Origin of the sequence: Massilia sp., from assembly GCF_032106685.1 — a bacterium.
Lineage (GTDB): Bacteria > Pseudomonadota > Gammaproteobacteria > Burkholderiales > Burkholderiaceae_D > Telluria.
On sequence record NZ_DAMCPG010000009.1, the window covers coordinates 57672 to 113874 of the forward strand.

Annotated in this window: 53 protein-coding genes (2 of these 53 only partly in view); 15 read left to right on the forward strand and 38 right to left on the reverse strand. The window is 66.7% G+C overall.

Annotated elements, in window-relative coordinates:
• Positions 1–187: the 3' end of an MFS transporter gene (locus tag RT688_RS07740; RefSeq protein ID WP_313704267.1), read on the forward strand. Its footprint begins 1043 nt before the window's first position; 187 of the gene's 1230 nt are visible here — the last part of the coding sequence; its start codon lies off the left edge, out of view; it ends in the stop codon at positions 185–187.
• 94 nt (positions 188–281) lie between these two features.
• Here the strand turns inward: RT688_RS07740 and RT688_RS07745 are convergent, their stop codons facing one another.
• From RT688_RS07745 to fliF, 15 genes are all read right to left on the reverse strand, one after another.
• Positions 282–935, reverse strand: coding sequence for a PEP-CTERM sorting domain-containing protein (locus tag RT688_RS07745; RefSeq protein WP_313704268.1), 654 nt, complete (start codon positions 933–935; stop codon positions 282–284).
• A gap of 219 nt (positions 936–1154) precedes the next feature.
• Positions 1155–3539, reverse strand: a complete 2385-nt coding sequence (locus RT688_RS07750) for an EAL domain-containing protein (RefSeq protein ID WP_313704269.1) — start codon at positions 3537–3539, stop codon at positions 1155–1157.
• 205 nt (positions 3540–3744) lie between these two features.
• Entirely contained in the window at positions 3745–4593 is an 849-nt protein-coding gene (fliR, locus tag RT688_RS07755) for a flagellar biosynthetic protein FliR (protein WP_313704270.1), read from the reverse strand.
• A 10-nt stretch (positions 4594–4603) separates the two neighbouring features.
• Positions 4604–4873 (reverse strand): flagellar biosynthesis protein FliQ, encoded by a 270-nt coding sequence (gene fliQ / locus RT688_RS07760; RefSeq protein ID WP_313704271.1) that lies wholly within the window; start codon positions 4871–4873, stop codon positions 4604–4606.
• Positions 4874–4883: 10 nt separating this feature from the next.
• Positions 4884–5633 (reverse strand): flagellar type III secretion system pore protein FliP, encoded by a 750-nt coding sequence (gene fliP, locus RT688_RS07765; protein ID WP_313704272.1) that lies wholly within the window; start codon positions 5631–5633, stop codon positions 4884–4886.
• Complete coding sequence (gene fliO, locus RT688_RS07770) at positions 5623–6531, reverse strand: flagellar biosynthetic protein FliO (RefSeq protein ID WP_313704273.1); 909 nt, start codon at positions 6529–6531, stop codon at positions 5623–5625. The genes fliP and fliO overlap by 11 nt, the downstream gene beginning before the upstream one ends.
• Complete coding sequence (gene fliN / locus RT688_RS07775) at positions 6528–6947, reverse strand: flagellar motor switch protein FliN (protein ID WP_313704274.1); 420 nt, start codon at positions 6945–6947, stop codon at positions 6528–6530. The genes fliO and fliN overlap by 4 nt, the downstream gene beginning before the upstream one ends.
• Before the next feature lie 15 nt (positions 6948–6962).
• Positions 6963–7943: a flagellar motor switch protein FliM gene (fliM, locus tag RT688_RS07780; protein ID WP_313704275.1), complete on the reverse strand. Its 981-nt coding sequence runs from the start codon at positions 7941–7943 to the stop codon at positions 6963–6965.
• 9 nt (positions 7944–7952) lie between these two features.
• Positions 7953–8486 (reverse strand): flagellar basal body-associated protein FliL, encoded by a 534-nt coding sequence (fliL, locus tag RT688_RS07785; protein WP_313704276.1) that lies wholly within the window; start codon positions 8484–8486, stop codon positions 7953–7955.
• Between the two features lie 424 nt (positions 8487–8910).
• Positions 8911–10194: a flagellar hook-length control protein FliK gene (locus tag RT688_RS07790; RefSeq protein ID WP_313704277.1), complete on the reverse strand. Its 1284-nt coding sequence runs from the start codon at positions 10192–10194 to the stop codon at positions 8911–8913.
• A gap of 7 nt (positions 10195–10201) precedes the next feature.
• On the reverse strand, positions 10202–10642 hold the full coding sequence (gene fliJ, locus RT688_RS07795) for a flagellar export protein FliJ (RefSeq protein ID WP_313704278.1): 441 nt from the start codon (positions 10640–10642) through the stop codon (positions 10202–10204).
• A gap of 35 nt (positions 10643–10677) precedes the next feature.
• Positions 10678–12093, reverse strand: coding sequence for a flagellar protein export ATPase FliI (gene fliI, locus RT688_RS07800; RefSeq protein WP_313704279.1), 1416 nt, complete (start codon positions 12091–12093; stop codon positions 10678–10680).
• Positions 12093–12839: a flagellar assembly protein FliH gene (locus RT688_RS07805; RefSeq protein WP_313704280.1), complete on the reverse strand. Its 747-nt coding sequence runs from the start codon at positions 12837–12839 to the stop codon at positions 12093–12095. Before RT688_RS07805 ends, fliI begins: the two co-directional genes overlap by 1 nt.
• A gap of 14 nt (positions 12840–12853) precedes the next feature.
• Positions 12854–13858 carry a flagellar motor switch protein FliG gene (gene fliG, locus RT688_RS07810; RefSeq protein WP_313704281.1) on the reverse strand — a complete coding sequence of 335 codons (1005 nt, stop codon included), beginning with the start codon at positions 13856–13858 and terminating at the stop codon, positions 12854–12856.
• The gene (gene fliF, locus RT688_RS07815; RefSeq protein WP_313704282.1) at positions 13855–15543 is read right to left on the reverse strand and encodes a flagellar basal-body MS-ring/collar protein FliF; all 1689 of its coding nucleotides are present in this window, start codon (positions 15541–15543) and stop codon (positions 13855–13857) included. The genes fliG and fliF overlap by 4 nt, the downstream gene beginning before the upstream one ends.
• A gap of 193 nt (positions 15544–15736) precedes the next feature.
• Here fliF and fliE point away from each other — a divergent pair, with 193 nt between their 5' ends.
• Positions 15737–16159, forward strand: coding sequence for a flagellar hook-basal body complex protein FliE (gene fliE / locus RT688_RS07820; protein ID WP_313704283.1), 423 nt, complete (start codon positions 15737–15739; stop codon positions 16157–16159).
• Between the two features lie 226 nt (positions 16160–16385).
• Here fliE and RT688_RS07825 read toward each other — a convergent pair whose 3' ends face one another.
• From RT688_RS07825 to RT688_RS07855, 7 genes are all read right to left on the reverse strand, one after another.
• Positions 16386–17144, reverse strand: coding sequence for a flagellar brake protein (locus tag RT688_RS07825; protein ID WP_313704284.1), 759 nt, complete (start codon positions 17142–17144; stop codon positions 16386–16388).
• Entirely contained in the window at positions 17128–17502 is a 375-nt protein-coding gene (locus RT688_RS07830) for an EscU/YscU/HrcU family type III secretion system export apparatus switch protein (RefSeq protein ID WP_313704285.1), read from the reverse strand. The genes RT688_RS07825 and RT688_RS07830 overlap by 17 nt, the downstream gene beginning before the upstream one ends.
• Positions 17499–18578, reverse strand: a complete 1080-nt coding sequence (locus RT688_RS07835; RefSeq protein WP_313704286.1) for a flagellar hook-length control protein FliK — start codon at positions 18576–18578, stop codon at positions 17499–17501. Before RT688_RS07835 ends, RT688_RS07830 begins: the two co-directional genes overlap by 4 nt.
• Positions 18579–18584: 6 nt before the next feature.
• On the reverse strand, positions 18585–18914 hold the full coding sequence (locus RT688_RS07840; RefSeq protein WP_313704287.1) for a flagellar protein FliT: 330 nt from the start codon (positions 18912–18914) through the stop codon (positions 18585–18587).
• Positions 18914–19357 carry a flagellar export chaperone FliS gene (gene fliS / locus RT688_RS07845; protein WP_313704288.1) on the reverse strand — a complete coding sequence of 148 codons (444 nt, stop codon included), beginning with the start codon at positions 19355–19357 and terminating at the stop codon, positions 18914–18916. Before fliS ends, RT688_RS07840 begins: the two co-directional genes overlap by 1 nt.
• Positions 19358–19619: 262 nt before the next feature.
• On the reverse strand, positions 19620–19817 hold the full coding sequence (locus RT688_RS07850) for a hypothetical protein (RefSeq protein WP_313704289.1): 198 nt from the start codon (positions 19815–19817) through the stop codon (positions 19620–19622).
• Positions 19818–20086: 269 nt separating this feature from the next.
• Positions 20087–21976 (reverse strand): EAL domain-containing protein, encoded by a 1890-nt coding sequence (locus RT688_RS07855; protein ID WP_313704290.1) that lies wholly within the window; start codon positions 21974–21976, stop codon positions 20087–20089.
• A 403-nt stretch (positions 21977–22379) separates the two neighbouring features.
• Here RT688_RS07855 and RT688_RS07860 point away from each other — a divergent pair, with 403 nt between their 5' ends.
• The 3 genes from RT688_RS07860 to fliD all read left to right on the forward strand — a co-directional run bounded on the left by RT688_RS07860 (position 22380) and on the right by fliD (position 24994).
• Positions 22380–23204, forward strand: coding sequence for a flagellin (locus RT688_RS07860; protein WP_313704291.1), 825 nt, complete (start codon positions 22380–22382; stop codon positions 23202–23204).
• A 143-nt stretch (positions 23205–23347) separates the two neighbouring features.
• Complete coding sequence (locus RT688_RS07865; RefSeq protein WP_313704292.1) at positions 23348–23620, forward strand: flagellar protein FlaG; 273 nt, start codon at positions 23348–23350, stop codon at positions 23618–23620.
• Positions 23621–23653: 33 nt separating this feature from the next.
• Complete coding sequence (gene fliD / locus RT688_RS07870) at positions 23654–24994, forward strand: flagellar filament capping protein FliD (RefSeq protein ID WP_313704293.1); 1341 nt, start codon at positions 23654–23656, stop codon at positions 24992–24994.
• Positions 24995–25094: 100 nt separating this feature from the next.
• On the opposite strand, the gene fliB is transcribed toward fliD, so the two are convergent.
• From fliB to RT688_RS07895, 5 genes are all read right to left on the reverse strand, one after another.
• Positions 25095–26333, reverse strand: coding sequence for a flagellin lysine-N-methylase (fliB, locus tag RT688_RS07875; protein WP_313704294.1), 1239 nt, complete (start codon positions 26331–26333; stop codon positions 25095–25097).
• A gap of 180 nt (positions 26334–26513) precedes the next feature.
• A complete protein-coding gene (locus RT688_RS07880) occupies positions 26514–28097 on the reverse strand; it encodes a diguanylate cyclase (protein ID WP_313704295.1) in 1584 nt (527 codons plus the stop codon).
• A gap of 112 nt (positions 28098–28209) precedes the next feature.
• On the reverse strand, positions 28210–28857 hold the full coding sequence (locus tag RT688_RS07885) for a response regulator transcription factor (protein WP_313704296.1): 648 nt from the start codon (positions 28855–28857) through the stop codon (positions 28210–28212).
• A 2-nt stretch (positions 28858–28859) separates the two neighbouring features.
• The gene (locus RT688_RS07890) at positions 28860–30356 is read right to left on the reverse strand and encodes an ATP-binding protein (protein ID WP_313704297.1); all 1497 of its coding nucleotides are present in this window, start codon (positions 30354–30356) and stop codon (positions 28860–28862) included.
• Positions 30353–30982, reverse strand: a complete 630-nt coding sequence (locus RT688_RS07895; RefSeq protein ID WP_313704298.1) for a hypothetical protein — start codon at positions 30980–30982, stop codon at positions 30353–30355. The genes RT688_RS07890 and RT688_RS07895 overlap by 4 nt, the downstream gene beginning before the upstream one ends.
• A 60-nt stretch (positions 30983–31042) precedes the next feature.
• On the opposite strand from RT688_RS07895, the gene greB reads away from it, so the two are divergent.
• The 4 genes from greB (at position 31043) to RT688_RS07915 (ending at position 34618) form a co-directional block, all read left to right on the forward strand.
• Positions 31043–31609 carry a transcription elongation factor GreB gene (gene greB / locus RT688_RS07900; protein WP_313704299.1) on the forward strand — a complete coding sequence of 189 codons (567 nt, stop codon included), beginning with the start codon at positions 31043–31045 and terminating at the stop codon, positions 31607–31609.
• Positions 31610–31728: 119 nt separating this feature from the next.
• Entirely contained in the window at positions 31729–32331 is a 603-nt protein-coding gene (locus RT688_RS07905) for a biliverdin-producing heme oxygenase (RefSeq protein WP_313704300.1), read from the forward strand.
• Positions 32332–32490: 159 nt separating this feature from the next.
• Complete coding sequence (locus RT688_RS07910) at positions 32491–32940, forward strand: hypothetical protein (RefSeq protein ID WP_313704301.1); 450 nt, start codon at positions 32491–32493, stop codon at positions 32938–32940.
• Between the two features lie 118 nt (positions 32941–33058).
• A complete protein-coding gene (locus tag RT688_RS07915; RefSeq protein ID WP_313704302.1) occupies positions 33059–34618 on the forward strand; it encodes a M48 family metalloprotease in 1560 nt (519 codons plus the stop codon).
• A 31-nt stretch (positions 34619–34649) separates the two neighbouring features.
• Here RT688_RS07915 and RT688_RS07920 read toward each other — a convergent pair whose 3' ends face one another.
• The 5 genes from RT688_RS07920 to RT688_RS07940 form a co-directional block, all read right to left on the reverse strand.
• Positions 34650–36638, reverse strand: a complete 1989-nt coding sequence (locus tag RT688_RS07920; protein ID WP_313704303.1) for a choline BCCT transporter BetT — start codon at positions 36636–36638, stop codon at positions 34650–34652.
• Positions 36639–36989: 351 nt separating this feature from the next.
• Entirely contained in the window at positions 36990–39227 is a 2238-nt protein-coding gene (locus RT688_RS07925) for a bifunctional (p)ppGpp synthetase/guanosine-3',5'-bis(diphosphate) 3'-pyrophosphohydrolase (protein ID WP_313704304.1), read from the reverse strand.
• A gap of 102 nt (positions 39228–39329) precedes the next feature.
• On the reverse strand, positions 39330–39533 hold the full coding sequence (rpoZ, locus tag RT688_RS07930) for a DNA-directed RNA polymerase subunit omega (protein WP_005665923.1): 204 nt from the start codon (positions 39531–39533) through the stop codon (positions 39330–39332).
• Between the two features lie 52 nt (positions 39534–39585).
• Positions 39586–40230: a guanylate kinase gene (gmk, locus tag RT688_RS07935; protein ID WP_313704305.1), complete on the reverse strand. Its 645-nt coding sequence runs from the start codon at positions 40228–40230 to the stop codon at positions 39586–39588.
• A 202-nt stretch (positions 40231–40432) separates the two neighbouring features.
• Positions 40433–41320, reverse strand: a complete 888-nt coding sequence (locus RT688_RS07940) for a YicC/YloC family endoribonuclease (protein WP_313704306.1) — start codon at positions 41318–41320, stop codon at positions 40433–40435.
• A 196-nt stretch (positions 41321–41516) separates the two neighbouring features.
• Here RT688_RS07940 and RT688_RS07945 point away from each other — a divergent pair, with 196 nt between their 5' ends.
• The 5 genes from RT688_RS07945 (at position 41517) to hemW (ending at position 46353) form a co-directional block, all read left to right on the forward strand.
• Positions 41517–42515 (forward strand): serine/threonine-protein kinase, encoded by a 999-nt coding sequence (locus RT688_RS07945; RefSeq protein WP_313704307.1) that lies wholly within the window; start codon positions 41517–41519, stop codon positions 42513–42515.
• A 9-nt stretch (positions 42516–42524) separates the two neighbouring features.
• Complete coding sequence (locus RT688_RS07950) at positions 42525–43463, forward strand: protein phosphatase 2C domain-containing protein (protein ID WP_313704308.1); 939 nt, start codon at positions 42525–42527, stop codon at positions 43461–43463.
• Between the two features lie 13 nt (positions 43464–43476).
• Positions 43477–44211, forward strand: a complete 735-nt coding sequence (gene rph, locus RT688_RS07955) for a ribonuclease PH (protein WP_313704309.1) — start codon at positions 43477–43479, stop codon at positions 44209–44211.
• Between the two features lie 319 nt (positions 44212–44530).
• Complete coding sequence (rdgB, locus tag RT688_RS07960) at positions 44531–45115, forward strand: RdgB/HAM1 family non-canonical purine NTP pyrophosphatase (protein WP_313704310.1); 585 nt, start codon at positions 44531–44533, stop codon at positions 45113–45115.
• Positions 45112–46353 carry a radical SAM family heme chaperone HemW gene (hemW, locus tag RT688_RS07965; protein WP_313704311.1) on the forward strand — a complete coding sequence of 414 codons (1242 nt, stop codon included), beginning with the start codon at positions 45112–45114 and terminating at the stop codon, positions 46351–46353. The genes rdgB and hemW overlap by 4 nt, the downstream gene beginning before the upstream one ends.
• Positions 46354–46362: 9 nt before the next feature.
• Here the strand turns inward: hemW and RT688_RS07970 are convergent, their stop codons facing one another.
• From RT688_RS07970 to RT688_RS07985, 4 genes are all read right to left on the reverse strand, one after another.
• Complete coding sequence (locus tag RT688_RS07970; RefSeq protein WP_313704312.1) at positions 46363–47346, reverse strand: M28 family peptidase; 984 nt, start codon at positions 47344–47346, stop codon at positions 46363–46365.
• Between the two features lie 168 nt (positions 47347–47514).
• Positions 47515–48957, reverse strand: coding sequence for an efflux transporter outer membrane subunit (locus tag RT688_RS07975; RefSeq protein WP_313704314.1), 1443 nt, complete (start codon positions 48955–48957; stop codon positions 47515–47517).
• Positions 48957–52124 (reverse strand): efflux RND transporter permease subunit, encoded by a 3168-nt coding sequence (locus RT688_RS07980; RefSeq protein WP_313704315.1) that lies wholly within the window; start codon positions 52122–52124, stop codon positions 48957–48959. Before RT688_RS07980 ends, RT688_RS07975 begins: the two co-directional genes overlap by 1 nt.
• Positions 52125–52153: 29 nt before the next feature.
• Entirely contained in the window at positions 52154–53485 is a 1332-nt protein-coding gene (locus RT688_RS07985) for an efflux RND transporter periplasmic adaptor subunit (RefSeq protein WP_313704316.1), read from the reverse strand.
• 161 nt (positions 53486–53646) lie between these two features.
• Here RT688_RS07985 and RT688_RS07990 point away from each other — a divergent pair, with 161 nt between their 5' ends.
• Positions 53647–54264: a TetR family transcriptional regulator gene (locus RT688_RS07990; RefSeq protein WP_313704318.1), complete on the forward strand. Its 618-nt coding sequence runs from the start codon at positions 53647–53649 to the stop codon at positions 54262–54264.
• Positions 54265–54378: 114 nt separating this feature from the next.
• Here RT688_RS07990 and tal read toward each other — a convergent pair whose 3' ends face one another.
• Together tal and RT688_RS08000 are read right to left on the reverse strand one after the other, a co-directional pair.
• Positions 54379–55308 (reverse strand): transaldolase, encoded by a 930-nt coding sequence (gene tal, locus RT688_RS07995; protein ID WP_313704319.1) that lies wholly within the window; start codon positions 55306–55308, stop codon positions 54379–54381.
• Between the two features lie 82 nt (positions 55309–55390).
• Positions 55391–56203: the 3' portion of a phospholipase effector Tle1 domain-containing protein gene (locus RT688_RS08000; protein WP_313704320.1), read on the reverse strand. Its footprint extends 333 nt past the window's final position; only the last 813 of its 1146 coding nucleotides appear in the window; its start codon lies off the right edge, out of view; the stop codon is at positions 55391–55393.

Below are 56203 nucleotides of genomic sequence, written 5' to 3' on the forward strand. Positions count from 1 at the left end.
GGTACCCGGCCGCGTGGGCCTGGTGTCGGGCCTGATGTTCGGCCTGATGTTCGGCATCGGCGGCATCGGCGCCGCCGGCCTGGGGCAGCTCGCGGATCACAACGGCATCGTCTGGGTCTACGGCCTGACGTCCTTCCTGCCGCTGCTGGGACTGGCGACGGCGCTGTTGCCGGAGACGCGCAAGTAGCGCGGTAAGCCTGCGCGCGTCGCGCGAAAAGACACAGGGCCGCTGCCGGAAAAACGGCGCGGCCCTGTTCGCTTCTTGCGAGGAAGTTGCCTGCTTACTTCACTGCACAACGGCGCCTTGCATAGGCGGCGCCCAGCATGGCGACGCCGAACAGGGCGATGCTCGACGGTTCCGATACCGGCGTGCCATTGATCGTCAGGCTGGCCGCGCTCAGCTTGAAGTTGTTCGAGCCCCAGGCCTCGTCGCCGAACCACAGGTAGAACTTGCCATCCTGCGCGATCTTCGTGAAGACGTCGGCGTGGGTCTTGGCGTTGATCTGGAACAACTGGGTGGTCTGGCCTTTTTTGCTCTGCATGTCCATCAGGTTGGACGTGCGGTGCGAAGGCGTGTCGGCGATGATGACGCGCCAGTCTTCCGCGACCGGAATGAAGCCCAGGAAGTAGTTGTAATCGTTGGTCTGGCTGAAGCTCAGCGACAGCGACAGGCTGTCGATGCTCTTGTAGTCCAGGTGGCTGAAATCGAAGGTGTCGCTGAAGCGCGTGCAGCCGGTCTGCGTATCGCGCACCGTGATCGACGCGCTGTTCAGGGTGTCGCAGGAATTGCCTCCGGTATTGGCTTTGTCGCCGCGGCCCGGTGCGCTGCCGTAGTTCTTGTCGATGCTGCCCAGGGTGATCACGCCGGCATTGGCGGAGAAGGTACAGGCGGCCAGCATCAAGGCGGGGAGGGCATGTTTCAGGATGGTGTTCATTGTCTCTCCAGGGAGTAGGTTTATTTTCAATACAAGTAACCATCTAGCAATATTAATGCCAATAGGAAAATATCGTAAGAAAACAACAACTTAGTTGTTGAAACGCATGGCGTCGAACGACAGTTGTAAGAAATTCCGACAGGCAACTGCCGCGCCAAGCGGAGGGGGACGCGAAGCGGCGCCGGCGCAGCGCCCGCGTCATGGCAAGCACGAGGGCGCCTAGCCCGGTAGGCGCGCGTCGTTGCAGACCATGGCCTGCAGCTTGTCCTGGGACAGGGCCGGGCTGAAATAAAAACCCTGCATCTGGTCGCAGTCGTGCTGGCGCAGGAAGGCGAGCTGTTCCAGCGTTTCCACGCCTTCGGCGATCACCTTCAGCTTCAGGCTGTGGCCGAGGGCGATGATGGCGCGGGTGATCACGGCGGGGCCGTCCTGCAGGTCGCCGCCGAGGAAGGAGCGGTCGATCTTGATGACGTCGACCGGGAATTTCTGCAACTGGCTCAGGCTCGAGTAGCCGGTGCCGAAGTCGTCGATCGACAGGCGCACGCCCAAGGCCTTCAGTTCGACCAGCGCCTGCGTCGCCTCCAGCGGGCGGTCCATCAGCTGGCTTTCCGTCACTTCCAGTTCCAGCATGCGCGGATCGACGCCATGGCGCTCCAGCACCTCGGCCAGGTGGCGCGCGAATTGGCGCTGGCGCAACTGCCGCGCCGACAGGTTGATCGAGATGACGAAGTCCTCGATGCCCAGCGCGCGCAGGGTCTTGAGGGTGCCGCAGGCCTGCGCCAGCACCCATTCGCCCAGCGGCACGATGAGGCCGGTTTCCTCGGCCACGGGAATGAATTCCTCGGGCGGGACCAGGCCGTGTTCAGGATGGCGCCAGCGCACCAGGGCTTCGGCGCCGATCACCTTGCCCGTGCGCAGGTCGACTTTCGGCTGGTAGCCGAGGGTCAGTTCGTCGTTGCGGATCGCCCGGCTCAGGCTGGCTTCGAGCAGCAGGTGCCGGTGCACGGCCTGGTTCAGTTCGGTGGAATAGAACTGGCAATTGTTCTTGCCCAGGCTCTTGGCGTGGTACATGGCGGCGTCGGCGGCGCGCATCACGCGGTCGACGTTGTCGCCGTCCAGGGGAAAGAGGCTGACGCCGATGCTGGTGCCGGGCACGATTTCCTTGCCCGCCACCTCGATCGGCGCGCCGACGCTGCGGCGGATGCGCTCGACCAGGTCGGCCACGTGCTGGATGCTCGGCTGGTCGCGGATGACCAGCACGAATTCGTCGCCGCCGACGCGCGCGACGGTGTCGTCCTCGCGCACGCTGGCGCGCAGGCGGCTGGCGATTTCGCGCAGCACCACGTCGCCGGCTTCGTGGCCGAAGGTGTCGTTGATGTACTTGAAGTTGTCGAGGTCGAGGAAGGCCAGCGCGCCCAGCAGTTCGTTGCTCGCAGCGAATTCGATCGCGCGCTTCAGTTCGTCCTGCAGCAGGGTGCGGTTGGCCAGCCCCGTGAGCGGGTCGTGGTGGGCCAGGTGGTGCAGGCGGCGCTCGTAATGGCGGGCCTCGGTGATGTCGTTGATGACGGCGACAAAATGCGTTACGTCGCCGTCGAGATCGATCACCGGATCGATGCGCAGGTCGTTCCAGAAGATCTCGCCGTTCTTGCGCCGGTTGCGCAGCACGACGCGCACGCTTTCCTTGCGCACCAGGGCATCGTGGATGCGCTTGTGTTCCTGCACGTCGCAGCCTTCGATGCGCATGAAGCGCGGGTCGGTGCCCTTGATGTCGGCCAGGGCGTAGCCCGTCATCTGCTCGAAGGCGGGATTCACGTATTCGATGTGGTTCTTGCCGTTCGCATAGCAGGTGATCACGATCGCGTTGACGCTGGAATAGATGGCCCGCTCGCGTACCCGCATCCCCTGTTCGCTCTGCTTGCGCGCCGTGATGTCGAGCCCGGTGCCGAATACGCAGGGCAGGCTGCCGAGGCTGGTGCGCACGCAGTGGAACAGGAAGGTCGTGCGCTTGCCGTGCTTGCCGAGCAGTTCGGCCTCGTGCGAGGAACCGTGCTGGTCGAAGGCGTCCATGATCTTCTGCACGATGGTCGGCCGGTCTTTCTCCGCGAAGAAGCATTCCACTTGACTGGTGGGTATTTCCTCGCTCGACATTTCGAGCGCTTCTTCCAGCTGGTGGTTCCACAGCAGCAGGTGGCCGCTCTGGTCGATCACGTAGAACACGCAGGGCAGGCCCTCGATGATGTCGGCCACCGGCAGGTCCTGGATCAGCGAATAGCGCGAGGGTCCGTGGCCGTTCCGGGGAATCATGATGACGCTGAAGCTGCCGGGCAGGTCCAGATCGTAGGACTGGGGCGCGATCGTGATCCGCACCGGCAGGCGCTTGCCGTTGGCACAGACCAGGTTGCCGGTGGAATCGATATCGGCGCGTGCCGCGATCGACAAGGCGGAGCCGTCAGGATCGTCGAATTCGACGATCCGGGCCAGCGTCTGGTGGCGGATGTCGGCCGCGGTGTAGCCGGCCAGCTTTTCGCAAGCCTTGTTCCAGCTCGTGATCATGCCCTCGGCATCGACCACGAAGACCGCAAGCGGCAAAGGTGACAGGTTCAACGCGCCCTCCGGGACCGTTGTGCGCTCGCGTCCAGCCGGGCGCGTTTCAATCGGTTCATGATAGCGCAGCAACCGGTCCAGTGCGAGCGGTGATTGTGCGCGTGCGCGGCAGGCGGGCGCGGCTGGAGACGGGGGATTATTCGTGATCCGGGGTCACGAATTGCCTCGAGATTATTGATTTCCAGGCAATAATATTACCGGACTATCAGCCGGCGGGAGCGGCGGGCGCCGCCGGCAGCGTGGCGGGTGGCGTGGCCGGTGGCGCCACGCGCTCGGCCGCGCTGCGCGGGATGCGGCGCCCGGCCTCGATGCCTTCGTTGAACAGGTTGACGATCGGCGTGCCGAGGTAGGGCAGGGCCACGCTGATCGTCAGCAGTCCGACCCCGAGCGTGATCGGGAAGCCGATGCCGAAGATGTTCAATTGCGGCGCGGCGCGCGTCAGGATGCCGAGCGCGACGTTGACGATCAGGAGCGCCGCGAGGATCGGCATCGACAATTGCAGGCCGGCCGAGAAGATGCGCGCGCCCCAGCGCACCACTTCCAGCGGCGCGGTGAGCGACAGCGGCGTGGCCGAGATCGGCAGGCTGACGAAACTTTCCGACAGCGCCGCCAGCAGCACCAGGTGGGCGTTCACGGCCAGGAAGGCCATGGTCGCGACCATCGACATGAACTGGCTGATCGCGGCCGTGCGGCCCTGGGTGGCCGGGTCGAAGAAGGAGGCGAAGGCCAGGCCCATGGTCGAGCTGGCCAGTTCGCCGGCGTACTCGACCGCCGCGAACACGATGCGCATCGAGAACCCCATCGCCAGCCCGACCAGCAGTTCCTGCACCAGGATCAGGAGGCCGGCCCAGGAGGTCGGGTCCATGGCCGGAATGGCCGGGACGGTGGGGGCGATGATGGCGGCCAGCAGCACGCCGAGCACGACCTTGACCGAGGTCGGCACGCTGGCGTGGCCGAACAGGGGCGCGGCCGCGATCAGCCCGAGGATGCGCGTGAGTGGCCACAGCAGGCCGGCGATCCAGGCGTTGATGTCCGCCGCGGCGAGGGTCAGCATCGACCAGCCACTAGCCGACCATGTTGGGAATGCCGGTGAAGACCTGGCGCATGTAGTCGAGCATCACCGACAGCATCCAGGGCCCGGCCACGATCAGGGCGATGAAGACCGCGACCAGCTTCGGGATGAAGGACAGGGTCTGTTCGTTGATCTGGGTCGCGGCCTGGAAGATGCTGACCACCAGGCCGACGATCAGCGCCACCAGCAGCAGCGGCGCCGACACCAGCAGCGTGATCTCCATGGCCGTGCGGCCCATCGTCATGACGGTTTCGGGCGTCATTGCGGCTCCCCTAGTTGAAGCTCTGGGACAGCGAGCCCAGCAGCAGTTGCCAGCCGTCGACCAGCACGAACAGCATCATCTTGAAGGGCAGCGAGATCACCGCCGGCGACATCATCATCATGCCCATCGACATCAAGACCGAGGCCACCACCATGTCGATGATGAGGAAGGGGATGAAGATGGCGAAGCCGATCTGGAACGCGGTCTTCAGTTCGCTGGTGACGAAGGCCGGGATCAGCACGCGCAGCGGCACGTCTTCCGGGCCCTGCAGGGCCGGCGTGCGCGAGATCTTGGCGAACATCGCCAGGTCCGACTGGCGCGTCTGCTTCAGCATGAAGTCCTTCAGGGGCGCGGCGCCGCGGTTCATCGCTTCGGTCATCTGGATGCGGTTCTCCTGCAGCGGCAGGTAGGCCTCGGTATAGATCTTGTCGAAGGTCGGTCCCATCACGAACAGGGTCAGGAACAGGGCCAGGCCCACCATCACCTGGTTCGGCGGCGCGGTCTGGGTGCCGATCGCCTGGCGCAGCAGCGACAGCACGATGATGATGCGGGTAAAACTGGTCATCATCAGCAGGGCGGCCGGCAGGAAGGTGAACGCCGTCATCAGGAGCAGCGTCTGCACCGGCAGCGAATACTGGGTGCCGCCGCCCGGCGCGGCGCTGGTGGTGAAGGCGGGGATGCCCGGCTGGGCCAATGCAAGCAGCGGCAGTGCTGCCAGCGCCGCCAGGCCGGCGGCCAGCAGGAGTTTCTTATTTCGCATTACGTTTGTCGATCGTCTGTTTGAGCCAGTCGGAAAAACTCGTCGCCGACGGCGCCTGGCCGGCCAGCGTGGCGCCGGATTGTACGCCGCCAGCCGCTGTGGCCTCCTGTTTCGGCATGGTCGCCAGCGCGTTGATGCGGCCCGGCGAGGCGCCGACCACGATCCACTGGTCGCCCACTTCCACCACCATGATGCGCTCGCGCCCGCCGATGTTGAGCGCGCCTACCATGCGCAGGTTGCCGCCGCCGCCGGCGATCTTCGGGCCGTAGCGCTTGGCCAGCCAGGCCAGGGCGGCCAGCAGGGCCAGCACCAGCACCAGGGCGAAGATGGTCTGCACCAGGCTGCCGGCCGAGGGACCGGGCGCCGGCTGGGGAATCGTCACCGGATTGGCCGGGGTGCCGGGAATCGCGGCCGGGGCGCCGGGCACGACCTGGGCCGGCGGCGTGTTCTCAGGGCTTTGCGCCGTGGTCGGCACTTCGCCGACGGTGGTGGCGCGTTCCTGCGGGGCGATGGGGGAGGGGGCGTTGCCTGCCGCAGGCGCCGGCGTGGCGGGACGGGAAGCGTTCGCGGGCGCGGTACGCGCCGGAGTGGCGGCTGGCGGCTGGGTGGCCGGCATGGCGGCGCCTTGTTGCTCGCGCGCCGCGGGTGCGGCCGGCGCCTGCTGCTGCGCCGGCGCCGCCGCCGCCGCCGGTTGGGCGGCGGCCGGCGATTCGGCAGCACCCTGCTGGGCCGGCTGGGCCGCGCAGGCCGCCAGCGGCATCAGGCAGGCCAGCGACAGCAAGGCGCTCGCCCCGCGCCTGCGGAATAAATGAGAAGGCAGCCGGCCAGTCCTTGCGGCATGGGCGGCTGCCCCCGATTCGTGTGCAGTCAGGCGGGCGGGGGCGAGCAGGGGCATCATTTATTCAATTTTCTGATCCGTTCCGAAGGTGTGATGATATCAGTGAGTCGGATACCGAACTTGTCGTTCACGACCACGACCTCGCCCTGGGCGATCAGGCAGCCGTTGACCAGCACGTCCATCGGCTCGCCGGCCAGGCCGTCGAGCTCGACGACCGAGCCCTGGGCCAGTTGCAGCAGGTTCTTGATGGCAATCTTCGTGCGGCCCAGTTCCACCGTCAGCTGGACCGGGATGTCGAGGATGAAGTCGATGTCGTTCGGCGTGTCCGGGCGCGGATTCTTGGTGCCGAAGTCCTGGAACACGGCGGTGCTGGCCTGCTGCTGCTTCTGCAAGGCGGCGGCTTCGGCGGCGGCCTGTTCGGCAATCGCGGCGCCCCAATCGTCGTCGAGGCTCTGGTCGTCCTGGGTGTCAGACATGGTGTTTCTCCTGAATTACTTGAAGCTGTCGCTATTGGCCAGCAATTTTTCGACCTTCAGCGCGTACTGGCCGTTCGAGACGCCGTAGGAGCATTCCATCACCGGCACGCCGTCGACGGTGGCCTGGATGGTCTCGGGCACGCTGATCGGGATCACGTCGCCGACTTTCATGTTGAGGATCTCGTCGAAGTTCGCCCTGCCGTGGCCGAGTTCGGCCACCAGCTCGACTTCGGCGACCTGGATCTGCTGGGTCATCAGGCGGATCCAGCGCTTGTCGACTTCCAGCGCCTCGCCCTGGATGCTCGAGGTCAGCGCGTCGCGGATCGGCTCGATCATCGAGTAGGGCATGCAGAAGTGGATCTGGCCGGAGACCGGGCCGAGCTCGATCGTGAAGGTGGACGATACCACGACTTCGTTCGGCGTCGCGATGTTCGCGAACTGGGTGTTCATCTCCGAGCGGATGTACTCGAACTCGATCGGATACACCGGCTCCCACGACTTGGTATAGGCCTCGAACACGATGTCGAGGATGCGCAGGATGATGCGCTGCTCGGTCTGGGTAAAGTCGCGCCCTTCGACGCGGGTGTGGAAGCGGCCGTCGCCGCCGAACAGGTTGTCGACCAGCAGGAACACCAGGCCCGGATCGAAGACCATCAGCGCGGTGCCGCGCAGGGGCTTCATGTGGATCAGGTTCAGGTTGGTCGGGACCACCAGGTTGCGGATGAATTCGCTGTACTTCGAGACCCGTACCGAGCCCACCGAGACCTCGGCGCTGCGGCGCAGGAAGTTGAACAGGCCGATGCGCAACAAACGCGCGAAGCGCTCGTTGATGATCTCGAGCGTCGGCATGCGGCCGCGCACGATCCGCTCCTGGGTCGCCAGGTTGTAGGTGCGGACTCCCGAGGTGTCTTCAGGCGCGGAAACGTCGTCCTGATCGCCGTTGACCCCCTTGAGGAGGGCATCGACTTCTTCCTGTGAGAGGAAATTATCGGCCATGATGCGTCTTTACTGGATGATGAACGAGGTGAACAGCACGTCGGACACTTCCTGCTCGTCGCCGCCTTCATCGAAGGGCGCCTGGACGACGGCCTTGATCTCGGCGGCCAGCTGCTGCTTGCCGGCGATGGTGCTGATCTCGGAGGCTTTCTTGCCCGACAACAACATCAGCACGCGGCTGCGTACCTTGGCCATGTTGTCCTTGACGAGGAGCGCCTGCTCGGGACCGTCGACCTGCAGGGTGAACTGGATCTGCAGGTACTGGTCGCCTTCCTCGCCCGGCTGCAGGTTGACCACGAACTGCTCGATCGGCACGTACTCGGCCTTGACGGCGGCTTTCTTCTCTTTCTTCTTTTTCTTCGGCGCTTCCTCGTGGGCCTCGGCGTCGCCGCTGCCGTGCAGGAAGTACCAGCCCGCACCGGCGCCGCCGCCGAGCAGCAGCACGCCCGCGATCGCGATGATCATGAGCTTCTTCTTCGAGCCGCCTGCCGGCGCCGCTGCGTCTGCCGCGGGGGCAGCCTTCGTTTTCGGATTCGCTTTCAAGATACCTCGGTGCCAGATGGAGTGCGTAATGATGACATTATCGAGAAAAAGTGCGCGACGGCAAGCATTGAAAAGAGGGGGGAAGGCCGGTCAGATCGGCGTTTGTGGTGCGTAGGGTGGGTTCGAGAGCCCACCGGTGCGGCGAATGCGCACCCGTTGCGTCTCCGGTGGGCGACAACATGGACCACCTGGCGAATCGGTGGGTTCGAGAACCCACCCTACGAAAAACGCGGGCTTCGCGATCGTTTTCGATAATTCAACCGTATATCGTCGTCGCCCATGTCACGACAAACGGCCGCTGGATCAGTGCGTAGGGTGGGTTCTTGAACCCACCGTTTCGCCGGTTGAACAATGTTGTCGTTCACCCGCAACGCAACGGGTGCGCATCGGCCGCACCGGTGGGTTCGAGAACCCACCCTACGAATTACGCAAACGTATCCACCGCCCCCGCGCCGCCGAGGATGCTGGTGCGCTGGCGCGGCGCGGTTTCCGCCACGGCGCTGTCGCCGCCGCCATTGCCGCCGCCGCTGCCCGGACGGCTCGATCCCTGCTGGTTCTGCTGCTGGGAACCGTCGCTGCCCGCGTTCACGGTCGCGTTACCGAGGGCGATGCCGCTCTCGTTCATCATCTCGCGCAGGCGCGGCAGCGAGTTTTCCAGGGCCTGGCGCACCTCGAGCTGCTGGGCCGAGAAGGTCACGCTGGCCATCTCGTTCGAGACGTTCAGCACCACCTGCACCGGGCCCAGGTCCGGCGGGTTCAGTTCCAGCGTGGCGCTCTGTTCCTCGCCGCCGACCATCCAGATCACCTTCTGGCCGACCTGGTTGTCCCAGGCCGGCGTGCCCACGCGGGCGCTCAGGCGGTCGGTCGGCACGGCGCCGGCCGCTTGCGCCGTCTGCAGGGCAGTGGCCTGGGCCGCCAGGCCGGTCACGGCCGCGGGCGCGCTGTCCTTCAGCGTGGCGGCGTGCGCCATGCTGTCCTGCAGCTTGGCCGAGAACTGGCCGGCGTCCGGCTGCGCTTTGCCCGCCTGCTCGCCGGCCCTGGCCAGGTCGAGCGCGCGCAGGTCGACGCCGGGCGCGGCCTTGTCCTGCGGCTGGTCGGTCACGGCGCCGAGCGCATCGGCAGCGGGCTTGACGGCGGCCTTGCCGTCATCGGCGCCGGGCTTGCCCTTGAGCGCCGCCTGCAGGGCGCCGCCGCCCGCGGCGGTGTCTTCCGCCACGGCCGGCGCCGCCGCCTGCGCGGGTTGGCCGAGGCTGGCCAGCATGGCCAGCATGTCGGTTGCCGCATCGCCGCCCTTGGCGTCGGCCGGCGTGGCGTCCGCCTCGTCCTTGCCCTCGGCGGCGGTGCTGGCGCCGGCCGTTTCCTGGGCGGCGTCGGCCTTGTCGGCCTGGGCGCCGTCCTTGGCGGGCTCCTTCGCGGCCTCGCGTGCCGGCGCTTGCGCTTCGTTGGCGGCGGGTTTCGCCGGCGCCTGCGGCTTCGCCGCGCTTTGCGGCTGGGCGGCCGGCTGCGCCTGCGGCGCGCGCGGCGGCGGGGCCAGCGCCTGGCGCTGCTCGAGCTGGCGCTGTTGCAGCTGGCGCGTCAGCGTGGCGCCGAAATCGGCGCCTTCGCCCAGCACCGCGCTGCCGCGCATGTCGCGGGCCTGGCCATTCGGGCTGGTCGCGCCGTTGGCGCCGCTCACCTGGAAGGGAAGGGAAGTCGTTTGCATCGTCATGATAGGTTCAACGTTGGTGGCGGACGGTGCGCGCGGCGTGGTCGTCCATCATTTTCTGGTCGCGCTTGTTTTCGAGCTTCAGCGCCTCGGCGGCCGCGCGCTCGTTCAGCGTGCGGTAGGACAGGCGCTTGCGTTCGCTTTCCTGCCAGGCCTTCTTTTCCTGCTCGCTCTTGTACTTCGCATGCTTGAGCACTTCGCGCTGGCCGTTGATCGCGTTGTCGAGCTTGTCGATAAAGGCGACGAAATTGCGGTAGGCGAAGGGCGTGATGCCCGCCATCTGCGCCTGGTCGAGCTTGTTCGCGTAATCGTCGCGGTAGCCCAGCAGCATCTGCAGTTTTGCTTCCGCTTCCTCGACCGCCTTCAATGCCGCGCCGAGCCGCTTGGCGGCGGCGTCGGAAGCGCGCTGGGCCAGCTCGATCAGGGTTTCAAGGGCGGAGGTATTTGCCATGGTGACTCAGTATAGCGAGGCACGGCCGAGTTCAATCAGCCGAACAGAGCGCCTAATTGCCCCAAACTCTGGCCCATGTTGGTGTTCTCGTGGATTTCCTGGCACAGGAATTCCTCGATCTTCTCGTTCAGCGCGATCGCCTGGTCGAGCACCGGATCGCTGCCGGGCGCATAGGCGCCGACGCTGATCAGGTCGCGCGAGCGCTGGTAGCGCGAATACAGCTGCTTCAGTTTGCGCGCCGACTGCTGGTGCTGGTGCGAGGTGATGCCGTGCATGGCCCGGCTGATCGACTGTTCGATGTCGATCGCGGGGTAGTGGCCAGCCTCGGCCAGGTGGCGGTTCAGCACGATGTGGCCGTCGAGGATACCGCGCGCGGCGTCGGCGATCGGATCCTGCTGGTCGTCGCCCTCGGACAGCACGGTGTAGAAGGCGGTGATCGAGCCGCCGCCCTCCAGCCCGTTGCCGGCGCGTTCGACCAGCACCGGCAGCTTGGCGAACACCGACGGCGGATAACCCTTGGTGGCCGGCGGCTCGCCGATTGCGAGCGCAATTTCGCGCTGCGCCATGGCGTAGCGGGTCAGCGAATCCATGATCAGGAGGACGTTCTTGCCCTGGTCGCGGAAGTGCTCGGCAATCGCGGTGGCATAGGCCGCGCCCTGCAGGCGCATCAGCGGCGGGCTGTCGGCCGGCGCGGCGACCACGGCCGAGCGGGCCAGGCCGTCCTCGCCCAGGATCTGCTCGATGAATTCCTTCACCTCGCGGCCCCGTTCGCCGATCAGGCCGACGACGATCACGTCGGCCGTGGTATAGCGCGCGATCATCCCCAGCAGCACCGATTTGCCGACGCCGGTGCCGGCGAACAGGCCCAGGCGCTGGCCGCGGCCCACGGTCAGCATGGCGTTGATGGCGCGCACGCCGACGTCGAGCGTCTCCTTGATCGGCGCGCGGTCGAGCGGATTGACCGGGCGCGCATTGATCGGCGCGACGTCGCTCGTCTCCAGCGGGCCCTTGCCGTCGAGCGGACGGCCGGCGCCGTCGACCACGCGGCCGAGCAAGCCCATGCCCACCGGCAGATGGCGCGCGCGGTCGCTCGGGCGCCGGCGCGGATGGTTCACCGTGCCCGGACGCGGCACCGGCGTCTCCACCGGGAACACGCGCGAACCCGGCACCACGCCCTCGACGTCGCTCTGCGGCATCAGGAACAGGCGCTCGCCCTCGAAGCCGACCACTTCGGCCTCGATCTTCGCGCCGTTCGGCAGCGGAATCGTGCAGGCGCTGCCCACGGCCAGGCGCAGGCCGACGCATTCCATGACCAGGCCGGCCACGCGCGTGACGCGTCCCGAGACCTGCATCGGCTCCACGAAGCCGACCAGCGCATCGCAGTCGGCCAAGTAGGATTTCCAGCGCGCGGTATGACGATCGACACCGCGGTCCAGGGTGGGCGTGCTCATCAGGCGAGCCACTCCACGTTCTTGCCCAGCGCATGGGTCAGGCGGTTCCAGCGCGCTGCGGCCTGGGCATCGATCTGGTTGCTGGCGGTATCGACCTTGCAGCCGCCGCGCGCAATGTTCGGATCGGCGACGACGCGCCAGCCGCCCTTGTCGAGCTCATCCGCCAGGCCGGCGCGCACGATGTCGACGTCCTCGGGATTGAGCGCCAGCACGGCTGGCTGCTGCAGCACCGGCAGGTATTCGATCGCTTCGCGCACGATGCCGATGACCAGTTCCGGACGCACCTCGAAGGCGGTGCGCACCATGGAGCGGGCCAGGTGCAGGGCCAGGTCGAGCACATCGGCGGCGATGGTCTCGTCGGCCTGGGCCAGCGCGTCGCCGAAGGAGGCGGCGACCGCGCGCAGGCTTTGCAGCTCTTCGGCGGCTTCGACGCGGCCGGCCTGATATGCCTCGGCATGGCCGGCGGCGCGGCCTTCCTCCAGGCCCTCGGCATAGCCTTCGGCGCGCGCCTGTTCGCGGATCGCTTCCAGTTCGGCGGCGGTCGGCAGCTGCACCGCCGGCACGGCCGCGGCGGCCTGCTCGGCGGCGAACTGCTGCGCCTGTTGTGCACGTGATGCGGCAGCGCTAGCTGCGGCGCGTTCCTCGGCCTCTTTTTCCTTGATGCGGGCGGCGAGGGTGCTCGGCCGCTCGTCGCCGAAGGAGGTCATTTCCCAGCGCTTGAAAGCGCCCTGCAAGTCCTTGTTCATCGTCGAATATTAGCTTAAACGAAGGAATCCTCGCCCTTGCCGCCGAGGACGATCTGGCCCTCGTCGGCCAGGCGGCGCACGATCTGCAGGATCTGCTTCTGCTGGGCTTCCACTTCCGACAGGCGCACCGGACCCTTCGATTCCAGGTCCTCGCGCATCATTTCGCTGGCGCGCTGGCTCATGTTGCGGAAGATCTTTTCGCGCAGGTCCTGCGAGGCGCCCTTCATGGCGATGATCAGCATTTCCGACTGCACTTCGCGCAGCAGCAACTGGATGCCGCGGTCGTCGATGTCGATGATGTTGTCGAACACGAACATCTCGTCCATGATCTTCTGCGCCATGTCGTTGTCGTAGTTCTTGATGTTTTCCATGACCGCGCTTTCCTGCTCGCCGTTCATGAAGTTCAGGATCTCGGCCGCGGTACGCACGCCGCCGAGCGAGGATTTCTTGATATGCTCGTTACCCGACAAGAGCTTGGTCAGCACGTCGTTCAGCTCGCGCAGTGCGGCCGGCTGCACGCCGTCCAGGGTGGCGATGCGCAGCACGACGTCGTTGCGCAGGCGCTCGGTGAAGTGGCTCAGGATCTCGCAGGCCTGGTCGCGCTCGAGGTGCACCAGGATGGTGGCGATGATCTGCGGGTGCTCGTTGCGGATCAGTTCCGACACCGACTGCGCGTCCATCCACTTCAGGCTCTCGATGCCCGAGGCGTCCTTGCCGCCCAGGATGCGGTTCAGCAGCACGGCGGCCTTGTCGTCGCCCAGCGCCTTGGTCAGCACCTCGCGGATATACTCGTCCGAATCGAGGCCGACCGTCGAGTGGGCGTCGGCTTCGTCGCGGAAGGCTTCGAGCACGTTCACCACCTGCTCGTGCTGCACCGATTTCATCGCGGCCATGGCGGCGCCCAGCTTCAGCACCTCGCGCGGGCCGAGGAACTTCATCACCTCGGCCGCTTCTTCCTCGCCCAGGGCCAGCATCAGGATTGCCGCCTTGGTGATACCTTCCTTGTCCTTGTCGCTCATTCCGAACCCACCCATGCCTTGATCACGTTTGCCACGATGCGCGGATCGTCACGCGCCATTTCCTTTGCCAGCGCCAGGTTGGCGCGGTAACTGCGCTCCCGTGGCGCTTCTTCCTCTTCCTCGCCGACCGGCTGGCCGTCCTCGCCCAGCTTGACCACGGCGTCGGGATCTTCCTCGGCTTCTTCCTCTTTCTCTTCTTCCGGCATCGCGACCGCCTCGTCGAACTTGTGCATCACCGGGCGCAGCAACGGGCGCAGGATCCGGAAGTAGAGGAAGGCGATGATCGCGGCGATCAGCAGGTACTTGCCCACCTCCATCGCCAGCGGCAGGTTGGCCGGGTCCTTGTACCAGTCCGGGCCGGCATCGTCCGGACGGTCGACGCCGTCGAACGGGGCGTTGGCCACGCTCATGGTGTCGCCGCGCGCCTGCGAGTAACCCATCGCCTGCTTGACGAGCTCGTTGATCTGGGCCACCTCGGCCGCCGCCAGCGGCTTGACCGTCACCTTGCCGGTATTCGGGTCGACCGAGCGGCGGTAGTTCACCACCACGCCGACCGTCAGGCGCTTGATGCCGCCCATCGGGCGCTGCTCGTAGCGGATGGTCTTGTCGACTTCGTAGTTCGTGGTCGCGTCCTTGCGGGTCGGACCGGTTTGTTGTGCCGTGCCGGGTGCGCCGGGAGCGCCGCCATCCAGGGGCGCGGTGGCCACGCCCGGCGGCTGGTTCGACAGCGCGCCCGGGATGCCGTTGGCGTTGCCGGTGGCCGGGCCGGTCTGCTCCGAGGTCTGCTGGCTGCGGATCGCCTGCGGCTCCGGCGGCGAATTCGGCTTATACATCTCGGCGGCGGTGTCGACCTGGGCGAAATCGATCTCGGCGGTCGCCTCGGCGCGCACGTTGCCCTTGCCGACGATCGGCGTGATCAGCGACTCGACCTGCTTGATGATGTTCTGCTGCACCGTCTCGACGTACTTGAGCTGGGTGGCGTCGAGCTGCTTGTTCAGGCCATTCTGCTTGGGTTGCTCGGACAGCAGATTGCCGTTCTGGTCGACCACGGTGACGTTGCCGACGGTCAGCTCGGGAATGCTGGAGGCGACCAGGTGCACGATGGCGCTGACCTGGCCCGGATCGAGGGCGCGGCCGGACTGCAGGTTCAGCAGGACCGAGGCGGTCGGCTTTTGCTGGTCGCGCACGAACACCGAGGGCTTCGGCAGCGCCAGGTGCACGCGCGCCGCGGCCACCGAGCCGAGCGACTGGATCGAACGCGCCAGCTCGCCTTCGAGCGAGCGCTGGTAATTGACCTGCTCCAGGAACTGCGACACGCCCAGCTTCTGGTTTTCCATCAGCTCGAAGCCGACGTTGCCGCCCTTGGGCAGGCCTTGCGAGGCGAGCTTCAGGCGCAGGTCCGGCACCTGTTCGGCCGGGACCAGGATGGCGCTGCCGCCTTCGGAAAACTTGTACTTGACGCCCATCTGGTCGAGCGCCGCGGTGATCGCGCCGCCGTCCTTGTCGCTGTAGTTGGCGTACAGGACGCGATAGTCGGGCGACTGGTTCCACAGCCAGACCGCCACGATCAGCGCCAGTGCCGCAGCCACGCCGCCGCCGATGAGCACTTTCTTGCCCATGTCGGTCTTCAGGAAGGGTTGCGGCTGTTCTGGGGTGTCGATCAGTTCGTCGGCGGTCGCGGCCATGTTGGTTGTCCAGGGTGGAAAAAAGGGATCAGGCAGGATTATGAAGCCGTAGGGCAACATTCAAACCCCGGAATAGGGGGCGGTTTCCCCTCTTGCTCACCGCAAATTATTGCTGTCGCGCTGGTAATCTGACAGCCTGACATCGCCCGGCCGCGTTTCGCGCGCGGGCACGCAACGCATTACAGGAGAACCCATGAGCATAGGCGGAATCGGCGGCATCGACAGCAGCCGCATCGAGGCGATGATGGCCCAGCTGAAGGCGGCCGCCACCAAGCCCGCCGCGCCGAACCTGGCGCCGGGCAGCCTTGGCGGGATCGGTAACCTCGGCAAGCTCGGCAAGCTCGGCGATTTGGGCAAGGCGGCCGACGTCGGCGCCAGCGAGGGCGCCTCGAAGGTCAGCTTCTCGGATGCGCTGAAGAACTCGCTCCAGCAGGTGAGCAATTCACAGAAGCACGCGGAAGAACTGGGCCAGAAATTCGCGATGGGCGACGACAGCGTCAGCCTGTCGGACACCATGATCGCGATGCAGAAGTCGAGCATCGCCTTCCAGGCCACCGTGCAGGTGAGGAACAAGCTGGTGTCGGCCTATCACGAGATCATGAACATGCAGGTCTGAGCGCCGCAGCCAGGATAAAAAAACGGGCCGCGTCTCCACCAGGAGCGCGGCCCGTTGTTTTTCGTAGGGTGGACACCTGTGTCCACGCGGTGCGGTGCCTGCAAAGACGGTCGGCATCCGATGCCTGCTCCGCTAACCCGTTGTATTTTTGGAATACGGCGCTGACGGCCGCGCTGTCGATGCTCTGCCGGCGAGACCGCGTGGGCACAGGTGCCCACCCTACGTGTCAGCCCAACCCTGCCAGCCTGGCGTTGCGCTCGCGCTCGAGTTTGGTGATGTAGCGCTGCACCGCCGCCATGTTGGCGCGCGAGATGTCGACGAACATGCAGCCGATGCGGCGGCTGGTCTTGTTGTTGAGCATGGTGACGTCGAGGGCGTTGCGCACCTGGAGCGAGGTGGTGACGGTGCCGATCTCCGGCAAATCGATGCGGCAGTTGGGGAAGGTCTGGCCGATGGTCGAGTTCAGCATCATCTTGCTGTCGAGCAGGGCGACGCCGCCGCAGCTGATGTCGGCCAGCGGGAAGCTGGCGCTGCCGCCGCCCAGGTCGATCGGCAGCGGCACGATCGCCGGCACCGGGTTCGTCACCGGCGTGGGCATGCGGTAGAACTCGCGCCGCTGCAGGCGGATCAGCGAATCCGGGATCTGGGCGGCCAGCGCCGCCGCGCCTTCGAACTCGAGCTCCTGCAGGCCGCCCGCGCGGAACAGGATGCGGATCTTGTCGAGGTAGGTCTCGCACATCACCTGGCCGGCGCGCACGATGCGTTCGTTCTGCTCGCGGTTGATCGAGCGGTCGAGAATGAACAGGCCGCTGTCGGGGTCGACTGCCAGGATCGAGGTGACGCAGACGTCGGCCTCGCCCTTGATCTTCATGCGGATCAGTTGTTTCTTTTCGCCGATCTGGCGCAGCAGCGCAACGATCTCCCTGCGCGACTGCACTTCGTAGTCGTGCCAGTTTTCCAGTTCTGCGTCATGAATTGCTTGCATCTTGTTCCGCCGGTGGTGCAGGTGAGTCGATGAGGAGCGCGGTGTCGGGAGGGGCGGAAAGCGGCCCGCCGTGTTGTTGCGCTGACTCAATATGATATAGCCATGCCAACAGTTCCGCAATTGCGCGGTACAGGGCCGGCGGGATATGGCTGTCGAGGTCGATGTCCATCAGCAGCGACACCAGTTCCTTCGATTCGTGCACGAACACGCCGGCTGCGCGCGCGCGTTCGATGATCTGTTCGGCCACCAGGCCTCGGCCCTTGGCGACCACGGTCGGCGCCGCCGTCCCGGCCGCGTAGGCGAGGGCGACGGCGCGCTGCCGGTGGAGGTGGGCGTCCTTGCCTGCGCCGTCGCTCATGCGTCCTCGCGGGCCCCGATGTGGAGGGCGGCCAGCTCGGCGCCGGCGGCCGCCAGCGCCTCCTGCAGGCGCGGCGCACCCGCGCGCAGGGCGGCCGCCGAGTCCGTTGCCGCGTGCAGGGCGATGCGCAGCCGGCTGCCGCGCAGGGACACGCTGGCCTCGACCTCGCCCAGTGCGGCGAAGCGCAGCCGCAGGCCGCTTTCCCAGCCCGGTCCGGACTCGTCGCCAGGCGCCTGGCCGTCCTGTTCGCGGTCTTGTTCCTGCTGGATTCGCCATTCGAAGGGCTGGCCGGGGGCGAGCTGGCCCTGCCACAGGACCTGGCCCTGCTCGTGGCTGGCGAGCTGCAGGTTGATCATGCGCGCGCTGGCCGGGTCAAGGGCCGCGGTGCCGGGCGCGTTGCGCGCTTGCGGTTCCTGCGCCAGTTCGCCCAGCGAGCGCTTGCCCTCGGCCCATTCGGCCAGGTGCGATTCGTAGAACAGCCCGCTGTGCGCGATCGCCTGCGCAAGCTTGCCGGCAAGCTGGGCCGTATCAAGCGTGCCCTGGGGCAGCAGGGGCGTGGGACTGGTCACGGCCGCGGCCTTGGCGCTCCTGGCGGAGGCGCCGTCGCCGGCGGCGCTGTGCAGCACCTGGGCCAGCAGGCGCGCGGCCGGGCTGAGTTCGGCCGCGTCGTCCTGGCCGCCGGTGTGGCGAAGGGAAGTGGTGGCCGCGGCCACGGCGGCGGCCAGCGATGCCGCCGAGCTTGCGTTGGCGCCGAGCGGCGCCGGCGCGGCGTGCAGGGTGGCGTCGCCGAGCTGGAAGGTCGGCTGGGGCGAGGCCGCCAGCACCTTCATCGACAGTTCGGCGCCGGGTTGCGTGCCGGGCGGCAGCTGCATGCGCACCGCCATCTCGGCAACCCGCACCACGAAGCTGCCGTCGCCCAGGCGCGACAGCACGGAAACGGGTACTTTGTTGCCCAACATGGTCGCCAGCGTGCGCTGCAGGGCGTCGAGGCGCGGATCGCCCGTGCGTTCGAGCGGCTGCGCCGGCCTTACCGGCTGCGTGGCGCTGACGCCGGGACTAGGCAGGCGCTCGACCATCTACATTCACACGCTGCCGTAGGCGTTCGCGAGGCGGCGCTGGGTGCCGGAGTTGTTGATCAGGGCCGACAGGTGGGCCATCCACGGCATGGTCAGGTCGCGGATGCGGCGGTCGTCGGCCAGGATGCGCTTGATGCAGTCGACCTTGGCCTGGCGGCCCTGCGGGTTCAGCGTGACCGCCGCCTCTTCGCGCTTGAGCGTATCGACGTGGACCGTGCAGCGCTGCTCGAGCAGCACCAGCTGGTCCCAGTCGCCGGCTTCAGCGGCGGCCAGCATCTGGCCGGTCAGGTCGGCGACGGCGGCGTATTCGGACAGCACTTCCTGGCCGGTCATCATCACGCGCTCGCCATGACAGGGTAGGCGGAGGCCAGCGCTTCCGGCGCGGCCGGCTTCTCGCCGATCTGCGACCAGGCGTCGCGCATGTCGCTCAGCAGGGTGAGCACTTCTTCCAGCATCTCGGCCTTGTTCTGCAGGTTGGCGGTCAGGAGGCGCTCGGTCATGTAGACGTAGAGCAGGTCGAGATTGACGGCGATGTCGCCGCCCGCCTTTTTGTCGAGGCTGGCGCGCAGGCCGCTGTTGATGATGTCCAGCGCCTTCGAGATGGCGGCGCCTTTCTCGGCGATCTGGCCGGCAGCCATGTGCCGGACCGCATTCTTGACGGCCGCCATGGCGCCGTCGTACAGCATGACGATCAATTTGTGGGGCGAGGCAGCAATGATCGAAGTTTCCAGGCCTACTTTTGCGTAGGCGTTCACGCCGCGTTGCATCGATCCAAACATCAGAACCTCCAAATACTTCAGTAGTGTTGCGGACCGCCTCATGGTCGAGGGGGCGTTCCGCAGGCGTTCGCGCTGAAGCGGGTCGGGGCGGCGTCGGGGCCGGCCTGCCATTCTTCAGCCAGGGTAGTTTACTGGCTTAACGGCAGCTTCTAACGGGACTTGAGAGCCGGGAATACCCGTCATTTTGGCCCTTTGTCAGTCGGATAACGAAAAGGAGGTCTTGCGTGGACGCAAGGAAACAACGCGCTTGAACGGAGGCGGATCAATCGTTGCGCGGGACCTTGCGGCGCTCGTGGTGGCGGCGGTGCTGGGGCGATTGGAGGGCGCGCGCCAGGATCGCGCGCGGCACGTTGCAGCTGTCGAGATACTTGAAAGCGAAATCGACCCCGCGGATATCGACCAGGTAGAGCGCGTATTCAGCCGTCAGTGCGGTTTGTTCGTCGGTTCGTCGTTGCATCATTTACTTCTCCCATGCCCGTTTGCGGCCGGTATCGGGCAGCGCTGGCGGGCGGCGTTGGCACAATGATATCTCCGCGCCTGGCGCACACTTCTGGAAGTTGTTAACAATTGTATCGGGTGTAGGACAAAGGCGACGGGGAGTGGTTCAGGCCCGTGTCGGCGACCGGTAGGGTGGGCACTCCGTGCCCACGCGTGAACGATGAGCAGACGCCACACGTCGTGGACGCCAACACGACGCTGGCTTCACGCGTGGGCACGGGGGCGCCCACCCTACGGGGCGCTGCGCAGGCGGCGGGCCGGAGCCTGGTCTTCGATGAAGCGGGCGGCGGCCTCGGCGTCCAGCGGGCGCGCGTACAGGAAACCCTGGCCCTGGTCGCAGCCGGCCTCGCGCAGCGCGTCGGCCTGCGCCTGGGTTTCGACGCCTTCGGCGATGACCTGCAGGCCCAGGCGGTGCGCCATGGCGGCGATCGCCTGGACGATGGCGCGCGAATCGCCGTTGTGCGCGATGTCGAGGACGAAGGACTTGTCGATCTTGAGCTTGTCGATCGGCAGGCGCCGCAGGTAGCTGAAGCTGGAGTAGCCGGTGCCGAAGTCGTCGATGCTCAGCGTCACGCCGAGCGACTTCAGCTTGTGCATGACGACCATGCTGCGCGCCGGGTCGGCCATCGAGACGCTTTCGGTCAGCTCCAGTTCCAGGAGCCCGGGAGGCAACCCGCTGGTTTCCAGCAATTCGCTGACGATGGCGGCGATGTCGCCTTGCAGGAACTGGCGCGCCGACAGGTTCACCGCCATCGGCGCCGCGCTCACGCCGGCCTGGCGCCAGGCGGCCAGCTGAGCGACGGCGCTTCGCACGATCCATTCGCCGATCGGGGCGATCAGGCCGGTTTCCTCGGCAATCGGCACGAATTCCTCGGGCGGGACCACGCCGTGTTCGGGATGGCGCCAGCGCAGCAGCACCTCGAAGCCGGCCAGCCCGTTCGTTGCGAGCGCGATCTTCGGCTGGTATTGCAGGAACAGTTCGTCGCGTTCGAGCGCGCGCCGCAGCTGGCTTTCGAGCAACAGCCGGCGTCCGAGTTCGCGCCGCTGGCCGGGCGCGTAGCGTTCGATGCGGCCGCCGCCCATGCCCTTGGCATGGCGCATCGCCGTCACCGCGTTGTTGAGCAGGGTGTCGGCATCCTGCCCGTCCTGCGGGTAGCAGGCGTAACCGATGCTGCAGCTGATCGAGATGTCGGCGTCCTTGCCGAAGGCATGGCGGCCGACCTCGTTCATCAGTTCGTCGAGGCGGGCCTGCAGGCGCTCGGCGTCGCCGGGGTCGTTGAGCATCATGACGAATTCGTCGTTGCCCGAGCGCGCCAGCATGTCGTCTTCGCGCAGGCGCGACTGCAGGGCGCGCGTGACCGCCACCAGGGCCTGGTCGCCCGCCACGTGGCCGAGCACTTCGTTGACGCGCTTGAAGCGGTCCAGGTTCAGGCAGGTCACGACCGCGCCGGCGCCGGACGCCTGCCAGTCAGGAATGCTTTCGCCGATCGTGCGCAGCAGCGCCTGGCGGTTGGCCAGGCCGGTCAGCGCGTCATGGGTCAGCAGGTATTTCACCTGGCCGGCGGCGGCCGGCACCGGCGCATGGGCGGCGTTGCGCAGCAATTGTTCGTGCAGTTCCTGGGCGGCGCGCGCCAGCTGGCGGTGGTAGATCAGCTCCTCGACCATGCGCGCCAGTTCCTGCAGTTGCGATAACTGCTCGGCGCCGAAGCGGCGTGGATGGGTGTCGATCACGCACAGCGTACCGATCTTGTCGCGCTCGACCGAATGCAGCGGCACCCCGGCGTAGAAGCGAATATGGGGCGGGCCGGTCACGGCCGGATTGTCGGCGAAGCGCGCGTCCAGGGTGGCGTCCTCGACCACCAATGGCGCATCGCTGAGGATGGCGTGGCCGCAGAACGAGATCTCGCGCGCGGTCGACTGGGTCGCCAGGCCGCAGCGCGACTTGAACCATTGGGTATCGCTGCCGACCAGCGAGACCAGGGCAATCGGTACGTCGAGCAGCCTGGTCGCCAGGCGGGTGATCCGGTCGAAGGCTTCTTCCGGGCCGGTGCCGAAGAGTTCGGTTGCATAGAGCGCTGCCAGGCGTTTTGCTTCGTCTGCCGGGATCTGGGGTTTCTGCATATTTAACAATTCACCGGGGAGGCTGTTCGTTCCGATGGGCCCATTACGCCAGAAGCGCAAGGGAATTGCAATGCGAGCACGACTGGAATGCTGGATGCCGTGCCGATGAGATTGTGAATTTTTCTTCCAGCAATAGAAAAATCGGCCCCCCGGGCGTCGGCCGCGTGGGCTCAATATTTCTCGGAACCTGCCGTTGACGCTCCTGTCGCGGGAAGGACGTCATGTACCGGTTCGGTCCGCTTCAGGTAGCAAGTTGCTCACAAACATTTTTTTTAAAAAATTTCCTCAAGGTTTTGCGGAGGGGTCCGTTAAAGAATTCAAGCGAGCTGATTCAAGCGACGCAAGCAACGAAAACCGAACCCTGATAGCAGCACTAAACTGAACTGCCCACTGGAGAACTACCATGTCGATCATCAACACCAATATGTCGTCGCTGAACGCACAGCGCAACCTGACCAAGTCGGCTGGCGAACTGTCGAACTCGATGACCCGCCTGTCCTCGGGCCTGCGCGTCAACAGCGCCAAGGACGACGCTGCCGGCCTGTCGATCGCCACCAAGATGGATTCGCAGATCCGCGGCATGTCGCAGGCTTCGCGTAACGCCAACGACGGCATCTCGATGATCCAGACCGCCGACGGCGCGCTGTCGAACATCTCGGACGCCCTGCAGCGTATGCGTGAACTGGCGGTCCAGGCTGCCAACGGCACCAACGGCGGCGATGAAACCGATAACATCAAGACCGAAATGACCGCGCTGAACGACGAGATCGTGCGTATCGCCAAGGACACCAAGTTCAACGGCAAGGCATTGCTGGTCTCGGGCGCCAAGACCGACGTAGACATCCAGGTCGGCGCCGACAAGGGCCAGTCGATCAAGGTCAGCTTCGCGGACAGCGACGGCTACGCCAAGCTGGCAGCTTCCGTCCTCGACGTCAGCGACTCGACCAAGGCCGGCGATGCCATCGACAAGCTCGACACCGCACTGAAGTCCCTGAACACCGAACGCGCTTCGCTCGGTACCGCGCAGAACCGCATGGGCTACGCGATCAGCAACCTGGCCACCTCGGTCGAGAACCAGTCGGCAGCGAAGAGCCGCATCATGGACACCGACTACGCCGCCGAAACCAGCAAACTGAGCCGTGCACAGGTCCTGCAACAGGCCGGCACCGCGATGCTGGCCCAGGCTAACTCGGCACCGAACAACGTCATGTCGCTGCTGCGTGGTTAATCGACCGGTATAATCGATGTTTCAACTGTGCGGGCCCAGGCCCGCGCAGTCGTTTCTAGAGAGGTATTCCGATGTTGCAACCAATACAAAACGGAAGCCCGCCGGTCGTGGCCGGCAACCCGGCGAAGCCAGCCGCCGAGCCCGTGTCCAGGCCCGCACCGGCGCCCTCGGAGCGCCCCGCGGCGCAACCGGACAAGCATGAGCTGGGCAATATCGTGGCCGACCTGAACAAGGTGGCGCAGGCCGCCGCGCAAGGCGTGCGTTTTTCGGTCGACGAGGACACAGGGCGCACCGTGGTCAAGGTGGTCGACACCCAGACCGATACCGTGTTGCGCCAGATTCCGACCGTCGAGGCGCTCAAGCTGTGGCGCTCGATCGAGCAGATGCAGGGCGTGATGTTACGGGACAAGGCCTGACTGCGGTCGGGCGCCAACTGATGGGAGCTTGGTATGGGTATTAATGCCGCCGGCATGTTGTCGGGACTGGACGTCGATGGACTCGTGACGTCCCTGATGACGATCGAAAAGCAGCCGTTGCAGAACCTGCAGGTCAAGCAGGCCAGCTTCAATTCCAGGCTCTCGGCATTCGGCACGCTCAAGAGCGCGGTGTCGACCTTCCAGAGCGCCGTCAAGGCCTTGTCGGGCGATGCGCTGCAGGCGCTCACGGCCAGTTCCAGCAGGAGCGACGTGGTCGGCGTCTCGGCCACCAAGGACGGCGGCGCCACCCCCGGCAGCTATGCGATCGAAGTGAAGCAGCTGGCCCAGAGCGACAAGCTGGTGTCGGCGGGCATTGCAACGGGGGCGAAGCTGAGCGGCTCGATGAGCATCGAGATCGACGGCAAGAGCGTGCCGCTGGCGGTAACCGACGCCACCCTGGCCGGCCTGTCGAGCGCCATCAACAAGGCCAATGCCGGCGTCACCGCAACGATCCTGAACGACGGCACCGAGGACCGCCTGGTCATTACCGGCAACAAGACCGGCGCGAAGAATGGCCTGACCATCACCGGCACCGGCGACCTGGCCGCCTTCGCTACGGGGGCGGGCGGCATGACCGCGACCCAGAAGGCGCAGGACGCCGAGATGACCATCGACGGCATCGCCGTCTCGAAGTCCTCGAACACCGTCACCGACGCCATCAAGGGCGTGACGCTGAACCTGGCCCAGGTCAATGAAGGCAATCCGGTCAACGTGACCCTGACCAAGGACACGGCGGCGGTGACGAAGTCGATCACGGCCTTCGTCGATGCCTACAATGCCCTGGCAACGGCGGTGAACAAGCAGACCGCCTACAACGCGGCGACCAAGACCGGCGCCGTGCTCAATGGCGATTCCGGTGCGCGTTCGATCCTGACCAACATCCGCGCCGAAATGGGCAAGGCGGTCACCGACGCGACCGGACTGAAGACCCTGTCCGACATCGGTATCGCCTTCCAGCGCGACGGCACCCTGAAGCTGGAGAAGCCGGCCAAGCTGGAAACGGCGATCGCCAACAACTTCGAAGGCGTCTCGAACCTGTTCAATGCGAAGACCGGCGTGGCCACCCGCCTGCTCGACGTCACCGAAGAGATGCTCGGTTCGAAGGGCCTGTTCAAGACCCGCACCGACGGCCTGAACGCTTCGCTGAAGAGCCTGGAAAAAAGCCAGGACCGGATGACGCTGCAGCTGGAGCAGACCGAGAAGCGCTACCGCGCGCAGTTCACCTCGCTCGACACCATGATGACGAACATGCAGAACATGAACAGTTATCTCAGCCAGCAGCTGGCGGCGCTGGCGGCCAACAGCGGCTACTGACGGCAGGCCTGTCCGGACGGCGCCGCGCCGCTGGCCATGCGTAAAAGCGCCAACGAAAAAGCCATCCTTGCGGATGGCTTTTTTTTCGGCAGTGCCCGGCTCAGAAACGCAGGAAGCTGTACACCTTTTCCAACCGGTGCCAGCCGGTGTTGTGCAGGGCCTGGCTGGTATTCGCGGCGAAGTTGCGGTCGTGCTGGAAGCGGCGGCAGAACACCTGCACCGTGCGCGCCAGCAGGGTGGGCGAGGGCAGCTCCTCGCCCTCGGCGCATTGCGCGGCCAGCATGAACCTGACCATCCCGAAGCGCGACGCCAGGCGCAGGTAGCTCTCGTAAGGCGTGGCGTCGCCGAACGGGAACAGGTTGCTGAACATCTCGTTCAGCACGTAGTGCTCCAGCATGAAAGGCGCGTCGTGCAGGGCCGCCGGCAGGCGCTCGATGCCGCGCTGGTAGCGCGCGACGATGTCCTCCTTGCGCGCTTCGCCGCTGGCCTCGTCCGTGCCCATGTTCCTGGCGATCATTTCCAGGACTTCTCGCTGCGAGCTGGAATGCGTGGCCGAGAGCTTGACCGACCACAGGGCGGCGAACACCAGCGCCTGGGCTTCGTAGTTCGGCAGCAAGTCCTTCAGCGCCACGGTGACCGCGCCCTGTTCCAGCCCGACGATCAGTTCCTCGATCAGGGCCGGAATGCGCTGCTGCTGGTGGGCCTGGATCGCCGTGGTCAGGCTTTCGCAGAAGACGCCGAGCACGGCCATCTTTTCCCACAGCGCCAGGCCATCGCTGCGCATCACCTGGAAGCAGAAGATGCGGATCTCGTTCATCGTCTCGAGGCTCAGGCCGTGCTTGGGCTGGATGTTGCCGACCGTGCTGTCGCGCAGGTGGATCTTGTTTTCGACGAAATCGAAGGCGTCCGGGTTCAGCAATGCCTGGCGCGCCGCTTCCGGGCAGGACAGGGTCAGGCTTTGCTCGACGCTGCCGGCGAAGTGGCGCGTCGTGCGCGGGTAGGTGAAGCAGGTGTGCGACAGATAGCTCTCGTTGAGATTCTTCTGCACCGAGCACAGGCGTTCCTGCATCAGCGGGCAGTCCGCGGTCTCGCCGTCCAGCTCGATCCGTGCGTAGTTGACGTCGCTGGCTTCGCTGCGGGTACGCTTGACCTTCAACTCGAAGACCGGCTTGAGTTCCGGATGGTTCGACTGGCGGTAGGCGTTGAAGGTTTTCTTGTCGATCGTGACGCGCCAGCCTGCGCAGCAGCTGTCCTCGCAGCTGGGCCCGATGCAGCTGAAGCGGCTGACATACTGGGGCACGAGGGCGGTGATGGATCGGGAAGGATGAAGGATGGCCATGGTCGTCCGGTGAGTGGGGCTGGAAGGCGGGGAATTAATGGTACTTCACGGAAACTGTGAATTCAAGAAAATGTCCTCGATACCTTTGTTTTCTCGTCGATTTAGGTTGTTGCGCGTGCGTTCTGTGTGATTCCACCGACAGGATGCCAGACAGGCATTTGTCAGCGTGGAAACGCTTGCTCAGCTTTCCTGCGCCACCACCACCCGGTTCTTGCCGCTCTGCTTGGCCTGGTACATCGCCCGGTCGACGCGCGCCAGCAGCGATGCCTGGTCCTCGTTCGGCAGGCGCAGCGCGACGCCGGCGGAGAAGGTGATCAGGAGCTTCTCGTTGTCGTGCAGGAAGAAGTGGCGGGTGAGCTCGCGCTGCAGGCGCACCATGGTCTGCACCGCCGCCTCGACCGGCGTCTCGGGCAGCATGATCATGAATTCCTCGCCGCCGAAGCGCGCGATCACGTCGATCGAGCGCAGCGTGCTTTTCACCACTGTCGCCAGGTGGCGCAGGGCGTTGTCGCCGGCCAGGTGGCCGTAGGTGTCGTTCAGTTTCTTGAAGTTGTCGAGGTCGAGCAGGGCCACGCACAGCGGCGTGCCGCGGCGGTCGGCGCGGGCGCTTTCGCGCTCGAACACGTCGTCCAGGCCGCGCCGGTTCAGGGTGCCGGTGAGCTGGTCCTCGCGCACCAGTTCGCTCATGTGCTGGAGTTTCGCTTCCAGTTCCTTGATGCGGCTTTCCGCTTCCTGCACTTCGCGGTGGGCGGCGATCATGCGGTCGCGCGAGGCCAGCGCCTCTTCCTGGGCCTGGCGGGTCTCGCGCAGCACCTCGTCGAGCACCTCGTTCAGCTCGGTGATGTCGCCGGCGTGGCGGATCCGTTCGGAAAAGCCGCCCAGCTTGTCGTGGAAGTCGCCGGTCGACGCCGCTACCGAGCCGAGGCGGTCGATGAAGGTCATCATCATGTTCTTGACGGTCGCCTTGACGTCCGACAGGCCGTGCTTGAGCTGGCCCTGCTTGTAGATCACGTCCTTCAGGCTGCGCGTGGCGTCTTCCAGCGCGCGCTGGTCGATCGGGCCGGCGATCAGGTCCTGGACGGCGGCGATCTGGCCGCGCATCCAGCTGTCGTCGTCGAGCAATTCGCTGACGTTCTCCAGCAGCAGCTTGAACAGGCGCAGCAGCAGCTCCTGCTGCTCGGCGGCGTCGCCGCTGTGCAGCTCGATCTGGAAGCACAGTTCCTTCAGGCGGGTGGCGATTTCCTGCAGCGCGGCTTCGCTGTGCGCCGCCTTCACCGCCGCGCCGAGCGACTCGGCTTCCTTTGCCAGCACCGGACTGGCCGGCAGCAGCGCGGCCAGGGCGAAGGCCAGCGTGCGGCTGAGCAGTTCGCGCAGCAGGGCCGTGTCGCGGCTCTCCATGCCGTAGGCGATGCCGGGCGGAACGCCGCGCCGCAGGTGGCGTTCGACCAGCTGCGACAGCGTGCGCGCATAGACTTCCCAGTTGCGTCCCTTGACCGCGTGGTTCAGGCGCCGTCCGTACTCGGCCAGCTCGCCCGGGGTGTCGGTCAATTGCACGGCGAAGCCGCCCAGCACCTCCTCGGGCGCCGGGCCGGTCAGCGGCAGCGGCGCGGGGGGAGCAGCCGCGGGCTTGGCGACGCCCGCGATCTCGTTGTAGATGTCGCGGTAGGCGTCGGGCGTGGGCGCAATGCGGCGCGTCGCGAGGCGGCGAAAGGCCTCGCGGGCGATCTCGACCGGGTGTTGTTGGGGAGCAGGCGAATTGGACATGGATGCAGCGCAGTATTTACTTGTTCTACCGCAATGATAAGCAGGTTTTCTTTTCGTCATCGCACGAAAAGAGCCCAAAAACCACCTTACTTAACAGCAATCACAGTTTCATTTACTCAACGAGTTGGTTGCGGATCGCGTAGGTAGTCAGTTCCGCGCTGGTCTTCAGGTTCATCTTGGCCAGCAGGCGCGCCCGGTATTCGCTGACCGTCTTCACCGACAGCGACAGTTCGCGCGCGATTTCGCTGACGGTCTTGCCCGACGCAATCATGGTCAGGGTCTGGAACTCGCGGTCGGACAGGCTGTCGTGCACTGGCGCCTCGTGGTCCGCTCCGACCTGGGCCGCCAGTGCCTGGGCCAGGGTCGCGCTGACGTATTTCTGGCCGCCGGCCACCTGGCGGATCGCCGTGACCAGCTCGCGCGGCGCGCTCTGCTTGGTGAGATAACCGGCGGCGCCGGCCTTCAAGGCGCGGATCGCGTACTGGTCTTCGCGGTGCATGGACAGCATCAGCACCGCCAGCTCGGGGCGCTCGGCCTTGATCTGCTTGAGTACCTCGATGCCGTTGCGGTCGGGCAGGGAGATGTCGAGCAGCATCACATGGCAGCGCGACTTGCGGAACAGCTTGATGGCGTCGAGCCCGTTTTCGGCCTCGCCGGCGACGATGATGTCGCGCTGCTCGGCCAGGATCTGCTTCAGGCCTTCGCGCACGATGGCGTGGTCGTCGGCAATGAAAACACGAATAGTTGCTTTGTCGGTCATTGTTACCTGGTGTCTGTCCTGGCGTCGCTGTTTGCTTCGCTTTTTGCTTCGCTACGCGCGAGCGCCGGTGTCAGCCTGATCTTGATGGTCACCATCGTGCCACCTCCGGGCGCCGGCGACAAGGTCAGGGTGCCGCCCAGGGCCCGCGCCCGCTCGCTCATGCCGCGCAATCCGAAGGAATGGGGCTTCAGGCGGTCGGCCGGGACGATGCCGCGGCCGTTGTCGCAGATGGCGAGCGTCAGGTGCTGGCGCTGGCGCCGCAGCGTGACCGTGACCCGGGTCGCGCCGGCATGCTTGGCGACGTTCGTCAGGGCTTCCTGGAAGATGCGGAACAGCGCCGCCGCGTGGTCGGGGGCGAGCTCGATGTCGCGTTCGGCGCTGCGGAAGATGCAGGCGATGCCCATCTGCTTCTCGAATTCGCGCGCCTGCCACTCGAGCGCGGCGACGATGCCCAAGTCCAGCGTGGACGGGCGCAGGTCGAGCGAGATACGGTGCACCGCCTCGATCGTGCGGTCGACCAGGTCGTCGAGGTAGCTGGCCTTTTCGAGCAGGCCGGGCTGGTCGTCGGGCAGGCGCGCGCTGAGCATGGCCAGCGCCATCTTGATGGCGGTGAGGTTGCCGCCCAGGTCGTCGTGGATCTCGCGCGCGATGCGGGCGCGCTCCTGCTCCTTCACCTGCTCGATGTGGTCGGTCAGCTCGGCCAGCCGGGCGCGCGAACGCAGCACTTCCTGCTGCTCGTTCTTGCTGTCGGTGATGTTGGTCATGATGCCGTCCCACTGCACCGCGCCGCCGGTTCCGGGGTGGGGCGTGGCGCGCAGGTTGATCCATTTGACGTCCTTCCAGGCGTCGATCCAGATCCGGCCTTCCCAGTTCCAGGCCGACAGGCTGAGCTTGGACACCGCCATCGCCTCGAGATAGCCCTTGCGGTCCTCGGGCAGGACCAGGCGCAGGAACAGGTCGGGATCGGCCTGCAGCGCGGCCGGCTGTACCCCGAGCAGGGCGGCGCAGCCCTCGCTCAGGTAGGGAAAGGCGTGCCGCCCGTCGGCCCCCAGCACGAACTGGTAGACCAGGCCCGGCGTGTGGTCGACGATGGCATTGAAGCGCGCCTGGTATTCGGCCAGGGCGGCGGCGGCGGCTTGGCCAGGCGAGAGGTCGTCGCCGATCGCCAGCAGCAGCGCGCGGCCGTCGCGCTGGGTGCGCAGGAAACTCAGCCGGGCCGGATAGGTGCTGCCGTCGGCGCGGCGCATGCGGGTGCGCAGGCAGCGCTGCGCGCCGATGTCCTCGCCGAGCCCGGCCAGGAGCCCGGCCAGGGTCGCGCCGTCCAGTTCGGGCGCGACTTCCAGGATGCTGGCGCCGCGCAGGCCGGCGCCGTCGACGCCGAGGTTCTGGCGCGCGCAATCGTTCAGGTCGACCAGGGCCAGGGTGGCGGGGTCGATCAGGTAGATTTCCGAGGCGGCTTCCTGCATCGGGGCGGCGAGGGAAAGCGCGGCGCTGTTCATGATCGTTCGGCTCCGGTGGATTTGCGGCGGCGCCGCCACAGCGACACGAAGCGGCGCAGGACGCGCGCGCTGCGTGTCGCGTGGCGGCTGCCGAAGGGCACCGACGGGCGCAACTGGCGCCGCAGCCGGCGCAGGCTGCGGCGCAGCGTGCTTTGCATGGCGGCGACGGCGCGCCGTGCGCGGCGCCAGGCGGCGCTGGCGCGCAGGCGGGCAATGAGCTGGTCCTTGAAGATCATGAAGCGATTGTGCCACCGTGCAAACCAGACCAGCGCCAGTAAGGCGGGCAGGGTCAGCACGTAGAGACGCGCCACCACCACTGCGCCGCCGAGCTTGGCGAGCACGAAGGTGGCGGCGCCCCACAGCGGATGGCCGTGGGCGATCGCCAGCAGGGCCAGCAGCTTGACCGGCAACAGCATCAAACCGGGCAGGACGAAGACCAGGAGCGCCGGATAGGGCGGCAGGCGGCGCACCCGGTTTTCCGCCCAGGCCAGCAAGGGCCAGTCGGCGAGCCCGGCGGCAAACCGGCTGCCCAGGCGCCACAGCCATTCCTCGAGCAGCAGCAGCAGCGCCGCCAGGTACAGCAGCGGCGCGAGCAGCGGGGAGCGGGTGGCGGAGGCGGCTTTCATTTCCGCCATCATACGATAAAGCGGCGCTGCCTCCGGCGCGATGCCATTACAATAAGGCTTATGAATAAGGCATTTGTAAAAGAGTCCGACAACGAGGACGACGACGACGCCGTCGCGCTGGCGCAGGCCATTCCGGCCGGCGCCAAGAACTACATCACCCCCAGCGGCTACCAGGCCATCAAGGACGAGCTGCTGCAGCTGATCGACGTCGATCGGCCCGAGGTGGTGCGCGTCGTGCACTGGGCGGCATCGAACGGCGACCGCTCGGAGAACGGCGACTACATCTACGGCAAGCGACGCCTGCGCGAGATCGACCGCCGCATCCGCTTCCTCACCAAGCGCATGGATTCGGCCTTCGTGGTCGATCCAAGTGTCCATTATGGAAACGATCAGGTCTTTTTCGGCGCGACTGTTACCTATTTGAATACGGCCGGCGAGGAGCACACGGTCACCATCGTCGGCGTCGACGAGCTCGACCCGCTGCGCGGGCGCATCAGCTGGGTCTCGCCGGTGGCGCGCGCACTGACCAAGGCGCGCGAGGGCGACGTCATCACCCTGCAGACGCCGCAGGGCGTGGACGAACTGGAAATCCTGAGCGTGGAATATCCGGAGCCGATTACGGACTGATCCGCGGGCCAGGGGCTGGAGGATGCCGGGGCGACAACGCCGGCGCCGGATTTTGCGGTGCGCGCCGGACGGTATGCGCCATGGCTGGTAAGATGCATTATTTGGCGCACCTGGCCCCCATGAATCAATTCCACGACACCGCGCGCGAGTCCGACGTCCTGGCCGCGCTGCGGCAGGCCACGGCCGCGCGCCACGAACGCCTCGACAGCGGCCTGCCGCTGTCCGCGCTTGACGCCACCCTGGCCGACTATGCGGCCCACCTGCAGCTCCTGCGCGCCTGGCTGGCGCCGCTGCAAACCTGGCTGGACGGCTACGACGACGGCCCCCAAGGCCGCTCCGGGCTGCCCGCCGCCCCCCATCTCGCCCTGATCGAGGCCGACCTGGCCGATCCCGCGCTGGCCGGCCATGCCATGCCCGCGCCCGCCGGCGCCCCGGACTGGCCGCAGGGCGCCAGCGCCGCCTACCGCTGGGGCGTGGCTTACGTGGTCGAGGGCTCGCAGCTGGGCGGCGCCGTGCTCTACAAGCGCCTGGCGGCGCAGCTCGCCCCGCATCCGCTGCGCTACCTGCGCGGCGCCGGCGACGCCGGTCCGGGCCCGCGCTGGCGCGCCTTCATGCAGGCCTTGCGCGCCGAGGTGCGCGGCGAGGAACAGGTCGCCGAGGCCTGCGCCGGCGCCTGCGACGCCTTCGACCGCATCCTCGGGCTGGCTTTCGAGCCGCGCTGAGCCCTAGGCGTGCGATAGTCGATCTCGCATCGGGAGAGATTAGCGAGAAATTTTTCGGATTGCATGACGCAGAATCGGCGCAGTGCTTCCATGGCGCGCTTGTTCTTACCTCGGAGATGGCATGACCCACACGGCGATACGCAGGCAGTCCGGATGCGCATGAAGATGCTTGCCGGCGTGCTGCTGCTACTCGCTTGCAGCGGCAAGACATGGGCACTGTGCGAGGGCGGCTATCCGAACCTGTCGGTCGCACAGGAGGCGCGCGACGCCCGCCTTGTCGTCATCGCCCGTCCGCAGACGTTCGAGCTTGTGCGGGACGTCGCCGAGGACCCCGACGGGTATGTGGCGACGCGTATTCACCTGGCGATCGACGCGGTGTTGCGCGGGATGCCGCCCGAGCCGGGCAAAGCTGGATTCCTGACGATCCTCAATCCGAATACCTCGGCCCGCTTCCCAATGGACGAGCGGGATGCCGGCACTTCCCGGCTGCTGTTCATCCGCGAGGGCGAGGACGGCTACTGGGTCGACAGCTGTGGTCACTCCGGCAAGCGCGCCGCCAGGGGTGCCACGATCCGGCGCCTGCGGCAACTGGGAGCGGGCCCGCGGTGACTGTTCGAAGGCGCCCGTGCTGTCGCGCCGCCCCCACGTCAATGTTGCGCAATCCCGCGATTGAAAAATGTAATTTCCGGTTATACCATTGCGATCACAATAATTACAGGGGATCCGCATGGAAGTCGACGATTTCAAGCGCATGGTCGCGCGCCTCGAACAGGAAAGCGCCCACGCGCCGCGCCGCTATCGCGCCAAGGTGGCCGCGCTGGCGCTGCTGGGATTCCTGATCCTCGGCCTGGTGCTGGCGGCGGTCGGCTTCGGCCTGGTGGCGCTGGTCGGCATCGCCGGGGCGATGCTGTTTACCGGCGGCGCGGCGCTCCTGCTGCTGCTCAAGCTCGGCAAGCTGCTGTTCCTGCTGGCGATTCCCCTCTGGTTCACCCTGAAGTCGGCGGTGCAGGCGCTGTTCATCCGCCTGCCGGTCCCCGGCGGGCGCGAAATCACGCGCGCCGAGGCGCCGGCCCTGTTCGCGGCGCTCGACGACATGCGCCGCAAGATGGACGGCCCGCGCTTTCACCACGTCCTGGTCGTCAACGAAGTGAATGCGGCGGTGGTCCAGCGTCCGGCCTTCGGGCTGATCGGCTGGCCGCGCAACTACCTGCTGCTCGGCCTGCCGCTGCTCGAATGCATCGCGCCGGACGAGGCGCTGGCCATCGTCGCCCACGAATACGGCCACCTGGCGGGATCGCACGGCCGTTTCTCCGCCTTCATCTACCGGCTGCGCCATACCTGGTCCATGGTGCAGGCCTACATGGAGCATTTCCAGGGCTGGCTGGGCCGCCTGGTGCTGCCGCTGGTGCGCTGGTACGGGCCTTACTTCAACGCCTACACCTACGTCCTGGCGCGCGCCGACGAATACAACGCCGACGCCGCCTCGGCACAGCTGGTCGGCGCCAGCAGCGCCGCCCATGCGCTCAAGCGCGTCAACCTGATCGCTCCGCACTACGACGACTACCTGCGGCGCACCCTCGAGCGTGTCGGCGACGAAGCCGCGCCGCCGTCCGACCTGCTGCACTGCTGGGCCACCGAGGTGCGCGGCGACATGCAGGAAGCGAGCATGAAGCGCTGGCTCGACGAGGCGCTCGACCGGGAAGGACACTTCACCGACACCCACCCGACGCTGCGGGCGCGCCTGGCGGCCCTGTCCGGGGACGAGCACCCGTTCCAGGCGCTGCCTCCCGCGCTCAGCGGCGAGGCGGCCAGCCAGGCCTGGCTCGGCGCCGCGCTGCCGGCGCTGCGCCAGCAACTGCAGGAGCAATGGGCCGCCGAACTGTCCGGCGGCTGGAGCGAGCGCCATGCCGACCTGCGCCAGCAGCGCGCGCGCCTGGCCGAGCTGCGCGCGCTGGACGCGCCGGATACCGAACAGCAGCTCGAACTGCTGCGCCTTGCGCTGTTCCTCGAGCCGGACAACGACCTGAGCGCGCCGCTGGCCGCCTTCACCGCCGCGCATCCCGAACACGCCCTGGGGCATTACCTGGAAGGCCTGGCGCGCCTCGACAAGGGCGAACGGGATGGGCTGGCGGCGCTCGGCCGGGCGATGGCGCTCGATCCCGAGGCAACCAAGGCGGCCTGCGAGCGCGCCCATGCTTTCCTGGTCGAGCGCGGCGAGACCGGACTGGCCGAGGAATACGCCGCGCGCTGGCGCGAGCGCGACCTGTTCGAACGCCAGTCCGGATAAGCCCGGTCCGAAATCGTGCCCGGGTCGAGGTTCAGGTGATGCGCCGCACGTGTCGGAAGCGGGCATAGCGTTTGACCAGGTCGTTGATCAGCTGTTCGCGCGTATAGCCGCTCACGTCGTGCTGCTGGTCGCCTTCGGAACTGTGCGCCATCGTACGGTAGTGGCGGGTGTCCGGATGCGGGCCCGTGGTTTCGGCCCAGGCGAAGCTGGGGGCGCGGAAGCTGCGTGCACGGATCGTGTAGCGGAACGCGCCACGGTCGCCGTGCTGCACGGTCAGGTCGAGCCGGTCATCGGTTTGCGTCACTTCCGGCGTCAGGCCGGTCTCGCGGAACTGGCCGGCAACCGCTTCCAGCGCGGGACGCGCGGTGTCGTCCATGAACGCCGCGATCTCCGCCTTGCTATAGAAGTGGGTGATGCTGGCCAGGCGCTGCTGCCAGCTCAGGCCATCATCATCCGGCGGGGCATCGGCGGCGATCGACAGGTCCATCGATGTACCCTTGACCTCCGTCTGCAAGGCGCGCAGCAGCCCGTAGCAGATGAACAGCATGACCACGGCGAACGGCAGGGCGCTGGCGAGCGCGGCGGTCTGGAGCGCTTCCAGGCCGCCGGCCAGCAGCAGCACAGCGGCCACCACGCCGGCGCAGACGGCCCAGAAGATGCGCTGCCAGACCGGCGGGTTCGGCGCCGCGCCGGAGGTGATCATGTCGATCACCAGCGCCCCGGAATCGGCCGAGGTGACGAAGAAGGTAATCACCAGCACCGTCGCCAGGCCGGATGCGATCATCGGGAAGGGCAGCTGCTCGAGCATCGTGAACAGCGCCACCGGCATGTTGTCGGCGACCGTCTGCACGATCGGCGCGGCGCCGGAGAAGTCGAGCGCGATGGCGGTATTGCCGAACACGGTCATCCACAGGAAGGTGAACAGCACCGGCACCAGCAGCACGCCGGTGACGAATTCGCGGATGGTGCGCCCGCGCGAAATGCGCGCGATGAACATGCCGACGAAAGGCGACCACGAGATCCACCAGCCCCAGTAGAACAGGGTCCAGTCGCCCAGCCAGGCATTCGGCTCATAGGCGTACATGCGGAAGGTGCGCGACACGACCGCGCCCAGGTAGGTGCCGACGTTCTGCACGAAGGCCTGCAGCAGGAACACGGTCGAGCCCACCGCCAGCACGAACAGCAGGAGCGCGATCGCCAGGATGATGTTCAGTTCCGACAGGCGCTTCACGCCCTTGTCGAGCCCCGTGCCCGCGGACAGGGTCGCCATGCCGGTGATGATCGCGATCAGGATGACCTGGACCGTGGTGTTGACGGGCAGGCCGAACAGGTGGCCGAAGCCGGCATTGACCTGCAGGACGCCGAAGCCGAGCGAGGTGGCGACGCCGAACATGGTGCCGAGCACCGCGAAGATGTCGATGGCGTGGCCGATCGGGCCGTGGATCTTCTGGCCGATCAGCGGGAACAGGCTCGAACGCAGGGTCAGCGGCAGGCCGCGCCGGAACGCGAAGTAGGCCAGCGCCAGGCCGATCACGATGTAGATCGCCCAGGCATGCACGCCCCAGTGGAAGAAGGTCAGGACCATCGCCTGGCGCGCCGATTCGATGGTGCGTCCTTCGCCCACCGGCGGCTGGGCGTAGTGCTGGATCGGCTCGGCGACGCCGAAGAACAGCAGGCCGATGCCCATGCCGGCGCTGAACAGCATGGCGAACCAGGACAGGTAGCTGTACTCGGGCTCGCTGTCGTCCGGCCCGAGCTTGACGTCGCCGTAGCGGCTCATCATCAGGAACAGCACGAAGATCAGGAAGAGGGCGACGGCCAGGATGTAGAACCAGCCGAAATCGCGCACGATGCCGGCCTGGAGCATGCTGAACACGCTGCCGGCGCGCTTCGGAAAGAGTGCGCTCAACAGCGCGAAGACGAGGATGAGCGCGGCCGAGATGTAGAAGACGGGCGGGTTGACTTGCATCCTGGGTCGGGTGGCGGGGCCGGCAGCGTCCTTCAGCACTGGGTCAGTCATCGATTGGCTTTCTTTCGCGGCCCTGGTGGCCGGATGGCGGGGCGGTGCCGCGCCGGTTGACATGGCCGCCCGATAATGGGCGGGCGTGCAGGCGACAGCACGCACCGCGGGCACCCCGGCATGCGCCACGGGCAAGCCGGGCGGCCAGGGGCGGCGCGAGCGCGTGTGCGTTCGCCTTCCTTTGTCTTGCCAAGTTTACCACTCGGGGGAACGGGCGCCGGGCACGATTGGATGTGCGCGCCATGCAGGGCGGGTGCGCGGCGCTGGCCATGTTCGCCACGCCGTCGGTGGCGGCGCCCCAAAAAGAAACAGCCCACGCGAGGTGGGCTGTTCGTCCTTTGGCGTGCGGTATCAGGCCCGCTCGCGCTCGACCCGGTTGACGCCCGCCACGCGCCGCAGGTTGCGGATCAGGTGCGCCAGGTGCACCCGGTCCTTCACCTGGATCGTGAAGCGCAGCTGGGTCATCATGTTCTCGTCGTCCTCGTCCATGCCGACGTAGGTGATGTTGCCGTCCGATTCGCCGATCTCGGCCGCCACGCGCGCGAGGATGCCTTTCTCGTTGTTGATCAGGAGGCGGATGCGGCAGTCGAAGCGGCGGTTCAGCTCCTCGCCCCACTGCACGGCGATCCAGCGGTCCGGCTCCTTGGCGCGCAGGCGCTTGGCCGGCAGGCAGTCGGCCGTGTGCACCACCAGGCCCTGGTCGCGGCGCAGCTGGCCGACGATCTGGTCGCCCGGAATCGGCAGGCAGCACGGCGCCAGCTGGACCGAGACGCCTTCGCTGCCGTAGATCGTGACCGGGTCGATGTCGCCGGCCAGCGGCGCGCTCGACGGCAGCACGTCGGTTTCGCCTTCCATCAGGCCGAAGATGTGGCGCGCCACCAGCGCCGGCATGCGCTTGCCGATGCCGATGTCGGCATACAGCTCCTCCATCGACTTGGCCGAGGATTCGGCCAGCACCTTGTCGATGGTGACGGCCGGCAGCTCGGGCTGGATGCCGCGCGCGGCCAGCGCCTGGGCCAGCAGCTCCTGGCCCAGCTCGACCGATTCGTTGACGTTCACCGTGCGCAGGTGGTGGCGGATCGCCGAGCGCGCCTTGCCGGTGCGGACGTAGTTGAGCCAGGTCGGGCTCGGGCGCGAGTTCGGATCGGTGACGATCTCGACGATGTCGCCGTTGTGCAGCTCGGTGCGCAGCGGCTGGGTCTCGTTGTTGATCTTGACCGCCACGCAGTGGTCGCCGATGCCGGTGTGGATCGAGTAGGCGAAGTCGAGCGCCGTGGCGCCGCGCGGCAGGGCGATGATCTTTGACTTCGGTGTGAACACGTAGACCGAATCCGGGAACAGGTCGACTTTCACATGCTCGAGGAACTCGGCCGAGTCGCCGGTCTGCTGCTGGATGTCGAGCAGCGACTGCAGCCAGGCATGGGTGCGCTGCTGCAGGTCCGACATGTTCTGGTCGCCGGTCTTGTACAGCCAGTGCGCCGCCACGCCGCTCTCCGCGGTGCGGTGCATGTCCTGGGTGCGGATCTGGAATTCGACCGGCGTGCCGTAGGGGCCGATCAGGGTGGTATGCAGCGACTGGTAGCCGTTGATCTTGCGGATCGCGATGTAGTCCTTGAACTTGCCGGGCATCGGCTTGTACAGCCCGTGCAAGGTGCCGAGGGCGACGTAACAGTTCGGGATGCTGTCGACCACGACGCGAAAGCCGTACACGTCGAGCACCTGCGAGAACGACAGGTGCTTGTTGCGCATCTTTTTATAGATGCCGAACAGGGTCTTCTCGCGGCCGTAGACCTCGGCGTGGATGCCGGCCATGGCCAGCGTCTGCTTGACCGCCTCGAGGATCTTCTTGACCACTTCGCGGCGGTTGCCGCGCGCCGCCTTGACCGCCTTCGACAGGGTGCGGTAGCGCAGCGGGTAGAGGTGCGAGAAGGCCAGGTCCTGCAGCTCGCGGTAGATGTTGTTCAGGCCGAGGCGGTGCGCGATCGGGACATAGACTTCCATCGTCTCGCCGGCGATGCGGCGCTTCTTGGCCGGGACCATCACGCCGAGCGTGCGCATGTTGTGCAGGCGGTCGGCCAGCTTGATGAGAATCACGCGCACGTCGGACGCCATCGCCAGCAGCATCTTGCGGAAGTTTTCCGCCTGCGCCTCGACCAGGCTCTGGAACTCGATCTTTTCCAGCTTGGACAAGCCGTCGACCAGGTTCGCGACCTGCGGGCCGAAGCGCTCGATCAGTTCTTCCTTCTTGACGTCCTGGTCTTCGATGACGTCGTGCAGCAGGGCGGCCATGATGGCCTGGGCGTCGAGCTTCCACTCGGCGCAGATCTCGGCCACCGCGATCGGGTGCGAGATATAGGGTTCGCCCGACTTGCGCACCTGGCCGAGGTGCATCTCGTCCGAGAAGCGATAGGCTTCCTTGACCTTCTTCAGCTCGACGGGGGTGAGGTATTCGGAGAGTTTATCGACCAGCTGCGTGACCGATGCAACGCCGATAGCCGTGGGCTCGGCGGTTTCTTGCGGCTTGCCCGGGCGCTTGGCCCGGGCGGGGGGATTGCCTGAATGAGTCGAATCCGGGGTAGACAGGTTCATACGCTATGTCGATCAGCCGCAGTGTGGTGACAGAATAACAGAATTACGGGCCGACGATTTTGAGTGCGTTTTAAGCAGACCCGGCAGGCCTTGCCCAGGTCCTTACATCGGGACCTTTTTCAGCATTTCCAGGCCGACTTTACCGGCGGCGATTTCGCGCAGCGCGACGACGGTCGGCTTGTCCTTGGCTTCGACCTTCGGGGTGTGGCCCTGCAGCAGCTGGCGCGCGCGGTAGGTGGCGGCCAGGGTCAGCTGGAAGCGGTTCGGGACGTTTTTCAGGCAATCTTCGATGGTGATGCGGGCCATGGTTTAACTCCAAAAATGGATAGATGCAGCGGCGCGGACGACGCGGCAGAAATTACGATTGTTGCAGTGCGTGGATACCCAGTTGGGCAAACAGCGAGGCGTTGCGGGCGGCCTGTTGGGCGAAGCGGCAACGTGTCGCTTGGACAATCGCCCGCAGCTCGGCCAGGGCGACGTTGAACTCTTCGTTGATGATAGCATATTCGAACTCGGGAGCGTGAGCGATCTCGCCCCCGGCGGCCAGCAGGCGGCGCGTGATGATGTGCGGTTCGTCGGTGCCGCGCTTGTGCAGGCGCTCTTCCAGCGCCGCGATCGACGGCGGCAGGATGAAGATGCCGGCGGCGTCCGGGAACTGCTTCTTGACCTGGCGGGCGCCTTGCCAGTCGATTTCCAGCAGGATATCGGTGCCGCTCTTCATCTTTTCTTCCACGCTCAGGCGGCTGGTGCCGTAGAAATTGCCGTGCACCTCGGCCCATTCGAGGAATTCGCCGCGCGCTGCGCGCCTTTCGAAATCCTCGGCGGTGGTGAAGTGGTAGTGCACGCCGTCCTGCTCGCCCGGGCGCGGCGCACGCGTGGTGGTCGAGATCGACAACTGGATGCCCGGCTCCTGCGCCAGCAGCGCGTTGACCAGGGTCGACTTGCCGGCGCCGGAAGGCGCGGCGACGACGAACAGGCTGCCGGAGAAAGCGGTGGTGAGCATGGTGTGTTCCTTTGGTTCTGTGTTCTTGGTGGCGACGTTTCGTTGCCGCGATTGTTCATCATATAGCTGAACGCGTGGACGGCAAAGCCGTCCACCCTACGGGTTTGACGGAAACGTATCCGATTTACCCGTAGGGTGGACGGTTTCCCCGTCCACGCGTTCAAGCGGCGCTAAAAAACCACGCCGCGAATTCAAATTGATCTTACTCCAGGTTCTGCACCTGCTCGCGCATCTGCTCGATCAGCAGCTTCAGCTCCATCGACGCGTCCGCCAGTTCCTTGACCGAGGCCTTGGCGCCGAGCGTGTTCGCTTCGCGGTTCAGTTCCTGCATCATGAAGTCCAGGCGCTTGCCGACCTGACCGCCCTTTTTCAGGATGTGGCGGGTTTCGTTCAGGTGGGCCGACAGGCGCGACAGCTCTTCCGAGACGTCGATGCGGATGCCGTACAGCGTCACTTCCTGGCGGATGCGCTCGAAGACTTCCTGGCGCGTCAGCGTCGACGGGTTGCCGTGGCCGGCCAGGCCCAGCGCGTCCTGCATGCGCTCGACCGCCTTTTGCTGGAACTGCGAGATCACCTGCGGGATCAAGGGGGTGATGCGCTTGACGATCGCTTCCATCGCGTCGATGCGCGCGACCAGCATGGCTTCCAGCGCCGCGCCTTCGCGCTTGCGGCTCTCGACGAAGGCGGCGATCGTCTTCGCGGTGAGGGCGGCCACGTCCGCCTGCAGCGACTCCTGGCCGACGTGCGACTCCTCGATCACGCCGGGCCAGCGCAGCAGCTCGGCGACCGACATCGGGGACGCCTGGGCGAAGTGGCGGCTGACCTCGCCCTGCAGCCGCGCCAGGTCGGCCAGCAGTTCCTGGTTCAGTGCCTGGGTGCCGCCGCTGGCCTTGCGGCCGAAGGACAGCCGGGCTTCGACTTTGCCGCGGGTGATGGCGGCCATGATCGCGGCGCGCAGGTCCGGTTCCAGCGCGCGCAGCTCGTCGTTGATGCGGAACTGAAGATCGAGAAAGCGCGAATTGACGCTCTTGATTTCGATCGTGAGGGTGCCGGCAGCGCCTTCGCTGGTGGCAACCGCATAACCTGTCATGCTTGAAATGCTCAATGGAGTCCCCGGTTTGTAGAGCGTCTGTACAAAGCCGCAGCGGCCCTGTATGCGACTCGCGTATTGACGTTTTGTCCGCGGCGATGCGCCAGGTGCTGCGGTTGTTGCTGGACGCTCTTTATTCTTTACAAAGCCGACATTTATCCACACAATCGCCGTGTTATGCAAGGAACTCTTCAGTATGGCCGCACAAAATAACGCACCCTTGCCGGATGGGCTGGAGATTGCCGGATATCGCATTGTAAAGAAAATCGCGTCTGGCGGGTTCAGTATTGTCTATCTTGCATATGATGCCGGAGGCAGCGCGGTGGCCATCAAGGAGTACCTGCCGAGCGCGCTCGCGCTGCGCCAGACGGGCGAGCTCGCGCCCACGGTCGCCAAGCCGCACCAGCCGCTGTTCCGCATCGGCCTGAAGTGCTTCTTCGAGGAGGGCAGGGCGCTGGCGCGCGTGAATCACCCGAACGTGGTGCGCATCTTGAACTTCTTCCGCGCCAACGAGACGGTCTACATGGTGATGGCCTACGAATCGGGCCACTCGCTGCAGGAGCACGTCGCGCGCGTGGTGGGCAAGGGCAGCCGCCTGAACGAGCGCTTCGTGCGCAAGGTATTTACCGGGGTCTGCCACGGCCTGCGCGAAGTCCACGCCAACAAGCTGCTGCACCTGGACCTGAAGCCGGCCAACATCTACCTGCGCAGCGACGGTTCGCCGATCCTGCTCGACTTCGGCGCCGCGCGCCAGGCGATCAACAAGGACCTGCCCATGCTGGCGCCCATGTACACGCCGGGCTTCGCGCCGCCCGAGCTGTACACCAGGGGCGCGCCGCTCGGGCCGTGGTCGGACATCTACAGCATCGGCGCGGCGCTGTTCGCCTGCATGGGCGGCGCGCCGCCGCAGGGCGCCGACGCCCGCGCGAACGAGGACAAGCTGCCCGCGCAGTTCGCGCGCATCGAGACGGCGTATTCGCCGGAACTGGTCGACGTGGTGCGCGCCTGCCTGGCGCTCGACCCGATGGCGCGTCCGCGCAGCGTGTTCGAAGTGCAGAAGGTGCTGCAGGCGGCGCCGGCCAGGCCGATCGCGGAAGACATCCCGCCCGTCCCCGCGCCGGCGGCGGGCGGCTTGCGCGGCCTGTTCGGACGCCTCGGCGTGCTCGGGCGCGCAAAGAGCGGCAGTATCGACTAGGGGAGCGAGATGCAGTTTTCCGTCTACCAGCAAAGCCACATCGGCGCGCGCCGCGTCAACCAGGACCGCATGGGGTACTGCTTCACGCGCGACGCGCTGCTGCTGGTGCTGGCCGACGGCATGGGCGGCCACCTGCACGGCGAGATCGCCGCGACCATCGCGATGCAGACCCTGTCGATGATGTTCCAGATGCAGGCGCGTCCGACCATCAGGAAGCCCGAGCGCTTCCTGGAGGAGGCCCTGATGCAGGCGCACCGCGACATCCACGCCTACGCGGCGCGCCACCAGCTGCCCGACACGCCGCGCACCACGGTGGTGGCCTGCCTGGTGCAGCACAACTGCGCCCTGTGGGCGCACTGCGGCGACTCGCGCCTGTACTGGCTGCGCGCGGGCCAGGTGCTGGCGCGCACGCGCGACCACTCGCACCTCGAATACCTGATCGACAAGGGCCAGCTCGACCCGGCGGATGCGGCGAACCACCCGGACCGCAACAAGCTCTACAACTGCCTGGGCGCCCACACGCCGCCCCGCATCGCGCTGTCGCGCCAGTCCGCGCTGCAGGCCGGCGACGTGCTGCTGCTGTGCTCCGACGGCCTGTGGTCGACGGTGCCGGATGCCGAGATCGTGCGCAGCCTGGCCACCGCCACGGTGGTGCAGGCGGTGCCCGAGCTGGTCGCGGCCGCGGTGGCGCGCGGCGGCGCGCGCGGCGACAACACGACCGCGCTGGCGATCAGCTGGCAGGGCGACGAGAACCTCGCCGGGTCCGGCCTGCCGAACGTGGTCTCGACCCAGATGCTGGCCGCCGACCAGGTCAGCAGCACCATCGTCGGCGCCGGCGCCGAGCTGGATGCCGCGCTGGATGCCGACCCTTTCGACGAAGACGCCATCGAGAAGGCGATCGCCGAGATCAACCAGGCGATCGAGAAGTCCTCCCAATTACTCAAATAGACAAAGGTCCACCATGACATTCGCAACCCGTCCGAGCGGCCGCGCCGTCGACCAGCTGCGCGACATCCGCATCACGCGCCAGTACACCAAGCACGCCGAAGGGTCGGTGCTGATCGAATGCGGCGACACCAAGGTGATCTGCACCGCCAGCATCGAGGAAAAGGTGCCGGGCTTCCTGAAAGGGAAGGGGCAGGGCTGGCTGACCGCCGAATACGGCATGCTGCCGCGTTCCACCCACAGCCGCATGGACCGCGAGGCCGCGCGCGGCAAGCAGACCGGCCGCACCCAGGAAATCCAGCGCCTGATTGGCCGCTCGCTGCGCGCCGCCTTCGACCTGGAAGCCTTCGGCGAGCGCACCCTGCACCTGGACTGCGACGTGATCCAGGCCGACGGCGGCACCCGCACCGCCGCGATCACCGGCGCCATGGTCGCCGCCTACGACGCGTTCTCCAGACTGGTGCAAGGCGGCGTGCTGGCGGCGGTGCCGGTGAAGCACTTCGTGGCCGCGATCTCGGTCGGCGTCTACCAGGGCACGCCGGTGCTCGACCTCGACTACCTCGAGGATTCGGGCTGCGACACCGACATGAACGTGGTCATGACGGAGCAGGGCCATTTCGTCGAGGTGCAGGGCACGGCCGAGGGCGCGGCCTTCGACCGCGCCGGCATGAACCGCCTGCTCGACCTGGCGCAGGGCGGCATCGCGGACCTGGTGCGGCTGCAGAAGCAGTCGCTCGGCATCGCCAAGTAAGGCATCACGGCCGCCGACCGTAGGGTGGGCAGTGGTGCTGGCATTTAGCCAGCACCACTGCCCACGCGTTACGCGCGCCTCCCGCGTCCGCTGCGCGAACGATTCGCCCCGCAACGCACGCGATCGACGCTGGCGCCAGCATGACGCTTGTGGACACGTTGCCGTTGTGCGCATGGCCGGGCCTCGGCCGGACCAACGCTGCTCATGCTTTCGCGTGGGCACAGGTGCCCACCCTACGGTCCGAGGCCGCGGCTCCACCGGCGCGCGAAATCGCGAAAAGGTAAAATACCCCCTTCGCCTTATCCCTCCCGCCACCACCATGACCCAACGCCTCATCCTCGCCTCGAACAACGCCGGCAAGCTCAAGGAATTCCAGCAGATCCTCGGCCCGATCGGCTTCACCCTGCACCCGCAGGGCGAATTCAACGTGCCGGAAGCCGAGGAGCCGCACGCCACTTTTGTGGAGAACGCCCTGGAAAAAGCGCGTCACGCGTCGCGCCTGACCGGCCTGCCGGCGCTGGCCGACGACTCGGGCGTGTGCGTCAACGCGCTGGGCGGCGCGCCCGGCGTGTACTCGGCGCGCTTCGCCGGCGAACCAAAGTCCGACGCCCGCAACAACCAAAAACTGGTGGCGGAGCTGGCCGACAAGGCGGATAAATCGGCGTATTACTACTGCGTGCTGGTCTACGTGCGCCACGCCGACGATCCGCAGCCGATCATCGCCGACGGCCGCTGGGATGGCGAGATCATCGCCACCCCGCGCGGCGAGAACGGCTTCGGCTACGACCCCTATTTCCTGATCCCGGCGCTGGGCAAGACCACGGCCGAACTCACGCCCGCGGAAAAGAACGCGCGATCGCACCGCGGCCAGGCCCTGCGCGCACTGGTAGAGAAACTGAAATGATTCCGATCAAAGTCGCCGGCGCGAACGTCGGCGAAGCCCGCTCCCCGGCCAGCGCCGCGCTGCAATACCTGCAGCCGGGCGCCCTGAACCTGGCGGCGCTGCCGCCGCTGTCGCTCTACATCCACTTCCCCTGGTGCGTGCGCAAGTGCCCCTACTGCGACTTCAATTCGCACGAGGCGAAGGGCGAGCTGCCGGAAAAGGAATACCTCGATGCCGTGCGCCTCGACCTGGAGCAATCGCTGCCGCTGATCTGGGGCCGCAAGATCCACACCGTCTTCATCGGCGGCGGCACGCCGAGCCTGATGTCGGCCGCCGGCATGGACCGCCTGCTGTCGGACGTACGTACCCTGCTGCCGCTGGAGCTGGACGCCGAGATCACGATGGAGGCCAATCCCGGCACCTTCGAGGCCGAGAAGTTCCGCCACTACCGCGACAGCGGCGTGAACCGCCTGTCGATCGGCATCCAGAGCTTCAATGGTGCGCACCTGCAGGCCCTGGGGCGCATCCACGACGAGCGCGAAGCGCTGCGCGCGGTGGAGATCGCGGGCGCCACTTTCGAGAACTTCAACCTCGACCTGATGTACGCGCTGCCGTCGCAGACGCTGCAGGAAGCGGAACACGACCTGCGGACCGCGCTCTCCTTTGCGCCGCCGCACCTGTCGCTGTACCACCTGACGATGGAACCGAACACGGTCTTCGCCAAGTACCCGCCGCAGCTGCCCGACGACGACGCCAGCGCCGACATGCAGGACATGATCGCGGAAACGACGGCCGCCGCCGGCTTCGAGCACTACGAGGTCTCGGCCTATGCGCAAGCAGGCCGGCGCGCGCGCCACAACCTGAACTACTGGACCTTCGGCGATTACCTCGGCGTGGGCGCGGGCGCGCACTCGAAGATCTCGTTCCCGCACCGCGTGCTGCGCCAGGCGCGCTTCAAGCAGCCGAACTCCTTCATCGAGGCGGCCAGGCGCGGTAACCCGGTACAGGAAGAGCATGAAATCGCGCGCGCCGACATGGGCTTCGAGTTCATGCTCAACGCCCTGCGCCTGACCGGCGGCTTCGACCCGAACCTGTTCGGCGAACGCACCGGCATGAGCATCACCGCGATCGGCAAGGCCCTCGATGCGGCCGAGGCCAAGGGGCTGCTGTACCGCGACTTCAAGCTCATCCGCCCGACCGAGCTGGGTCAGCGCTTCCTGAACGATTTGCAGGAAATGTTCCTGAACGAGGCCGAGTAAGAAAGACGGTCAGCCGCGCGTGGCGCCTGCCAGCGCGGCGATCGTTTTCGACAGCCCCGTGACGACGCGCGCCATGCTCTCGTAGTCGAGCTTGTCCGGCGTGTCCTGCGCCGTGTGGTAGTAGGGGTAGCGCATGAAGGCGGTGTCGGTGATCATCAGCGCGGGATAGCCGTGCCGGTTGTAGGCGCTGTGGTCGGACAGGGTCACGCCCATCGTATGCGCCGGCGCGGCCAGGCCCTGCGCCGGGAAATCGGAGGCGTCGCGGAAGGCCGCCAGCGCCTGGCGCACCAGCGCCGAGGATTCGATCGTCCCGACAAAGGCGATGAAGTTGCCGGTATCCGGATACTGGCCGTCCAGCCCCGGCGGCAGTTGCTGGCTGCCCGGCTGGTCCGAGTAGTAACCCATCGTTTCCAGCACCAGCGCGCCCTCGACGAGCTGCCCCTGGCGCTTCAGCTCGGCCGCATGGCGCATGCTGCCCATTTGCTCGCCCATGAAGAAGGGCGGTTCCTCGTTGACGAAGAAGACGAAACGCACCTCGGTGCCGGCGGCCGGCTGCATGGTCCGCAGCAGGCGCGCGAGCTCGAGCACGGCCGCGGTGCCGCTGCCGTTGTCGTTCGCGCCCGGCGCCCCTTGCGCCGAATCGTAGTGGGCGCCGACGATGAAGATGCGGTCCGGCCGCTTGCCCCTGGCGACCTTGCCGACGACGGCCTCGATGTTGCGCACGCGTTGCCCGCCGGCCTCGTATTCCTGGCGCGACGGCGTGTAGCCGGCGCGTTCCAGCGCCGTTTCGATATAGCGGGCGGCGCGCTCGAGCTGTTCCGGCCGGCTCGTGTTGTGTTCCTCGGACGCGACGGCGCGCACATGCTCGCGCATGCGTTCGGCCAGGTCGGGCGCCGCGCGGGCGGACTCGGGGCCGACCGTCAAGACCGCCACCATGATGAGCAGGACGAGCGCAACGATGACTTTCCAGTGTGAGTGAAAAAAGTTCCGCATGGCAGTGGGCGGCGCCTCAATGGCGCCATCTCCAATAGACCAGGCCAGTGTAGCCAAGTTCAGTTCAACAGGGCCGCACGGCACCGTTGCGCGCGCTGGGCCAAAAAATGACCAAAAAAAACCGGGGCACGCAGCCCCGGTTTTCCGTGTTACCACATAGGTCAGCGATCAGCGCGACGCCTGCGCCTCGGCCGCCGCCGTTACACGCGTGTCGCTCCAGCCGCCGCCCAGCACGCGGTACAGCGTGACCTGGTTCTGCAGGCGCGCCAGGTTCGCTTCCACCGCCTGTTGCTGCGCCTGGAACAGCGAGCGCTGGGCGTCGAGCAGGTCGAGGTAGCTGGCCGCGCCGCTGCGGTAGCGCAGGTCAGACAGCTTGAAGCGGGTTTCCTCGGCGGCGGCCACGGCGCGCTGGGCGCGCAGCTGTTCGCTGAAGGTGGCCTGGCCGGCCAGCGCGTCCGCCACTTCGCGGAAGGCGGTCTGGATCGTGCTCTCGTACTGCGCCACCGCGATGTCGCGGTTGACGCGGGCGACGTCGACGCCGGCGCTCACGCGGCCCAGGTCGAAGATCGGCAGGATCGCCTGTGGGGCGAAGGTCCAGCCGAAGGAACCGCTCTTGAACAGGCCCGACAGCTCGGTGCTGGCGCTGCCCGCGCTCGCGGTCAGCGAGATGCGCGGGAAGTAGTTCGCGCGCGCCGCGCCGATGTTGGCGTTGGCCGCGATCAGCTGCTGCTCGGCCGAGCGGATGTCCGGACGCACGGCGAGCAGGTCCGAGGGCAGCCCGGCCGGCAGGTCGGGCAGCTCGGTCGTCGCCAGGGTGGCGCCGGCCGGCAGGTTCTCCGGGATCGGCTGGCCCACCAGCAGGGTCAGCGTGTTGGCGTCCTGGGCGCGCAGGCGGCGCAGCTGCGCCAGCGTGGCGCGCGCCGTCTCGACCAGCGAGGCCGACTGCTGCAGGTCGAGGTTCGACGAGACGCCGTTCTCGAAGCGCAGCCTGGTCAGGCGCAGCGATTCCTCGCGCGTCTTGAGGGTCTGCTCGGTGAGCGCCAGCAGCTCGTCGTCGGCCAGCAGCGACAGGTAGCTGTTGGCCACCGAGGCGATCAGGCTGATCTGGGCGGTCTTGCGCGCCTCCTCGGTGGAGAAGTACTGCGCCAGCGCCGCTTCCGACAGGTTGCGCACGCGGCCGAACAAATCGAGCTCGAAGTTCGACACGGTCAGGCCGGCCTGGTAGGCGCTCTGGATCGGCTGGTCTTCGCCGACGCTCTGGCGGTTGCCGGTGACGGCGGCCGATACGGTCGGCACGCGGTCGGCGCGGGTGATGCGGTACTGGGCGCGCGCCTGCTCGATGTTCAGGACCGCTACGCGCAGGTCGCGGTTATTCGCCAGCGACAGCTCGATCAGCTGGCGCAGGCGGGCGTCGGCGAAGAAGCGCTGCCAGGCGATGCTGGCCGGCGCTTCGGTGGTCGCGGTCGGCAGCGTCGCGCCGCCTTCGGCCGGCAGCTGCGGGAAGCTGCCGGCCACCGGTGCGGCCGGGCGCTCGTACTTCGGCGCCAGGTTCATGCAGCCTGCCAGCGTCATCGCCAGCGCCAGCGGGGTCAGGAGTTTGAGTTTTTGCATCAGATTTTTTCCTCGATAGCCTTGCTGGTGTCGGTGTCGCCTTCGTGCGCGTACTTCTTGCGCTGGCGTTCGCTGCCCTTGAAGAGCTTGCGAACGACAACGAAGAACACCGGCACGAACAGCACGCCGAGCGTCGTCGCGGTGATCATGCCGCCCATCACGCCGGTACCGATCGCACGCTGCGATGCCGAGCCTGCGCCGCCGGCGATCACCAGCGGCAGCACGCCCAGGATGAAGGCGAGCGAGGTCATGATGATCGGGCGGAAGCGCAGGTGCGCCGCTTCGATCGCCGCTTCCATCGGGCTGCGGCCCTGGGCCTGCAGGTCCTTCGCGAACTCGATGATCAGGATCGCGTTCTTCGCCGCCAGGCCGATGATGGTGATCAGGCCGATCTTGAAGTACACGTCGTTCGGATAACCGCGCAACATCGCCGCGGCGATCGCGCCGAGCACGCCGACCGGCACCACCAGCAGCACCGAGACCGGGATCGACCAGCTTTCATACAGCGCGGCCAGGGCCAGGAACACCGCCAGCATCGCAAAGGCGATCAGGATGCCCATGGTCGAGCCGGACAGTTTTTCCTCGCGCGACTGGCCGGTCCATTCGAAGGCGAAGCCGGCCGGCAGCTTGGCCGCCAGCGCTTCCATCTCGGCCAGGGCGTCGCCGGTCGAATACCCCGGCGCGGCGTCGCCCGAGATGCTCATGCTCGGATAGCCGTTGTAGCGGATCGTCTGCATCGGGCCGGTCACCCAGCGGGTGGTGGCGAAGGACGACAGCGGCACCGGCTGGCCCTGCACGTTCATGGCGTTCAGGCGCAGCAGGTCTTCCGGCTGCATGCGGTCCTTGGCGTCGGCTTGCACCACGACACGCTGCAGGCGGCCGGCGTTCGGGAAGTCGTTCACGTAGCTCGAACCGAGCGAGGTCGAGATCGCGGTGTTGATCGCGTCGAAGGTCACGCCCAGGGCCTGCGCCTTGTCGCGGTCGATGTCGAGCATCACCTGCGGCGCGTCTTCCAGGCCTTCCGGACGCACGCCGGTCAGCACCTTGCTCTGCGAGGCCATGCCCAGCAGCTGGTTACGCGCTTTCACGAGCGCGTCGTGGCCGTTGCCGCCGCGGTCCTGCAGGCGGAACGAGAAGCCGGTGCCGCGGCCCAGTTCCGGGATCGGGGGCGGGCTCAGCGAGAAGATGAAGGCGTCGCGCTGGGTCATCATCATGGCGCCGGTGATGCGGTTGGCGACCGACTGCGCGTCCTGGCCGTCGCCCTTGCGTTCGTTCCAGTCCTTCAGCGGAATGAAGGCGAGCGCCATGTTCTGGCCCTGGCCCGAGAACGAGAAGCCCAGCACGCTGACCATGTTCGCCACTTCCGGCTGCTTCAGCACGAAGGCTTCGGCGTTGCGCATGACCTGGTTGGTGCGCTCGAGCGAGGCGCCCGGCGGCAGCTGGATGTTGGCGACCACGTAGCCCTGGTCTTCGTTCGGCAGGAAGGAGTTCGGCATGCGCATGAACAGCAGGGCGACCACGCCGACCAGCAGCGCGAACACGACCATCGCGCGGCCCGAGCGGCGCAGGATGCTGCCGACGAAGCCTTCATAGCGCTTGGCGGTGACGGCGAACTTGCGGTTGAACCAGCCGAAGAAACCCTTCTTCTCGTGGTGGTGGCCGGCCTCGACCGGTTTCAGCAGGTGCGCGCACAGCGCCGGCGTCAGCGACAGCGCCATGAAGGCCGAGAAGGCGATCGAGGACACCATGACGGCCGAGAACTGGCGGTAGATGTTGCCGACCGCGCCGCCGAAGAAGGCCAGCGGCACGAACACCGACATCAGCACCACGGTCACGCCGATGATGGCGCCCGAGATCTGGCCCATCGCCTTGCGCGTCGCCTGCAGCGGCGGCAGGCCTTCCTCGCTCATGATGCGTTCGACGTTCTCGACGACCACGATCGCATCGTCGACGACGATACCGATGACCAGCACCATGCCGAACATGGTCAGCACGTTGATCGAGAAGCCCAGCGCCAGCAGCACGGCCAGCGAACCGAGCAGGGCGACCGGCACCACGATGGTCGGGATCACGGTGTAGCGGAAGTTCTGCAGGAACACGTACATCACGACGAACACCAGCAGCACCGCTTCGATCAGGGTATGCACCACCTGCTCGATCGAGATGTCGATGAACTTCGAGCTGTCGAACGGGATCGTGTACTTCACGCCGTGCGGGAAGTAGCGCGACAGTTCTTCCATGCGCTCGCGCACCAGCTTGGCGGTTTCCAGCGCGTTGCCGGACGGCGCCAGCTGCACGCCGATACCGGTCGACGGCTTGCCGTTCAGGCGCGCCGAGGTCTGGTAGGCCTGGCCGCCGATTTCCACGCGGGCGACGTCCTTCAGGCGCACGGTCGAACCGTCGGGATTGGCGCGCAGGACGATGTTGCCGAACTGCTCGACGGTGCTGAGCTGGCCTTCCACCACCACGGTCGCGGTGATTTCCTGGCCGGCGGCCAGCGGCAGGTCGCCGATCGTGCCCGAGGCCACCTGGGCGTTCTGGGCGCGGATCGCGTTGTTGACGTCGGCCGGCGACAGGTTCAGGCCGACCAGCTTGGCCGGGTCGATCCAGATGCGCATCGCGCGCTCGGTGCCGAACAGCTGGGCGGTACCGACGCCGCGGATACGCTGGATCTCGGGCAGGACCGTGCGCGAGGCGTAGTCGCCCAGCGCGATCGGGTCCCACTTCGGATCGTCCGACGACAGGATGGTGAACATCAGGAAGTTGGCGCGGACCTTGTCCACGCGCACGCCCTGCTGGTTCACGGCCTGCGGCAGGCGCGGGGTGGCGCGCGACAGGCGGTTCTGGACGTCCACCTGCGCCAGGTCAGGGTCGGTGCCGGTCTCGAAGGTCAGGGTGATCGAGCCGGTGCCGTTGGCCTGGCTGGTCGATTCCATGTAGATCAGGCCGGGCGAGCCGTTCATTTCGCGTTCGATGACGGAAATGACCGAGTCTTCCAGCGTCTGCGCCGAGGCGCCTGGATAGGCGGCGTTCACCACGATCGAGGGCGGCGCCACGTTCGGGTATTGCGCGATCGGCAGCTGGGTGATCGCTACCCCGCCCATCACCATGATGAACAGCGCGATCACCCAGGCAAAGATAGGGCGGTCAATAAAAAAGCGTGCCATTGGAAAGTCCTGTTTCTATGCGTTGCGGCTTAGCGGGCGCTGGTGGCGGCGCCGGCGGCGCCGGCAGCGGCGGTCTTCGCCTGGCCGCCGCCGGCGGCGGCGGCGTCACCGTTCTGGGCGGCAGCCGGTGCCGCGGCGCCAGCGGCGGCCTGGGCATTCGCGCCGGCCGGTGCCGCGCCGGCAGGAGCATCGCCGGCACGGGTCCATGGAACCGCCTTGACCGGGGTGCCCGGCGGCAGCATCTGCAGCTTCTGGAAGCCGTCGACCATCACGCGCTCGCCTTCCTTCAGGCCGTCGAGCACGACCCAGTCGGTGCCCTGCTGCGAACCGATCTTCACGGAGCGCGGGACCGGCTTGTTGTCCGGGCCGACGACGGTCAGGGTGTCGCCCTGGGCGCCGCCGCGGGTGACGGCCTGCTGCGGCACCAGGATACCGTTCGGCAGCACCGCCTGCGACAGGCGCACGCGCACGTACTGGCCCGGCAGCAGCGCATTGTCCTCGTTCGACACTTCGGCGCGCAGGGTCACCTGGCCGGTGGTCGGGTCGACCGTCACGTCCGAGAACAGCAGGCGGCCCTTGGCGGCCAGCTCGGTGCCGTCGTCGAGGAGGACGGTGACCGGCACGCTGCCGTTCTGCTTGTCGCCCTGCTGCTTGCGCAGGCGCTGCAGTTCGGAGGCCGACTGGGTGATGTTCAGGTACATCGGGTTGGTCTGCTGGATCAGGGCCAGTTCGGTCGCCTGGGCGGCCGACACCAGGGCGCCTTCGGTCACCAGCGCGCGGCCGATGCGGCCCGTGATCGGGGCGTAGACGTTGGCGTAGCCGGCGTTGATCTGGGCGATCTTGACCTGGGCGCGGGCGGCGGCGACGTCGGCTTCGGCCTGTTTCTGGGCCGCGACCGCGTTCGTGTATTCCTGCTTGCTGACCGCATTGGCCTCGACCAGCGGCTTGTAGCGCTCCGCCTGGGCGGCGGCCTGGGTCAGGTTGGCCTGGGCGCGGCCGAGCGCCGCGTTGGCGCTGTTGAGCTGGGCCTGGTAGGGTTCCGGGTCGATCTGGTACAGCGACTGGCCTTGCTTGACGATGCTGCCTTCGGTGAAGGTGCGCTTGAGCACCACTCCGTCGACGCGCGCGCGCACTTGCGCCACGCGCACCGGCTCGGCGCGCGCCGGCAGTTCGGTCTGGAGGGCCACCGGCTGGACGTGGGTGGTGATCACGCCGACTTCGGGCGGCGGCATCTGGCCGCCGGCGCCAGGGCCGGCCTGGGCGGCATCTTTCTTGCCGCAGGCCGACAGCAGGGTCACCGCCATCAGCGTGCAGGCGGCAATCCGGGTCAGGGACAGGGGAGAGGAGTGGGCAGAGCGCATTACGTGTGCTTCCTTCTGGTTTTATTAAAAAGACAAAACCGCCCTCATGAACCTCCTGGAGGTCCCTGCGCACGGTATGTCACTGGCTTTTACGAAATTTTTTATATACTATCACGAGTGTATGTTTAACGTGTTGGACCACCTGAAAAATTGGAGAGACGATGGCCCGCAGAACCAAGGAAGAAGCGGCCGCTACGCGAGACAGCATCCTCGATGCAGCAGAGCAATTGTTTGTGGAACAAGGAGTGTCGCGAACGACCTTGCAGCATATCGCAAGCGCGGCCGGTGTGACGCGCGGCGCGATTTATTGGCATTTTGACGACAAAGGCGCGCTCTTCAATGCAATGATGGAGCGCGCCACGCTGCCTTTCGAGTGCGCCTTCGGGGTGCTGGAGGCGGCGGGTGCCGTCGATCCGCTGCGCGACCTGCGCAACTTCGTCCTCGAGATTTTCCGCGTGACCGAGCAGAACCCGCAGGCGCGCCGCGTGTTCGAGATCGCCACCCTGAAAGTCGAGTTCGTCGGGGAACTCGATGCCGTCCGCGTGCGCCGCCGCCAGAGCCAGCGCGACTGGATGGACCACGTCGAAGGACGCCTGCGCGACGGCATCGGGGAAGGGCAGGTCCGCGCCGACATCGACGTGCACCTGGTGGCGCTGGGCCTGTGGTCGATGATGGACGGCATGATCCGCAACTGGATGTTCGAACCCGCTTCCTTCAGCCTGCTCGACTCGGGCGCCAGGATCCTCGACGTCTACCTCGCCGGCCTGCGTGCGTCCTGAACCGGACAAACGATACGCCGATGAAAGAAGCACGGCCGGATGGCACGAACGATACAACCATATAAATAAAAAAAGCGCGGCCGGAGCCGCGCTTGTCGTTGCCTGCGCGCCCGATCAGCGCAGTTCTTCGATCATCTTCTTCAGCTTGGCCGAATCGGCCACGAAGGCGCGGATGCCTTCGGCCAGCTTCTCGGTCGCCATCGCGTCTTCGTTGAGCATGAAGCGGAAGCTCTTCTCGTCGACGGCGATCTTCTCGATCGCGGCATCCGCATCCGTCACCAGCTTTCGCTCGACCGGCGCGTCGGTGTCGGCCAGCTTCTGCAGCAGGTCCGGCGAGATGGTCAGCAGGTCGCAGCCCGCCAGTTCCAGGATCTGCGAGGTGTTGCGGAAGCTCGCGCCCATGACTTCGGTCTCGTAGCCGAACTTGCGGTAGTACTGGTAGATGCGCTTGACCGACTGCACGCCCGGATCGTCCGCGCCTTGGTAGTCGGTGCCGGTCGACTTCTTGTACCAGTCGTAGATGCGGCCGACGAAAGGCGAGATCAGCTTGACGCCCGCTTCGGCGCAGGCCACGGCCTGGCACAGCGAGAACAGCAGGGTCAGGTTGCAGTGGATGCCGTCCTTTTCCAGGATCTCGGCGGCGCGGATGCCTTCCCAGGTCGAGGCGATCTTGATCAGCACGCGCTCGCGCGACACGCCGGCCTTTTCGTACAGGGCGATCAGTTCGCGGCCCTTGGCCACCGTCGCTTCGGTGTCGAAGGACAGGGCGGCATCGATCTCGGTCGAGACGCGGCCCGGGACGTACTTCAGGATCTCGACGCCGAAGGCGATGAGCAGGTTGTCGACGATCGCTTCGACCGATGCGCCATTGGCGCCGGCGACGGCCTGTTCCAGCAGCGGACGGTATTCCGGCTTCTGCACGGCTTTCAGGATCAGCGAAGGATTGGTGGTCGCATCCTGCGGCGCGTAGGCCTTGATCGACTGGAAGTCGCCGGTGTCGGCGACCACGGTGGTGTACTGCTTGAGCTGTTCGAGTTGGTTCATCTTGAGGAGATGGTTGGTGACGGTCAGGCGGCTATTGTACCGAATCGCCGCCCCGGCCTGCGCTTGCGCTTGCGGTTTGCGTTCACGCCGCCCGCGCCTGGCCCGTGGCGGCGGGCGCGCCGAGGGGCGCGTCGGCGGCGACGTGCAGGCGGCGCGGGGTGTTCGGCAGGCGGTAGCCGACGCCGGCGTCCAGGCGCGCGCGGACCGAATGGTGGATCGTGGCGCTGGGTGGAATCTTGCGCGCGCGCGGCGTGCCGAAAGGCGGCATGGCGCCGATCGTCCAGCGCCGCCCCCTGCCGGGACCGCGCCACAGGCGCTGCGGCGCCCATTCAGCCAGCTTCCAGGGCGCCGTCATCGAATCGTGGATCGTGCCCAGCGCGGCGGCGCGCACGCCATCCGCGGGTTCGAGCTCGGCGCCGGCGCGCGCCAGGTCCAGGCGCAGGCCTTGCTCCGCGGCCTCGCCCAGCATCCAGCGCAGGCTCAGCAGCGCCAGCTGGGCTTCGCCCGGCGCATAGCCGCCGCCGACGTCGGAATGCACGCCGGCGAACCAGACCTCGCGGTTATTCGTCTGCGGCGCGCAGCGCGGCTTCCAGCGGTGCTGGCGGAAGAAGCAGCGGCGCTCGTCGATCGAGACCGCATGGCGCACGGCGTCGACCGAGGGGTTGTCGATGGTGTAAGGAATGACCACCGGGTCGTAGACCCAGCCGACCGATTTCACCGTGTCGAACAGGCCGAGCAGGCGGATGCGCACGCGCCGCCCGAAGGTGTCCCTGAAGCGCTCCTGCAGCGCGAAGTCGGGCGCGTTGTCGGGTTTCTTGCGCGCCAAAAGCATGGCCCAGGCGTAGTCGAACAGGTGGGCCTGGTGCGCCGGCACCAGGCCGATGGCGTGGACCAT

Coding starts and splice junctions, on each gene's coding strand:
- RT688_RS07825 (WP_313704284.1), bottom strand. CDS start 17,144: ATGCAAGCAATTCATGACGCAGAACTGGAAAACTGGCACGACTACGAA.
- fliQ (WP_313704271.1), bottom strand. CDS start 4,873: ATGACGCCCGAAACCGTCATGACGATGGGCCGCACGGCCATGGAGATC.
- RT688_RS07950 (WP_313704308.1), top strand. CDS start 42,525: ATGCAGTTTTCCGTCTACCAGCAAAGCCACATCGGCGCGCGCCGCGTC.
- fliJ (WP_313704278.1), bottom strand. CDS start 10,642: ATGGCAAATACCTCCGCCCTTGAAACCCTGATCGAGCTGGCCCAGCGC.
- tal (WP_313704319.1), bottom strand. CDS start 55,308: ATGAACCAACTCGAACAGCTCAAGCAGTACACCACCGTGGTCGCCGAC.
- RT688_RS07980 (WP_313704315.1), bottom strand. CDS start 52,124: ATGGCACGCTTTTTTATTGACCGCCCTATCTTTGCCTGGGTGATCGCG.
- RT688_RS07975 (WP_313704314.1), bottom strand. CDS start 48,957: ATGCAAAAACTCAAACTCCTGACCCCGCTGGCGCTGGCGATGACGCTG.
- fliB (WP_313704294.1), bottom strand. CDS start 26,333: ATGGCCATCCTTCATCCTTCCCGATCCATCACCGCCCTCGTGCCCCAG.
- RT688_RS07835 (WP_313704286.1), bottom strand. CDS start 18,578: ATGGTCGAGCGCCTGCCTAGTCCCGGCGTCAGCGCCACGCAGCCGGTA.
- fliE (WP_313704283.1), top strand. CDS start 15,737: ATGAGCATAGGCGGAATCGGCGGCATCGACAGCAGCCGCATCGAGGCG.
- fliO (WP_313704273.1), bottom strand. CDS start 6,531: ATGATGCCCCTGCTCGCCCCCGCCCGCCTGACTGCACACGAATCGGGG.
- fliN (WP_313704274.1), bottom strand. CDS start 6,947: ATGTCTGACACCCAGGACGACCAGAGCCTCGACGACGATTGGGGCGCC.
- RT688_RS07940 (WP_313704306.1), bottom strand. CDS start 41,320: ATGACAGGTTATGCGGTTGCCACCAGCGAAGGCGCTGCCGGCACCCTC.
- RT688_RS07895 (WP_313704298.1), bottom strand. CDS start 30,982: ATGAAAGCCGCCTCCGCCACCCGCTCCCCGCTGCTCGCGCCGCTGCTG.
- RT688_RS07890 (WP_313704297.1), bottom strand. CDS start 30,356: ATGAACAGCGCCGCGCTTTCCCTCGCCGCCCCGATGCAGGAAGCCGCC.
- rpoZ (WP_005665923.1), bottom strand. CDS start 39,533: ATGGCCCGCATCACCATCGAAGATTGCCTGAAAAACGTCCCGAACCGC.
- RT688_RS07910 (WP_313704301.1), top strand. CDS start 32,491: ATGAAGATGCTTGCCGGCGTGCTGCTGCTACTCGCTTGCAGCGGCAAG.
- RT688_RS07915 (WP_313704302.1), top strand. CDS start 33,059: ATGGAAGTCGACGATTTCAAGCGCATGGTCGCGCGCCTCGAACAGGAA.
- RT688_RS07985 (WP_313704316.1), bottom strand. CDS start 53,485: ATGCGCTCTGCCCACTCCTCTCCCCTGTCCCTGACCCGGATTGCCGCC.
- rph (WP_313704309.1), top strand. CDS start 43,477: ATGACATTCGCAACCCGTCCGAGCGGCCGCGCCGTCGACCAGCTGCGC.
- fliD (WP_313704293.1), top strand. CDS start 23,654: ATGGGTATTAATGCCGCCGGCATGTTGTCGGGACTGGACGTCGATGGA.
- RT688_RS07970 (WP_313704312.1), bottom strand. CDS start 47,346: ATGCGGAACTTTTTTCACTCACACTGGAAAGTCATCGTTGCGCTCGTC.
- RT688_RS07905 (WP_313704300.1), top strand. CDS start 31,729: ATGAATCAATTCCACGACACCGCGCGCGAGTCCGACGTCCTGGCCGCG.
- RT688_RS07925 (WP_313704304.1), bottom strand. CDS start 39,227: ATGAACCTGTCTACCCCGGATTCGACTCATTCAGGCAATCCCCCCGCC.
- RT688_RS07945 (WP_313704307.1), top strand. CDS start 41,517: ATGGCCGCACAAAATAACGCACCCTTGCCGGATGGGCTGGAGATTGCC.
- RT688_RS07990 (WP_313704318.1), top strand. CDS start 53,647: ATGGCCCGCAGAACCAAGGAAGAAGCGGCCGCTACGCGAGACAGCATC.
- RT688_RS07855 (WP_313704290.1), bottom strand. CDS start 21,976: ATGCAGAAACCCCAGATCCCGGCAGACGAAGCAAAACGCCTGGCAGCG.
- fliR (WP_313704270.1), bottom strand. CDS start 4,593: ATGCTGACCCTCGCCGCGGCGGACATCAACGCCTGGATCGCCGGCCTG.
- fliS (WP_313704288.1), bottom strand. CDS start 19,357: ATGTTTGGATCGATGCAACGCGGCGTGAACGCCTACGCAAAAGTAGGC.
- fliP (WP_313704272.1), bottom strand. CDS start 5,633: ATGCGAAATAAGAAACTCCTGCTGGCCGCCGGCCTGGCGGCGCTGGCA.
- RT688_RS07840 (WP_313704287.1), bottom strand. CDS start 18,914: ATGATGACCGGCCAGGAAGTGCTGTCCGAATACGCCGCCGTCGCCGAC.
- RT688_RS07790 (WP_313704277.1), bottom strand. CDS start 10,194: ATGACGATGCAAACGACTTCCCTTCCCTTCCAGGTGAGCGGCGCCAAC.
- RT688_RS07920 (WP_313704303.1), bottom strand. CDS start 36,638: ATGACTGACCCAGTGCTGAAGGACGCTGCCGGCCCCGCCACCCGACCC.
- RT688_RS07850 (WP_313704289.1), bottom strand. CDS start 19,817: ATGATGCAACGACGAACCGACGAACAAACCGCACTGACGGCTGAATAC.
- hemW (WP_313704311.1), top strand. CDS start 45,112: ATGATTCCGATCAAAGTCGCCGGCGCGAACGTCGGCGAAGCCCGCTCC.
- RT688_RS07830 (WP_313704285.1), bottom strand. CDS start 17,502: ATGAGCGACGGCGCAGGCAAGGACGCCCACCTCCACCGGCAGCGCGCC.
- RT688_RS07860 (WP_313704291.1), top strand. CDS start 22,380: ATGTCGATCATCAACACCAATATGTCGTCGCTGAACGCACAGCGCAAC.
- RT688_RS07885 (WP_313704296.1), bottom strand. CDS start 28,857: ATGACCGACAAAGCAACTATTCGTGTTTTCATTGCCGACGACCACGCC.
- fliG (WP_313704281.1), bottom strand. CDS start 13,858: ATGAGCGACAAGGACAAGGAAGGTATCACCAAGGCGGCAATCCTGATG.
- gmk (WP_313704305.1), bottom strand. CDS start 40,230: ATGCTCACCACCGCTTTCTCCGGCAGCCTGTTCGTCGTCGCCGCGCCT.
- RT688_RS07805 (WP_313704280.1), bottom strand. CDS start 12,839: ATGAACAAGGACTTGCAGGGCGCTTTCAAGCGCTGGGAAATGACCTCC.
- rdgB (WP_313704310.1), top strand. CDS start 44,531: ATGACCCAACGCCTCATCCTCGCCTCGAACAACGCCGGCAAGCTCAAG.
- fliM (WP_313704275.1), bottom strand. CDS start 7,943: ATGGCCGATAATTTCCTCTCACAGGAAGAAGTCGATGCCCTCCTCAAG.
- RT688_RS07880 (WP_313704295.1), bottom strand. CDS start 28,097: ATGTCCAATTCGCCTGCTCCCCAACAACACCCGGTCGAGATCGCCCGC.
- fliF (WP_313704282.1), bottom strand. CDS start 15,543: ATGGCCGCGACCGCCGACGAACTGATCGACACCCCAGAACAGCCGCAA.
- fliI (WP_313704279.1), bottom strand. CDS start 12,093: ATGAGCACGCCCACCCTGGACCGCGGTGTCGATCGTCATACCGCGCGC.
- greB (WP_313704299.1), top strand. CDS start 31,043: ATGAATAAGGCATTTGTAAAAGAGTCCGACAACGAGGACGACGACGAC.
- RT688_RS07745 (WP_313704268.1), bottom strand. CDS start 935: ATGAACACCATCCTGAAACATGCCCTCCCCGCCTTGATGCTGGCCGCC.